The organism is Candidatus Allofontibacter sp., from assembly GCF_040404065.1.
Taxonomy (GTDB): Bacteria; Pseudomonadota; Alphaproteobacteria; order Pelagibacterales; family Pelagibacteraceae; genus Fontibacterium.
Genome location: NZ_JBBAJM010000001.1, coordinates 1 through 57,167 on the forward strand (window position 1 = coordinate 1; position 57,167 = coordinate 57,167).

The 57,167-nt window shown below is 33.1% G+C and carries 61 protein-coding genes; 18 read left to right on the forward strand and 43 right to left on the reverse strand.

Annotation, left to right across the window (positions count from 1 at the left end; genetic code table 11):
* Both AC8IG9_RS00005 and katG read right to left on the reverse strand, forming a co-directional pair.
* On the reverse strand, positions 1-8,818 hold an 8,818-nt coding region (locus AC8IG9_RS00005), incomplete at its 3' end, for an autotransporter-associated beta strand repeat-containing protein (RefSeq protein WP_507424773.1).
* A gap of 354 nt (positions 8,819-9,172) precedes the next feature.
* Positions 9,173-11,317 carry a catalase/peroxidase HPI gene (gene katG, locus AC8IG9_RS00010; protein WP_507424774.1) on the reverse strand — a complete coding sequence of 715 codons (2,145 nt, stop codon included), beginning with the start codon at positions 11,315-11,317 and terminating at the stop codon, positions 9,173-9,175.
* A gap of 127 nt (positions 11,318-11,444) precedes the next feature.
* Between katG and AC8IG9_RS00015 the strand changes: the two genes are divergently transcribed.
* Positions 11,445-11,642, forward strand: a complete 198-nt coding sequence (locus AC8IG9_RS00015; RefSeq protein WP_507424775.1) for a DUF2905 domain-containing protein — start codon at positions 11,445-11,447, stop codon at positions 11,640-11,642.
* Here AC8IG9_RS00015 and AC8IG9_RS00020 read toward each other — a convergent pair.
* The 3 genes from AC8IG9_RS00020 to AC8IG9_RS00030 are packed head-to-tail and all read right to left on the reverse strand — an operon-like array spanning position 11,635 to position 13,395.
* Positions 11,635-11,997, reverse strand: a complete 363-nt coding sequence (locus AC8IG9_RS00020) for a hypothetical protein (RefSeq protein WP_507424776.1) — start codon at positions 11,995-11,997, stop codon at positions 11,635-11,637. The two genes, AC8IG9_RS00015 and AC8IG9_RS00020, sit on opposite strands and share 8 nt — an antisense overlap.
* Before the next feature lie 34 nt (positions 11,998-12,031).
* Positions 12,032-12,790 carry a fimbrial biogenesis chaperone gene (locus AC8IG9_RS00025; protein ID WP_507424777.1) on the reverse strand — a complete coding sequence of 253 codons (759 nt, stop codon included), beginning with the start codon at positions 12,788-12,790 and terminating at the stop codon, positions 12,032-12,034.
* Positions 12,791-12,798: 8 nt separating this feature from the next.
* Complete coding sequence (locus AC8IG9_RS00030; RefSeq protein WP_507424778.1) at positions 12,799-13,395, reverse strand: spore coat protein U domain-containing protein; 597 nt, start codon at positions 13,393-13,395, stop codon at positions 12,799-12,801.
* Positions 13,396-13,732: 337 nt separating this feature from the next.
* Here AC8IG9_RS00030 and AC8IG9_RS00035 point away from each other — a divergent pair, with 337 nt between their 5' ends.
* The 5 genes from AC8IG9_RS00035 to AC8IG9_RS00055 are packed head-to-tail and all read left to right on the forward strand — an operon-like array spanning position 13,733 to position 16,257.
* Entirely contained in the window at positions 13,733-14,110 is a 378-nt protein-coding gene (locus AC8IG9_RS00035; RefSeq protein ID WP_507424779.1) for a COG4315 family predicted lipoprotein, read from the forward strand.
* 51 nt (positions 14,111-14,161) lie between these two features.
* Positions 14,162-14,356 (forward strand): hypothetical protein, encoded by a 195-nt coding sequence (locus AC8IG9_RS00040; protein ID WP_507424780.1) that lies wholly within the window; start codon positions 14,162-14,164, stop codon positions 14,354-14,356.
* 3 nt (positions 14,357-14,359) lie between these two features.
* Positions 14,360-14,851 (forward strand): arsenate reductase ArsC, encoded by a 492-nt coding sequence (locus tag AC8IG9_RS00045; RefSeq protein ID WP_507424781.1) that lies wholly within the window; start codon positions 14,360-14,362, stop codon positions 14,849-14,851.
* Positions 14,844-15,482 carry an aquaporin gene (locus AC8IG9_RS00050; protein ID WP_507424782.1) on the forward strand — a complete coding sequence of 213 codons (639 nt, stop codon included), beginning with the start codon at positions 14,844-14,846 and terminating at the stop codon, positions 15,480-15,482. Before AC8IG9_RS00045 ends, AC8IG9_RS00050 begins: the two co-directional genes overlap by 8 nt.
* 40 nt (positions 15,483-15,522) lie before the next feature.
* Positions 15,523-16,257 carry a serine hydrolase family protein gene (locus AC8IG9_RS00055; RefSeq protein ID WP_507424783.1) on the forward strand — a complete coding sequence of 245 codons (735 nt, stop codon included), beginning with the start codon at positions 15,523-15,525 and terminating at the stop codon, positions 16,255-16,257.
* 3 nt (positions 16,258-16,260) lie between these two features.
* On the opposite strand, the gene AC8IG9_RS00060 is transcribed toward AC8IG9_RS00055, so the two are convergent.
* Positions 16,261-16,611 (reverse strand): DUF3147 family protein, encoded by a 351-nt coding sequence (locus AC8IG9_RS00060; RefSeq protein ID WP_507425895.1) that lies wholly within the window; start codon positions 16,609-16,611, stop codon positions 16,261-16,263.
* Between the two features lie 57 nt (positions 16,612-16,668).
* Here AC8IG9_RS00060 and AC8IG9_RS00065 point away from each other — a divergent pair, with 57 nt between their 5' ends.
* A complete protein-coding gene (locus AC8IG9_RS00065; protein WP_507424784.1) occupies positions 16,669-17,676 on the forward strand; it encodes an NAD-dependent epimerase/dehydratase family protein in 1,008 nt (335 codons plus the stop codon).
* Positions 17,677-17,964: 288 nt separating this feature from the next.
* On the opposite strand, the gene AC8IG9_RS00070 is transcribed toward AC8IG9_RS00065, so the two are convergent.
* Positions 17,965-18,159 (reverse strand): hypothetical protein, encoded by a 195-nt coding sequence (locus AC8IG9_RS00070; protein WP_507424785.1) that lies wholly within the window; start codon positions 18,157-18,159, stop codon positions 17,965-17,967.
* Positions 18,160-18,294: 135 nt separating this feature from the next.
* Between AC8IG9_RS00070 and chrA the strand changes: the two genes are divergently transcribed.
* Positions 18,295-19,431, forward strand: coding sequence for a chromate efflux transporter (chrA, locus tag AC8IG9_RS00075; protein ID WP_507424786.1), 1,137 nt, complete (start codon positions 18,295-18,297; stop codon positions 19,429-19,431).
* Here chrA and AC8IG9_RS00080 read toward each other — a convergent pair.
* Genes AC8IG9_RS00080 through AC8IG9_RS00100 form a run of 5 tightly spaced genes read right to left on the reverse strand, consistent with a single transcriptional unit; the run spans position 19,428 to position 22,844 of the window.
* Positions 19,428-20,477 carry an NAD(P)-dependent alcohol dehydrogenase gene (locus AC8IG9_RS00080; RefSeq protein ID WP_507424787.1) on the reverse strand — a complete coding sequence of 350 codons (1,050 nt, stop codon included), beginning with the start codon at positions 20,475-20,477 and terminating at the stop codon, positions 19,428-19,430. The two genes, chrA and AC8IG9_RS00080, sit on opposite strands and share 4 nt — an antisense overlap.
* 9 nt (positions 20,478-20,486) lie before the next feature.
* Complete coding sequence (locus tag AC8IG9_RS00085; RefSeq protein WP_507424788.1) at positions 20,487-21,002, reverse strand: SOUL family heme-binding protein; 516 nt, start codon at positions 21,000-21,002, stop codon at positions 20,487-20,489.
* Between the two features lie 52 nt (positions 21,003-21,054).
* Positions 21,055-21,654, reverse strand: a complete 600-nt coding sequence (locus AC8IG9_RS00090; protein ID WP_507424789.1) for a YjbE family putative metal transport protein — start codon at positions 21,652-21,654, stop codon at positions 21,055-21,057.
* Positions 21,655-21,675: 21 nt separating this feature from the next.
* On the reverse strand, positions 21,676-22,122 hold the full coding sequence (locus tag AC8IG9_RS00095; protein WP_507424790.1) for an ion channel: 447 nt from the start codon (positions 22,120-22,122) through the stop codon (positions 21,676-21,678).
* Positions 22,122-22,844: an SDR family NAD(P)-dependent oxidoreductase gene (locus tag AC8IG9_RS00100; protein ID WP_507424791.1), complete on the reverse strand. Its 723-nt coding sequence runs from the start codon at positions 22,842-22,844 to the stop codon at positions 22,122-22,124. Before AC8IG9_RS00100 ends, AC8IG9_RS00095 begins: the two co-directional genes overlap by 1 nt.
* A 50-nt stretch (positions 22,845-22,894) precedes the next feature.
* Here AC8IG9_RS00100 and AC8IG9_RS00105 point away from each other — a divergent pair, with 50 nt between their 5' ends.
* The gene (locus AC8IG9_RS00105; RefSeq protein ID WP_507424792.1) at positions 22,895-23,242 is read left to right on the forward strand and encodes a hypothetical protein; all 348 of its coding nucleotides are present in this window, start codon (positions 22,895-22,897) and stop codon (positions 23,240-23,242) included.
* A gap of 3 nt (positions 23,243-23,245) precedes the next feature.
* Here the strand turns inward: AC8IG9_RS00105 and AC8IG9_RS00110 are convergent, their stop codons facing one another.
* From AC8IG9_RS00110 to AC8IG9_RS00120, 3 genes are read right to left on the reverse strand one after another with little or no spacing between them, the layout of a single operon-like run.
* The gene (locus AC8IG9_RS00110; RefSeq protein WP_507424793.1) at positions 23,246-24,745 is read right to left on the reverse strand and encodes a cryptochrome/photolyase family protein; all 1,500 of its coding nucleotides are present in this window, start codon (positions 24,743-24,745) and stop codon (positions 23,246-23,248) included.
* A gap of 12 nt (positions 24,746-24,757) precedes the next feature.
* The gene (locus tag AC8IG9_RS00115) at positions 24,758-26,035 is read right to left on the reverse strand and encodes a Y-family DNA polymerase (protein ID WP_507425896.1); all 1,278 of its coding nucleotides are present in this window, start codon (positions 26,033-26,035) and stop codon (positions 24,758-24,760) included.
* Positions 26,022-26,399, reverse strand: a complete 378-nt coding sequence (locus AC8IG9_RS00120; protein ID WP_507424794.1) for a LexA family protein — start codon at positions 26,397-26,399, stop codon at positions 26,022-26,024. Before AC8IG9_RS00120 ends, AC8IG9_RS00115 begins: the two co-directional genes overlap by 14 nt.
* Before the next feature lie 82 nt (positions 26,400-26,481).
* Here AC8IG9_RS00120 and AC8IG9_RS00125 point away from each other — a divergent pair, with 82 nt between their 5' ends.
* Positions 26,482-26,667, forward strand: coding sequence for a YgaP family membrane protein (locus AC8IG9_RS00125; RefSeq protein WP_507424795.1), 186 nt, complete (start codon positions 26,482-26,484; stop codon positions 26,665-26,667).
* 20 nt (positions 26,668-26,687) lie between these two features.
* Here AC8IG9_RS00125 and AC8IG9_RS00130 read toward each other — a convergent pair whose 3' ends face one another.
* The 6 genes from AC8IG9_RS00130 to AC8IG9_RS00155 form a co-directional block, all read right to left on the reverse strand.
* Positions 26,688-27,656, reverse strand: coding sequence for an FAD-dependent oxidoreductase (locus tag AC8IG9_RS00130; protein ID WP_507424796.1), 969 nt, complete (start codon positions 27,654-27,656; stop codon positions 26,688-26,690).
* A gap of 15 nt (positions 27,657-27,671) precedes the next feature.
* Positions 27,672-28,055 carry a phosphate-starvation-inducible PsiE family protein gene (locus AC8IG9_RS00135; protein WP_507424797.1) on the reverse strand — a complete coding sequence of 128 codons (384 nt, stop codon included), beginning with the start codon at positions 28,053-28,055 and terminating at the stop codon, positions 27,672-27,674.
* Positions 28,056-28,147: 92 nt separating this feature from the next.
* Positions 28,148-28,897, reverse strand: a complete 750-nt coding sequence (locus AC8IG9_RS00140; RefSeq protein ID WP_507424798.1) for an enoyl-CoA hydratase/isomerase family protein — start codon at positions 28,895-28,897, stop codon at positions 28,148-28,150.
* Between the two features lie 8 nt (positions 28,898-28,905).
* Positions 28,906-30,102 (reverse strand): acetyl-CoA C-acetyltransferase, encoded by a 1,197-nt coding sequence (locus tag AC8IG9_RS00145; protein ID WP_507424799.1) that lies wholly within the window; start codon positions 30,100-30,102, stop codon positions 28,906-28,908.
* Between the two features lie 25 nt (positions 30,103-30,127).
* On the reverse strand, positions 30,128-30,850 hold the full coding sequence (gene phbB, locus AC8IG9_RS00150) for an acetoacetyl-CoA reductase (RefSeq protein WP_507424800.1): 723 nt from the start codon (positions 30,848-30,850) through the stop codon (positions 30,128-30,130).
* 151 nt (positions 30,851-31,001) lie between these two features.
* The gene (locus tag AC8IG9_RS00155) at positions 31,002-31,457 is read right to left on the reverse strand and encodes a phasin family protein (RefSeq protein WP_507424801.1); all 456 of its coding nucleotides are present in this window, start codon (positions 31,455-31,457) and stop codon (positions 31,002-31,004) included.
* 199 nt (positions 31,458-31,656) lie between these two features.
* Here AC8IG9_RS00155 and AC8IG9_RS00160 point away from each other — a divergent pair, with 199 nt between their 5' ends.
* Together AC8IG9_RS00160 and AC8IG9_RS00165 are read left to right on the forward strand one after the other, a co-directional pair.
* On the forward strand, positions 31,657-33,516 hold the full coding sequence (locus AC8IG9_RS00160) for a PHA/PHB synthase family protein (RefSeq protein ID WP_507424802.1): 1,860 nt from the start codon (positions 31,657-31,659) through the stop codon (positions 33,514-33,516).
* Positions 33,517-33,990, forward strand: coding sequence for a polyhydroxyalkanoate synthesis regulator DNA-binding domain-containing protein (locus AC8IG9_RS00165; protein WP_507424803.1), 474 nt, complete (start codon positions 33,517-33,519; stop codon positions 33,988-33,990).
* A 2-nt stretch (positions 33,991-33,992) separates the two neighbouring features.
* Here AC8IG9_RS00165 and AC8IG9_RS00170 read toward each other — a convergent pair whose 3' ends face one another.
* Positions 33,993-35,429, reverse strand: coding sequence for a protein adenylyltransferase SelO (locus AC8IG9_RS00170; RefSeq protein ID WP_507424804.1), 1,437 nt, complete (start codon positions 35,427-35,429; stop codon positions 33,993-33,995).
* A 116-nt stretch (positions 35,430-35,545) separates the two neighbouring features.
* Positions 35,546-35,707: a hypothetical protein gene (locus AC8IG9_RS00175; RefSeq protein WP_507424805.1), complete on the reverse strand. Its 162-nt coding sequence runs from the start codon at positions 35,705-35,707 to the stop codon at positions 35,546-35,548.
* An 81-nt stretch (positions 35,708-35,788) separates the two neighbouring features.
* On the opposite strand from AC8IG9_RS00175, the gene AC8IG9_RS00180 reads away from it, so the two are divergent.
* Positions 35,789-36,919: a lipid A deacylase LpxR family protein gene (locus AC8IG9_RS00180; RefSeq protein ID WP_507424806.1), complete on the forward strand. Its 1,131-nt coding sequence runs from the start codon at positions 35,789-35,791 to the stop codon at positions 36,917-36,919.
* Here AC8IG9_RS00180 and clpB read toward each other — a convergent pair.
* Entirely contained in the window at positions 36,916-39,504 is a 2,589-nt protein-coding gene (gene clpB / locus AC8IG9_RS00185; RefSeq protein ID WP_507424807.1) for an ATP-dependent chaperone ClpB, read from the reverse strand. The two genes, AC8IG9_RS00180 and clpB, sit on opposite strands and share 4 nt — an antisense overlap.
* A 133-nt stretch (positions 39,505-39,637) precedes the next feature.
* Between clpB and AC8IG9_RS00190 the strand changes: the two genes are divergently transcribed.
* Positions 39,638-39,859, forward strand: coding sequence for a DUF6356 family protein (locus AC8IG9_RS00190; RefSeq protein WP_507424808.1), 222 nt, complete (start codon positions 39,638-39,640; stop codon positions 39,857-39,859).
* A 14-nt stretch (positions 39,860-39,873) separates the two neighbouring features.
* Positions 39,874-40,362 (forward strand): DUF1993 domain-containing protein, encoded by a 489-nt coding sequence (locus AC8IG9_RS00195; protein ID WP_507424809.1) that lies wholly within the window; start codon positions 39,874-39,876, stop codon positions 40,360-40,362.
* A 1-nt stretch (position 40,363) separates the two neighbouring features.
* Here the strand turns inward: AC8IG9_RS00195 and AC8IG9_RS00200 are convergent, their stop codons facing one another.
* Genes AC8IG9_RS00200 through AC8IG9_RS00210 form a run of 3 tightly spaced genes read right to left on the reverse strand, consistent with a single transcriptional unit; the run spans position 40,364 to position 41,937 of the window.
* On the reverse strand, positions 40,364-40,828 hold the full coding sequence (locus tag AC8IG9_RS00200) for a glycine zipper 2TM domain-containing protein (protein ID WP_507424810.1): 465 nt from the start codon (positions 40,826-40,828) through the stop codon (positions 40,364-40,366).
* Between the two features lie 15 nt (positions 40,829-40,843).
* On the reverse strand, positions 40,844-41,224 hold the full coding sequence (locus tag AC8IG9_RS00205; RefSeq protein WP_507424811.1) for an MAPEG family protein: 381 nt from the start codon (positions 41,222-41,224) through the stop codon (positions 40,844-40,846).
* Positions 41,225-41,229: 5 nt separating this feature from the next.
* Positions 41,230-41,937, reverse strand: a complete 708-nt coding sequence (locus AC8IG9_RS00210; protein WP_507424812.1) for a glycosyltransferase — start codon at positions 41,935-41,937, stop codon at positions 41,230-41,232.
* 26 nt (positions 41,938-41,963) lie between these two features.
* Between AC8IG9_RS00210 and AC8IG9_RS00215 the strand changes: the two genes are divergently transcribed.
* Positions 41,964-42,932, forward strand: coding sequence for a GDP-mannose 4,6-dehydratase (locus AC8IG9_RS00215; RefSeq protein ID WP_507424813.1), 969 nt, complete (start codon positions 41,964-41,966; stop codon positions 42,930-42,932).
* A 31-nt stretch (positions 42,933-42,963) separates the two neighbouring features.
* Here AC8IG9_RS00215 and AC8IG9_RS00220 read toward each other — a convergent pair whose 3' ends face one another.
* The 6 genes from AC8IG9_RS00220 to AC8IG9_RS00245 all read right to left on the reverse strand — a co-directional run bounded on the left by AC8IG9_RS00220 (position 42,964) and on the right by AC8IG9_RS00245 (position 46,076).
* Positions 42,964-43,290, reverse strand: coding sequence for a DUF4190 domain-containing protein (locus AC8IG9_RS00220; protein ID WP_507424814.1), 327 nt, complete (start codon positions 43,288-43,290; stop codon positions 42,964-42,966).
* 2 nt (positions 43,291-43,292) lie between these two features.
* Positions 43,293-43,709 carry a hypothetical protein gene (locus AC8IG9_RS00225; RefSeq protein ID WP_507424815.1) on the reverse strand — a complete coding sequence of 139 codons (417 nt, stop codon included), beginning with the start codon at positions 43,707-43,709 and terminating at the stop codon, positions 43,293-43,295.
* 76 nt (positions 43,710-43,785) lie between these two features.
* Positions 43,786-44,637, reverse strand: coding sequence for a D-amino acid aminotransferase (locus AC8IG9_RS00230; RefSeq protein WP_507424816.1), 852 nt, complete (start codon positions 44,635-44,637; stop codon positions 43,786-43,788).
* A 97-nt stretch (positions 44,638-44,734) separates the two neighbouring features.
* Complete coding sequence (locus AC8IG9_RS00235) at positions 44,735-44,929, reverse strand: hypothetical protein (protein WP_507424817.1); 195 nt, start codon at positions 44,927-44,929, stop codon at positions 44,735-44,737.
* A 44-nt stretch (positions 44,930-44,973) separates the two neighbouring features.
* Positions 44,974-45,480: a YceI family protein gene (locus AC8IG9_RS00240; protein ID WP_507424818.1), complete on the reverse strand. Its 507-nt coding sequence runs from the start codon at positions 45,478-45,480 to the stop codon at positions 44,974-44,976.
* A 47-nt stretch (positions 45,481-45,527) separates the two neighbouring features.
* The gene (locus AC8IG9_RS00245; protein WP_507424819.1) at positions 45,528-46,076 is read right to left on the reverse strand and encodes a cytochrome b; all 549 of its coding nucleotides are present in this window, start codon (positions 46,074-46,076) and stop codon (positions 45,528-45,530) included.
* Positions 46,077-46,354: 278 nt separating this feature from the next.
* Here AC8IG9_RS00245 and AC8IG9_RS00250 point away from each other — a divergent pair, with 278 nt between their 5' ends.
* On the forward strand, positions 46,355-46,756 hold the full coding sequence (locus AC8IG9_RS00250; protein WP_507424820.1) for a hypothetical protein: 402 nt from the start codon (positions 46,355-46,357) through the stop codon (positions 46,754-46,756).
* Here the strand turns inward: AC8IG9_RS00250 and AC8IG9_RS00255 are convergent.
* The 5 genes from AC8IG9_RS00255 to AC8IG9_RS00275 all read right to left on the reverse strand — a co-directional run bounded on the left by AC8IG9_RS00255 (position 46,753) and on the right by AC8IG9_RS00275 (position 51,306).
* Positions 46,753-47,553 (reverse strand): fumarylacetoacetate hydrolase family protein, encoded by an 801-nt coding sequence (locus AC8IG9_RS00255; RefSeq protein ID WP_507424821.1) that lies wholly within the window; start codon positions 47,551-47,553, stop codon positions 46,753-46,755. The genes AC8IG9_RS00250 and AC8IG9_RS00255 overlap by 4 nt on opposite strands.
* A gap of 73 nt (positions 47,554-47,626) precedes the next feature.
* Complete coding sequence (locus tag AC8IG9_RS00260; RefSeq protein ID WP_507424822.1) at positions 47,627-48,358, reverse strand: LrgB family protein; 732 nt, start codon at positions 48,356-48,358, stop codon at positions 47,627-47,629.
* Entirely contained in the window at positions 48,355-48,726 is a 372-nt protein-coding gene (locus AC8IG9_RS00265) for a CidA/LrgA family protein (RefSeq protein ID WP_507424823.1), read from the reverse strand. The genes AC8IG9_RS00260 and AC8IG9_RS00265 overlap by 4 nt, the downstream gene beginning before the upstream one ends.
* Positions 48,727-48,777: 51 nt before the next feature.
* The gene (locus tag AC8IG9_RS00270; protein WP_507424824.1) at positions 48,778-49,941 is read right to left on the reverse strand and encodes an MFS transporter; all 1,164 of its coding nucleotides are present in this window, start codon (positions 49,939-49,941) and stop codon (positions 48,778-48,780) included.
* Between the two features lie 18 nt (positions 49,942-49,959).
* The gene (locus AC8IG9_RS00275; protein WP_507424825.1) at positions 49,960-51,306 is read right to left on the reverse strand and encodes an Nramp family divalent metal transporter; all 1,347 of its coding nucleotides are present in this window, start codon (positions 51,304-51,306) and stop codon (positions 49,960-49,962) included.
* 95 nt (positions 51,307-51,401) lie between these two features.
* Here AC8IG9_RS00275 and AC8IG9_RS00280 point away from each other — a divergent pair, with 95 nt between their 5' ends.
* On the forward strand, positions 51,402-53,267 hold the full coding sequence (locus AC8IG9_RS00280) for a potassium transporter Kup (protein WP_507424826.1): 1,866 nt from the start codon (positions 51,402-51,404) through the stop codon (positions 53,265-53,267).
* Positions 53,268-53,340: 73 nt separating this feature from the next.
* Here the strand turns inward: AC8IG9_RS00280 and AC8IG9_RS00285 are convergent, their stop codons facing one another.
* The 5 genes from AC8IG9_RS00285 to AC8IG9_RS00305 form a co-directional block, all read right to left on the reverse strand.
* Positions 53,341-54,621 (reverse strand): ammonium transporter, encoded by a 1,281-nt coding sequence (locus AC8IG9_RS00285; protein WP_507424827.1) that lies wholly within the window; start codon positions 54,619-54,621, stop codon positions 53,341-53,343.
* Complete coding sequence (locus AC8IG9_RS00290) at positions 54,618-54,956, reverse strand: P-II family nitrogen regulator (RefSeq protein WP_507424828.1); 339 nt, start codon at positions 54,954-54,956, stop codon at positions 54,618-54,620. Before AC8IG9_RS00290 ends, AC8IG9_RS00285 begins: the two co-directional genes overlap by 4 nt.
* 170 nt (positions 54,957-55,126) lie before the next feature.
* Entirely contained in the window at positions 55,127-55,378 is a 252-nt protein-coding gene (locus AC8IG9_RS00295) for a LysR family transcriptional regulator (protein WP_507424829.1), read from the reverse strand.
* Between the two features lie 60 nt (positions 55,379-55,438).
* Positions 55,439-55,990 carry a histidine phosphatase family protein gene (locus tag AC8IG9_RS00300; protein ID WP_507424830.1) on the reverse strand — a complete coding sequence of 184 codons (552 nt, stop codon included), beginning with the start codon at positions 55,988-55,990 and terminating at the stop codon, positions 55,439-55,441.
* Between the two features lie 196 nt (positions 55,991-56,186).
* On the reverse strand, positions 56,187-57,068 hold the full coding sequence (locus tag AC8IG9_RS00305; RefSeq protein WP_507424831.1) for a dienelactone hydrolase family protein: 882 nt from the start codon (positions 57,066-57,068) through the stop codon (positions 56,187-56,189).
* Positions 57,069-57,167 lie beyond the last annotated feature (99 nt).

Sequence of the window (57,167 nt, forward strand, 5' to 3'; positions counted from 1 at the left end):
TTCCTGCAGATTTAGAAATTGTTATTGTTCCAAGTGCAGTTCCAGATCCAACAGCTCCCGTTACGCTAATTGTTCCAGATGTAAGACCGGTATCTAAAGTTAAATTTCTTGCAGACGCGTTTGTAATTGTTCCACCAAAACTAATATTTCCATTAGATGTTGTAACTAAAGTAGTGTTTGCTCCTAAACTAACGTTATCATTATAAGTTTGTGCACCTGTTGTTGTAACAGCTCCGCCGTTAATTGCTGTTGTTCCACCTGTGTTTGTCGTTAAACTTGTTAAAGCAGTTGTGCCACCAATAATTCCTGAAAGAGTTGTTGTGCCAGTTGTGTTTATATTTAAAGTGTAAGCACCATTAATTGTTCCGCTTAAAGTAATATTTCCTAATGTGTTACCTGAGATAACGCTGTTTCCTGTTAAAGTTATATTTGGCGTAATAACAAGAGCTGTGTTTGTTGTCTGAACAGTTCCATAAATACTAACAGAACTTGGCGATGTTGCCGTTAAACCTGCAGCAAATATTGATGTACCATTATTTGCAAAAGTTAATGTTCCTGTATTAAGGAAACTAGTAATACCTTGAATGGTATTTGTTCCTGAAGAATTAAATGCAACGTTATAACCTGATGCAGCTGTTCTTAAACCAATTGCAGAAGTAATTGTAGTGTCACCTGAGAATGTAACTGTTCCAGTAGTAGCTGTTAATACAACAGCTTGAGCCTCAAATGCTCCGCCAAATGTTGTGCCGGATGAATTAGTAACAACTAAAAGTCCTAATCCACTACCCGATGAACCAACTGTGCTTGTTACAGAGATTGTTCCTGTGCCTGGAGTTAAAGTTAAATTTTTTCCTACACCTGCGATACTATAAAGTAAAATATTATCGTTAGTAGTTGTTAAAGTTAAAGTACCAGAATTACTTAAGGTAACCGCGCCACTGTAAGTTTGCGTTCCGTCAGTTGAGATACTATTAGCTGAAATATTTGTTGTGCCCGATACGCTAAATATATTAACTCCTGAAATTGCTCCGGTAATAACTGAATTACCTATTTCAGCTAATGAGAAGCCGGCCCCAGTAATTGTCGATGAATTGGTAATAGTTGTTCCGGTTAAAGTTCTATCAGCTACCGCTAATGTAACTGCACCTGTATAAGTTTGTGTTCCAGATGTTGAAACATTCGCTTTAAGAGTTGTAGTTCCGCTAACAGATAAATTTTTTCCAGCTCCAGATAAAGTTACAGTGTCAGTTCCAGTACCATCACCAAATACAGCGTTACCCGTAATTGTTAATGAATATGCACCGCTTAGTGCTGAGTTAGTTGTAATTGTTGAGCCGACTAAAGTTCGATCGGCGTTGATTGTGATGTTGCCTGCAGCTGTGTAATTTTGTGCGCCAGAAGTTGTAACGTTTGCATTAAGAGCGAGTACTCCGGTTCCTGTTGTTGTAACTGATAAACTTGTTGGGGGAGCTATTGCACCAATAGTTCCTGTTAAAGTTAAATTGTCTGTTGCTGTAATTGTTAAACCATACAAACCATTAATTGCGCCTGAAATAGTTTGTGCTCCACTTGAACTTACGATGCTTGAATCTGCGGCCAAAGTAATAGCTCCTGAGTAAGTATTGCTTCCTGATGTAAATACAATTGCTCCACCAGAAGAAACTCCAGTTCCACTAGTGCTAATTGGTTCTTGAACAGTTATGTTGTTTGAAATGCTTAAAGCTGCGCCCGATTGAACAGTTGTTCCTTGACCAGCTGCGTATCCTCCTAATGCTGCTGCATTACTAATTGCAATTGTTCCTGCTGAAATACTTGTTGCGCCTGTGTAAGTATTTGTCGCTGATAATGCTAAAATACCCAAGCCTGATTTTGTTAAAGTGCCAGTGCCAGTAATAATTCCGGCGTAAGTTAATGTATCTCCAGAGTTTGTTACTGAGATATTTCCACCGCCCGAACTTAAAGTAATTCCTCTATTAGGATCTAATGTAAAGCTGGCTGTTACTTCTAAAGTTCCGCCGTTAAAAGTAATTGAATTTGCTGTTACTGTTCCTGGGACTGCGCCTAAATTTCTATCTGTGCTAATTTGAAGAGTGCCTGCACTAATTGTAGTGATGCCTGTGTAAGTATTAACTCCTTGTAACAATCCTGTTCCAGCACCACTTTGAGTTAAGTTAACTGAACCAGCTAAAATCGCAGATACAGTTGCTGTGTTTGAAAGAGAAGGACTTAAAGTAAATCCGGATGTGCTTGTTAATACACCTGTTGTGCTAGTAATTGAACCATTGCCTACAGTCACTGCTCCTATAGTTTGACTATATGTTCCCATTCTAAATTCTGCAGCACTAAGACTTCCAGGGTAACAACTTGCTGAGCCGCAAGTACTTACAGATAAACTTCCTGAGCTTGCTAATTTACTGCTGCCACCTAAAATTAAGACACCACCTGAAACAGTAGTTGCTCCTGTATAAGTTTCTGTGTTGTTAAATGTCAAAGTTCCACTTCCAAGTTTTTCAAAACCAACACCTGATGTTCCAACGAATGGACTTGTAAATGCTATGTTGTAAGTAAATGGGACATCTATTTTATAAGAATTGCTAACTGGTGTTTTAAATCTTGCATAAAGTGCATCTGCCGCTGCATTTGTATCTACATATATACGAACTGCCCCACCAGAAAAAGTTATAGTTCCAGCTGTAGCAGTTAAGTTTGTAAATCCAGAACCAAGAGAACCAACTGAGCCTGGTGCAAAAACTCCACTACTTAAAACCACTCCGCCAGTAAAAGTATTAGTCGCATTAACAACTGAAAGTCCTGTTCCACTTATTGTTAACACTCGAGCGCCGCCTACAGCATCAATCATTACCGCACTAATCGTGGCTGTACCATTGTCTCCTGGTGATAAAGAAAAAGATGTTGCTGCGATAGTTCCTTTTGAAACTGCAGAGTCAATAATTGATCCAGATGAAACTGTTACACTTCCATAACTTGGTGTTTGGCCGTTAATATCAAAAATTCCGCCACTAACAGCGAGTGTACTTCCTGCTGGAATAGTTACGTTAGAACTTCCTAACTGTAACGATGCGCCAGAAACTGACGTTGAGCCTCCATAAGTATTTATAGAAGCAGTATCAAACACAACTTTTCCTGAACTAGTAGAACCTAATGTCCAGCTACCTGTTGTCCCTGTAATTCCAGAATTTGCAACAACAGCAAAGCTAGCACCTGATCCTGTAAAACCAGATGTAGTAAAATTCACTGTGTAATTGCCTGGGTCGATTGAATATGTTCCTGAAGTTGTTAGTAAATTAAACTTACCATACAAAGCTGTTTGATCTGAATTAGTTGAGCTATATGCTCTAATAGAACCGCCTTGAAAAGTAATTTTACCAGAACCAAGCGCTACTAGTGCAGAAGGAGCAAGGGCTCCAGCGCTTAAAAAACTTCCTCCGCTATAAGTATTTGTATTTTGTAAATAAGTTATGCCGGCTCCGTTTTGTGTTAATGAACCGCTACCAATTGATATTGCATCATCAATTACTAAAGTTCCAACTCCTATAAATGTAAGACTACGATTTGTTCCAGAAATTGTTTTGCTAGATCCGGTAATATTAAATAAGCCAGAGTATGTATTTATTGTAGTGTCTGAACCTAAGGTAATCGAACCTTGGTAAATATTGTTTCCAACACTAACTAAAGATCCACCAGCGCCCGTATATCCTACTCCAGTTAATGATAATGGATTTGCTCCAATAGTAATTCCACCTGACAATTGTAATGTTGCGCCACTTGAAACTGTAATTGCATTAGTAGTTGCACCAAGTGCACTGCTATTTGATACAATTAATGTTCCATTTGAAACAGTTGTACTTCCAGTGAAACTGTTAGTACCTGATAAAGTTAAAATTCCTGTGCCGTCTTTTGTTAAAGCTCCGCCACCAGTTCCTATATTTCCACTTATTGTAGTATTTCCAGCACCTCCAACAGTAAGTCCGAACGAACTATAAGTTATACCTCCGCTTAATGTTAAAGTTCCTGCGACACTATTAATTCTAACAGCGCTAGTTGTTAATGTAATTGCACCAGCATAAGAACTTGCTCCAGAAATATTTGAAAGAGCACCAGCACTTGAAGGTCCATTGCCACTTAAAGTTAAAGGTATAGCGCCAACTGAAATTCCACCTGATAATTGTAAACCAGCTCCATCAATTACTGTTATTCCTGAACTACTTCCTAAAGCGCTTGCATTAAGAGCAATAATTGTTCCACTGCTAATTAGTGTTGCGCCTGCAAAATTGCTTCCGCTACCTGATAAAGTTAAAGTTGAAGTATTAGTATCTTTAGTAATGGCTCCAGAAGCAGTCGTTGTTACAATGTTTCCTGATAAAGTTTGATCAACAGATGATGAATATTGTAACGTTCCATTGTTAGTAATGATTCCTGAATAAGTTCCAGAACCTAAGGATCCAGTACCTGAAATTTGCACTGTTCCTGCACTAATAGTTAAAGGCCCAGTAAAAGTATTTGTATTTGTTAAAGTTAATTTACCAACACCAGTTTTTGTAAGTCCTCCTGTGCCACTTAAAATTCCTCCGTAAGAAGTGTCGGTACTCCATCCGGCAGTTAACACGTAACTATTTAAATTAACATTTCCGCTGCCTGATAATGATAAAATTGTATCGTTTGATCCTAAATTATAAGTTCCAGTAACTACGACAGCTGAGCTATCTGATAAAGCTCCTGATACTGTTAAAGTTCCTGCAGAAATTGTTGTTGCTCCTGTGTATGTATTGCTACCAGATAATATCCATGTGCCTGCGCCAGTTTTCGTAAGCGCTCCAGTAGTTCCTAATCCAATAATACCTGCTACTGTGTTTCCTGAAGTTGTCGTTCCTCCTAAAGTTAAAGTATAGCCTGTACCATTAATTGTTCCTGTATTACTTAATGTAATTCCTCCATTGCTTGAAATTATTGTAGAGTTGCTGCCTAAAGCAATTAATCCGCTATAAGTTACCGCTGTTGCACTGGTATTTGTTAAAGCTCCAGCACTTCCATATCCCGCTCCATTAATAGTTAAAGCTTGAGAAGTTCCTAGTGTATTTCCATTAAGATCAAGTGTTCCCCCATTAGAAACAGAAACAGTTCCTGCGTATGAACCAAGTGGTGTAAATAAAGAGTTGCCAACGTCTCCAACTTGTAATGTTCCATTGCTAACTATTAATCCACCTGTAAAAGTATTTGTTCCTGATAAAGTTAAAGTTCCAGTTCCTGCTTTTGTGAAAGCAACAGTGCCTGATCCATCTTGAATAATTCCTGAGAAAGTTGTTGTATTGTTATTGCCGCCAGCTGTTATAGTAATTGATCCTGATGCCGTGCTTGTTACCGATCCAAGTCCTGTTAATGATCCAACCGTAGCTGAATAACCACCTAAATCCAGGAATGCTCCTGATGAAATATCATATGCGGTTAAATTAGTTTGTGCTGCCCCCAATTTAATTTGCCCGCTAGGCACAGTTGTTGCACCTGTATAGCTATTTGATCCTGATAAAGTGAAAACTCCAGTTCCACTCTTATATATAGCTACAACACCTGTTCCGTTTTGAATTGATCCTGAGAAAGTTGTTGATGTATTGTCTCCTCCAAGAGTTAATGTTGGCGTACCTCCTGTGCTAGTTACAGTTCCAGATCCCGCTAAAGATCCGATAGTTTCAGAGTAAGAAGTTAAGTCTAAAGTACCATTTGCTGTCACTGCCGATGAATCCGATATAACTCCTGCAGCTCCCAATTTTAAAGTGGTTCCAGAACCTATAGTTGTTGCGCCCGTATAAGTATTAGCTCCTGATAAAGTTATTGTTCCAGTTCCAGAACTTGTAAGCGCTATTCCTGAACCAGCTAAAACAGCTGAAATACTATGTGTTGTTCCTGATGACGGGTTTAATGTGTAGCTTGTTCCAGTTAAAGTATTGCCTGTTGTTCCAATAGTAATCGAGCCACTTGTTAGAGTAACCGCTCCTACAGTTTCAGTTGTGTCATTTAATTGAAGTGTTCCTCCATTAATTGTAACTGCTCCAGAATCCGCTAAAACTGTTCCAGTTGCGGTAGCTGATTGGTCTAATATTAATGTTCCAGCATTAGCATTTGTTCCGCCTGTGTAAGTATTGGTATTTGTTAAAGTTAAAGACGATGAAGATCCCGTATCTTTTGTAAAAGTTCCAGCGCCACTAATAACCCCTGATAATGTTTGAGTTGCGCTTGATGAATAAGCAAATGTTGAACCAGATCCAATTGCAATTGTTCCTGCATATGTTCCAGAACCTAATTGTCCTGCCCCTGTAATTGCTAAAGTTCCGCCTGAAGCATTAATTGTTGTAGTTCCTGAATAAGTATTAACGCCTGATAAATTAGCAGTACCTAGGTCAGATTTTGTAAGATTAACTGCTCCAGCTAAAATTGCAGAAACTGTAACTGTCTTTCCTGTTGCTGGATTTAATGTGTAACTTGTTCCAGTTAAAACTCCTGTTGTGCTTGTGATAGATCCTTCAGTTAAAGTAACTGCTCCAACTGTATCAGCAAAAGTTGCTAAGTTTAATATTGCTGTTGAGCCATTAACCGTAACATCGCCAGAGCTAATAGCATTAGCAATTCCGTACGTTAAACTTCCGGCAGAAACTGTTGTAAGACCTGTGTAAGTATTAGCTACAGATAAAGTTAATGTACCAGCTCCATCTTTAGTTAAAGTTCCGGCGCCTGTACCTATGGCTGTTGTTGTTACTGTAGTATTACCTGCTCCACCAAAAGTTAGTCCTATAGTGCCGTTAGTAATACCACCGCTTAATGTTAATGCACTTCCGGTATCGCTATTAATTCGAACTGCGTTGGTAGATAAAGTAATTGCACCAGCATAACTGTTAGTTCCTGAAATATTTCTTAAAGATCCACCTGAACTAATACCATCATTGTTTAATGTTAACGCTTCAGCACCAATTGCAATGTTGTTTGATAATTCTAGTGCAGCTCCACTTGCAACGGTTACGCCTCCAGCTATTGTTCCAAGGGCAGTCACGTTAGCAGCTCTTAATGCTCCTGCAGAAATTGTAGTTAAGCCTGCATATGAGTTACCACCAGATAAAGTTAATATACCAGCTCCGGCTTTTGTAAGAGTAGTCCCTGTTCCAGAAATTATACCAGAGTAAGTTCCGTCGGTTCCTTGAGTAATAGATAAAGCCCCGCCAAGAAGAGATAAATTTCCTGAGCCAGTAAATGATCCTGTAGTTGCAGTTATTGTTAACGGCAATGTATTAGTGCTTGATGTTATGCTGTTAGCTCCAAGAGCAACGTTAACATATGCGCTTAAAGTCAGAGACGAAGTGTTGTTTCCAGTCTTTGCAATTCCAGTAGTGAACGTAATACTACCGTCAGCAGTAGTGATAGATACGTTAGTGCCTGCATTAAGTGATCCTTCAATGCTAGATGCTAAAATTGTTGAAGTTTGACCTGCAACAAAAGTTGATGAATAAGCAGTTCCAGTGTTTCCTGTGCTAGCAATGGTAATATCAAATGGGTCTAATAACCAAGTTCCAGAATTCCCTGTAGATGAAGATGCATTAACAACAGCACCGTCTGTGTTTAGGAAGAAACCTGAGGTCTCAATTAAGCCCCCGTCTCCGCCATTAGCGCCACCTTTTGCAATAAAAGTTCCATTGGCATAAGTTTCTGAATCTCGTCTGTAAATATTTGACCAGACAACAATCGCTCCACCGTTTCCATTCTCAGTCGCTGAGGCATCAAGCAAAGCTCCTATCTCAACAATAACTCTAATCGCCTGTCTGATTGTGTTGATAAGATTTTGATAGCTGCCACCTACTAAAATTTCTCCACCGCCTGTTGCTCCTGCTGCTATTAACTTTGATGTTGATGTAATATTTATTACATCACCGGTAATTTGAATGTTACCGCCTTTGTTTGTTGATGAAGATACGTTGATCGTGCCAGTGTTTGTTACAACATCGCCATCAAGAAATACTTTTCCACCTTGTTTTGTAATTCCTTTCGCTTCGATAATCCCAGTATTATTAACAACTGATTTATTAATACTGTTAAGAGCTTTTGCTGAAAGAATTACAACGCCATCATCTGCTGAGATGATGTTTTTATTTTCAATTAACGAATTTAATGTGCCTACATCAACTGAGTAGTTGATTAATTTATTTCCACTCATCGACAATGTTACTCTATCTCCAGAAAGTAACGCTGTTGTACCCGATGGTGTTGTAATGCTGCCTGAGTTTGTAATTTTTGCTGCTATAAAAGCAACTGTTCCACCAACGAATGCATTGATGCTTCCGTTATTTTCAATTGCTCCCGCTTGTAAATTAGGATCTCTTTCGAAAATATAATTGTTGTTAAGAAAATCTGAGCTTTTTAAATTTAAAGTACTTGCAATGAAACTACCCGCATCAAATCTTGCACCTTGCCCAAATATAACTCCGCTTGGATTAATTAAAATAACTTGTCCATTCGCTTTTAATGAACCAAAAATATAACTTGGGTCATTGCTGTTCACTCGGTTTAGTGCACTTGAGGTAGAGGATGGTTGGTTGAACTGAACGGTTGCATCTTTACCAATGTTAAATGATGACCAGTTGGTAATTAGTTTGTCGGTTGCTTGGTTGATTGTTAACTGATTTGTGCTTTGAGTGATGGTAGCTTTTCCACTTTCGATGTTTGGATTTGTAGGCAAAGCATTATTGCTTACACTTTGTGCCTGTGCATAACTTGCCAAAAAGAGACAAAGAATCACAACCTGAAATTTTATTTTCATCACAAAATCATCTAGCTTAAGTTGAATTTTAATAAAAAATTAAGAGAAAATTCCCCTTATCCCCATTAAAAAGTAAAAAACCTCTGCTACTTTCAATTTTTAAAAAACCGAGTATCTCGCGAATCAGTTGAGTAATCAACTCTTTAGGGAATAAAACAACCTGAGCTTTAGTTAAATAAGCTAGGTTTTAAGAGGCTTATTTCATGTATTCTTTTATTTTGACTTTTTTTTCAAAAGAATGACCAATTTTTGGTTAAATCCTTAAGAAAATTATTAAATTAAAAGTTGAGAAAAAAAAATTTTTCAACTTGTGGTACGTAAATAAACTTTTGAGTTGTAATTTTTTACTAAAAATTAATGAGAATTTGAGAAATTTGCGTTCATAATTTTTGTCCAAACATCGACAAAGTCTTTTACAAATTTTTCCTTGTTATCGTCTTGCGCGTATATTTCTGCGTAAGCACGAAGCACTGAGTTTGAACCAAATACTAAATCAACTCGTGTTGCTTTAAATTTAACTTTATTATTTTTTCTCTCTAAAATTTCGTAACTATTTTTTCCCGTTGGCTTCCATGTGTATTTCATGTCAGTTAAATTTACGAAAAAATCATTAGTCAAAACGCCAATTTTATCAGTAAATACGCCATATTCTGAGCCATTAAAGTTAGTTCCCAAAACTCTCATACCGCCAACTAGACAAGTCATTTCTTTAGCTGACAAACCTTTTAGAGAAGCATTATCTAGCATCAACTCTTCTGGCATCACGGCATAATCTTTTTTTACATAATTTCTAAATGCATCATGAAGTGGTTCTAACACTTTAAATGATTCAACATCCGTATGCTCCTGTGTTGCATCACCTCGTCCTGCTGTGAATGGAACTTTAACTTTTGAACCAGCTTTTTTAATTGCTTTCTCTAAACCAACAACTCCACCTAATACGATTGTGTCTGCAATACTAGCGCCTGATTTTTTAGCGATACTTTCTAAAACTTTTAAAACTTTTTTAAGTCTTGTAGGTTCATTTGCTTCCCAATTTTTTTGTGGCGCAAGTCTAATACGTGCTCCATTAGATCCGCCTCTCTTATCTGTGCGTCTGTAAGTTCTGGCGCTGTCCCAAGCTGTTGAGATAAGGTCCGATGTACTAAGTCCACTTGCTGAAATTAATTTTTTAACTTTATCAACGCTATATTTTTTCTTGTGCGTTGGAATTGGGTCTTGCCAAATGAGTGTTTCTTTTGGCGTCCAAGGTCCGATGTAATTATCTCTAGATCCTAAATCTCTGTGCGTTAACTTAAACCAAGCTTTACCGAAGGCTTCATCTAAATATTTTGGATTTTTATAAAATTTTTCAGTTATTTTTCTATAAGCTGGATCCATTTTCATTGCCATATCGGCATCCGTCATCATTGGGTTGTGTCTGATCTTTGGATTTTCTAAATCTCTTGGCTTTTTATGCTCTTCTAATCCAATCGGCTCCCACTGATGCGCACCCGCAGGACTTTTTTTAAGTTCCCATTCGTAATTTAATAATAAATCTAGATATTCATAGTTCCACTTGTCAGGATTTGACGTCCAAGCGCCTTCTAACCCTGATGTTACTTGATGTTTTCCAAGTCCATTCTTTTGATTCCAACCCAATCCTTGTTCATAAATTTCAGCAGCCGCTGGTTCTGGTCCTAATTTTGCAGCATCGCCATTACCATGAGCTCGTCCAATACTGTGACCTCCAACAGTAAGTGCGCAAGTTTCTTCATCGTTCATTGCCATTCTTCTAAATGTTTCTCTAACATCGTGCGCTGATTTTAATGGATCTGGTTTTCCATCTACACCTTGTGGATTTACATAAATTAATCCCATCACCACAGCAGCAAGTGGGTTTTCTAAAGAAGTTCGGTCTTTTTTATTTGGATAACGTTTATCTTCTAACCAATTTTTTTCAGAGCCCCAGAAAATATCTTTTTCTGGATGCCAGATATCAACTCGTCCAAATGAAAAACCATAAGTTTTAAGTCCGGCATGTTCGTAAGCCATGTTACCAGCTAAGATCATAAGATCTGCCCAACTTAATTTGTTTCCATATTTTTTCTTAATCGGCCAAAGAAGTCTTCTCGCTTTATCAAGGTTAGTATTATCAGGCCAAGAATCTAATGGGGAGAATCTGTGATTGCCTGTTCCAGATCCACCACGACCATCTGCAATTCTGTATGTTCCAGCAGAGTGCCAAGCCATTCGTACAAAAAGTCCTGAATATGTTCCAAGATCTGCAGGCCACCAGTCTTTGCTGTCGGTCATTAATTTTAATAAATCTTTTTTTAGAGCTGAAAAATTTAATTTCTTAACTTCTTTTTTATAATCAAATCCTGGAAGCGGATTAGTTTTAGTATCGTGCTGATGTAAAATATCTAGATTAAGTGAGTTAGGCCACCAAAACGTCGGACTCTCGCTGGCTTTAGTAAGAGCACCATGCATCACCGGACACTTTTTAATATCAGACATATTTTTAATTTCTTAAAGAATAAGAATTTATATCCAATATTTTAGTTATTGAAAGTATTAAAAATATTTCATTTTAATATTTTTTAAAAAAGTTCGCCTTTAAATTGTAATATGGTAAAGTTTTGCTGTGCAAAAATTTTTAATTGTTCTTGGCATTGTTATTTTACTAGTTGGATTATTTTGGCCAGTGGTTAGAGAGCTTCCGCTTGGGAGGTTGCCAGGTGATATTAGTATGAAGGGTGAAAAATATTCTTTTTATTTTCCAATTGTAACCTGCATTGTTATTTCAATTATTGTCTCGTTATTCTTTAAGTTCTTCAAATAAAAAAAATAACCAACTTTTGTGTATAAATTATAAATGTAAAAAAAATTGCTATTCCACCTCCCAAAATCTTATGCGCAACAACAGGTTCTGCATAAATTTGTGAATTTAAGATAAAATCAACGATTACAATTTCTGTATTGCTCTCACTACATTTTTTATTGGAATTTAACCTAAGCTCTTGCTTTTCTATTTCAGTTTTCTCATCTGGAGGTACTATAATTTTAATGTCAGGGGATATAGTGACAATTGCTTTTTGATCTGGAGCATTTAACTGCATAGCTCCTTTATTTTTTGTAATTTTTGCCGAAAAATAAATTAGGGTTACAGTAAAAATTGAAATAAGAATTTTTATCATAAATTGATTTCATACGAACAAAATCCAGTGCTTGTTATTTCTGAGTGTACTGAACCGGTATAGTTATTGACGTTGGTCCAAAACTAGTTTTTGCCTCAATCGTAACTGGCTGAGAAACTCTTGGTATTGAAACGTTAATGTCTTTATAACTTTTAGGTAATACTGTTAAAAACGTCGGGACAATAGTTGTTCGTTGATTTTGTACTTTAATAAGTATGTCTTCTACTTTTACATGCATCGGTTCCTCATTTTGAATTCGAAGACAGGCTTGTCTTTCAGTTCCAACTTTTTCATCACAAAGACTCATCGTTGGAATTTTGTAGGAATTTTTTTTTGCAGAGGTTGGATAAAAATAAACTGGCAAATTATGATCAAATCTAAATCTCATATTAGCAACTTGGTTTTCAGTTAAAGCGTCACCCACTTCTTCGCTTACATCTTCTAAAACTAAACGGTAAGCTTTGAATTGAGATTCATTTTTATCTCGCTTTGTAACTCTAAATACTTGCTTTTGCCCTGCCGGAATTTTAACAAATGATGGTACAATTAATAAATCAGAAGTCTCGGTGTATTTGTCTTTGCCGTTTTCTTGCGTCCATAACTTTTGATTTGCCTGAACTAAAACTTCAAATTTTGAGTCATTGGTGTAAGTAATTGAATTAACTTTAACCGTATCGTTTATTTCAATTGCAATCGGTGTAATGTTGCTAGCATTAGCATTAAAATTAACTGCTAATATAAAAGATAAAAAGCAGAAAAATCTTGCTAGGAAAGAAATTTTATTAATTTTCATCAATTATTTTAGTAAGAGAGTGTGAAAGTTGTAGTTCCGCTATAAGCTCCGATATTTGCAGTTTGTGAACCTGGTAATCTTCCATAAACAGTTGTGTTTTGGTTGTTTCCATTTCCATGTCCGTTTGACTCTATTACTGTTGCTGCAACTATCTCCGTAGTACGGCCAACTTCTTTATAAAGTTTATAATTTAATGGATCGATAACTGGTGAAGTATTCATCACGTAGTTTCCTCCAGTTTGTGCTGTGGTCATAGCTATTGTATAAGAAGTACCGGGTGTGCAATTTGCAGTTATTATTCCTGTTTGGTCTATTACAGTTCCTGAGTAGGTACCAAATGCCATTGTATTTCCAGATACCGTGCAGTTTGCATTAATCTGTGCAGTTGCAGTTAATACTCCAGTTGTTGTTGTGGCTTTGCCATCATGTAAATCTAAAAGTGTTCCAAAAGAAAAAAATTCAGCAACAAGAGCTATTGCTAGAAAAATATTTGTTTTAAATACAGCTCCAGTTATTACTGCAGTAAGAAATGCCCTTCCCCATGTTACTTTCTTAGCATGCGGATGCTTAAGAAGTTTTTTAGTGTGATGTATAATTCTTTTCATAATGTTGTCCGTTTTTTTTATTTGTTAATACCCTTCACTAGATTAAATAATGTCTTGCCTAATTAAATTCAATAAATGTCCTAGTTACTAAACTCTAAATAAAATATTTAGACCGCGTTCATATACACGTTAATTTCATAGGTATAGGGTGATGGTTAAGTTTTAACCTAACGGAGATAAAAATGTTCCCAATGATGAATGCAATGTTCTCAATTGAAGGCGGTTTTGTAATCGGTCTGATGATTGTCACACATTTGCTAGTGATTGCAGCACTAATCAAATATTTATTTTTCAGTAAATAAGTATAAAATTTAATCAATTAACAACTAAAGAAAACATGAAAACAATAATTAAGAACTTAGTTATTTCTCTTTTCATCCTTTCTCTAAGCTTAACGTCTAATCTTTTTGCAAAACCAAAATTCGATGATGGAATTTTAGTAGGTGCTAAAGAAATGACGCTTTATACTTTTGATAAAGATGTAAAAGGAAGTGGTAAATCAGTTTGTAATGGTGAGTGTGCTGATAAATGGCCTCCATACTTTGCAACGGATAAAGATAAAGCTGCTGAAAAATTTACAATTATCACTCGTGATGATGGTAAAAAACAATGGGCTTTTGATGGCAAGCCACTTTACTACTGGGTGAAAGACACTAAAAAAGGTGAAAAGACTGGTGACAACGTAAACAACGTTTGGCACATCATCAAAAAATAATTTATATTATATTTAAAGCAGGCAATTTGGTTTGCCTGCTTTAATTTAAATATGTTTAAGAAATTCTTTTCAAAATACCAGGTTGAAGATCTAATAGGTTTTGCAATTGGAATGGTTGCAACCATTGTCTACAAATTTGTAGTTCATGCAGTTTGGAATTTGGAAGATATGTTTGATGTCTTCTTTATGGGTGGTGCTACAGGTGCTATCTTAATTGGATTTTTATACCGACACTTTTATAAATAAACTTTGAGACCCGTTAATATTTTATTTCTCTGCACTCATAATTCTGCACGATCAGTTCTTGGTGAAGCTCTTGCAACCACTTTAGGTAAAGGAAAAGTTGTAGGCTATAGCGCGGGCTCAACTCCAAAAACTTCCGTAAATCCCATTGCAAAACAAATTGCAGAGGAATTGGGATATGACACAAAAAAACTTTATTCAAAAAGTTGGGATGAATATGCAAAACCAAATTCGCCAAAGATGGATATTGTCATTACGGTCTGTGATAGCGCCGCTAAAGAGATGTGCCCTATTTGGCCAGGTCATCCAGTGCAAGTGCATTGGGGATTTAGAGACCCATCAGCAGTGACTGGAACACCGGATCAAATGCGCGCCTCCTTTGATGAGGTAAAAGAAAAGCTTCAAAATAAAATTGAAAAAATGATAAAGCTTCCTTTAGATACCTTGGATGCAAAAACATTAAAGATTAAATTAAAAGAGATCTATGAAAATGAATAAAAAATTAGTTAGTGAATTTATTGGTACTGCCTTGTTACTTGCGGTCATTACTGGCTCTGGAATTATGGGAGAAACTCTCTCAAGAAACAATAATGCCATTGCTTTACTTGGCAACAGTATTGCAACGGGCGCGGGCTTGTTTGTTTTGATTTCGGTATTAATGCCTATTTCAGGAGCACACTTTAATCCTCTAGTTAGCTTTTTAGATTGGTCTAATAAAAAATTAAAAACTAGCGAGTTAATCAAATATTTTATCTGTCAATTACTTGGGGCTATTTCTGGGGTATTCATTATTCATTTTATTTTTGCGCTACCCATTATTGAATCCTCAATTCATGAAAGATCTGGAATTAATTATTACGTCAGTGAATTTATCTCTACTTTAGTTTTATTAAGTGTGATTTATTTTGGAGGCAAAGCCGACAAAAAACAAATCCCAATGCTAGTTGCACTCACAGTAACCTGTGGTTACTGGTTTACTTCTTCTACTTTCTTTGCAAATCCAGTGGTAACCATTGCAAGAAGTTTCACTGATACGTTTGTTGGAATTGAAAGCGCAGATGTTATGCCTTTTATTATTGCGCAATTCCTAGCAGCTCTTGTTTTTATTTTAATGATAAGAAAGAAATAACCGCTTCTTATTAAAACAAATCAATATAATTGAGCATCAAATGAAAAAAGTATTTTTTCTTGTTTTAACATTTAGCTTTATTTTTTGTGGGGAAAGTTTTGCGGTCAAAAAAGCAAAGCAAATTACTGCAACATCTTGGTTGGTTGCAGATGGTAATGGAAAAATTATAAAATCAGTTAATCACGACGAGATACACAGTATTGCAAGTATTACAAAACTAATGACAGCAATGGTTGTGCTTGATGCTAATCAAAACTTAGATGAAAAAATTGGCAAATTCACCAGACGCCAACATTTGCAACTTGCTTTAATTAAATCCAATAACCGCTCTGCTGAAATTTTGTGTGAAAATTATCCAGGCGGAACCGAAGCTTGTGTCGCAGCGATGAATTTAAAGGCAAAAAAATTGAGGATGATGGACACTCAATTTGTTGATGCGAGCGGTTTAAATGAAGAAAATGTTAGCACTGCAAAAAATCTAATTAAGATGGTGCTTGCTGCAAAAAATTATCCACTCATTGTAAAAGCTTCACAAACATCCATGGTTAAAATTAAATTAAAAAATAGTTGGTTCTCATTTAGAAATACCAATCCTTTAATTGATCAACAGCATAAGTTTATTGTTAGTAAAACAGGTTACATTGGGGCTGCGGGTGGTTGTATTGCTTTAATGTTAGATACGAATATTGGACAAAAAGTTGTCATTGTACTTGGAAGCCGAAGCACGCATACCAGAATCCCTGAAGCTGTATTTATCGCAAGAGCTTACAAATAATTTTTATAAAAGCTCTATGCCAAAGGGTTTAATGGCTTTTGCAAAAATATAAAACACCACCAAAGTAATAATCATGCTTAAAGAAAGTGTAACCCAAAAACCAAATCGTTTTAGTAAATAAGGAAATACTAAAAACATGGGTAGCGTCGGTAACACATACCAAAATGTGTAATAAGCATGGTTTGCAATTTTTTCGCTCGATTGATTTTCAATATAAAGCCAAGTTAAAGTAAGAACGGTTACCAAAGGTAGAGCTGCGATAAGTCCTCCCAAACGATCACTTCTTTTTGCAATCTCAGAAATTAAAACCACCATACCCGCAGTAATTAAATACTTAAAAACGATCCAATTCATCATAAAAACAGATTACAAAATTTATATAACTAATATATAAAATTTTTTTAAATACAGATGTCAAAAAATACTTATTTAATCGTTGGTGGCGGTGGATTTATTGCAGGCCATCTTATTAAAAGATTATTAAATGAAGGCAATACTGTTATCGCAACAGATATTAAGCCTAAACAATTTTGGTTCCAAACTTTTGATGATGTGAAGTCCTATGCAGATATGGACATGAAAGATTATGATAATTGTCTAAAAGTGACTAAGGGCGTTGATTATATATTTAATATGGCGTGCAACATGGGTGGCATGGGCTTTATCGAAAATAATAAAGCTGAATGTATGTTGTCAGTTTTAATTAATACTAATCTTTTAAGAGCTAGTTTAGAAAATAAAGTTAAAAAATATTTCTTCTCTTCAAGCGCTTGTGTGTACAACGCTTCAAAACAAAAAAATGCTTTTATTGAAGGTTTAAAAGAAGAAGATGCTTATCCTGCAATGCCAGAGGATGGTTATGGCTGGGAGAAATTATTTAGCGAGAGAATGTGCAGACACTTCATGGAAGACTTTGGTCTTCAGGTAAGAGTGGCAAGGTACCATAATGTTTACGGACCTATGGGAACTTACGATGGCGGAAGAGAAAAAGCGCCGGCTGCTATTTGTAGAAAAATTGCAAATGCAGTGATTAATAAAAAAGAAGAAATAGAAATTTGGGGTGATGGCGAACAAACGAGAACATTTTTATTTGTAGATGATTGTGTTGAGGGAACTTTAAGATTATTTAATTCAAATCATTCTGAACCAACTAATATCGGTAGTGACGAACAAGTGTCTATCAATCAAATGGCAGATATTATTGAAAAAATTTCAGGAGTTGCAAATTTAAAAAGAAAATATTTATTAGACAAACCAAAAGGCGTTCGAGGCAGATCTAGTGACAATGCAAATGCGATTAAAGCTTTGAATTGGAAATATACCGTATCTTTGAATGAGGGATTAACGAAGACTTATAGTTGGATTTTATCTGAATTAAAAAATGATAGATCTAATACTAATAAATTCTGTCGTTCTTAATTATTTCTCAATTCCCCACTTAATATTCTGCCAGATTCTGTCGTAAGTGTAATAACCGATGGAATAAATAAAGTTTAAAGCAAGGGTTGGGCCAACGGCATTGTACCAAGAGTTTCCAACGAACACAAAAAAAAGATACGAGCTGCATAATATCCATACTCGATAAATTGCAGTTTTAACGATGGTTCTTTTTTTTGTAACTCGCATAATAAGCTTATTACAATAATTTGCGGCTATGCAGCAAATGCATTTATCGCAAATCTGCTTAAATGATTTTGATAAAGAAAATTAAATTTCGGACTTAGGTCTTGAAAGATGGCCTACGACTTTACCGGCGTTCTTACCGTTTTTAATCATGTAACCTGTTGTACCGTTTCCGTAAGTATCAACCGACTTCATATTTCGATTTAAATTCTCGATATTTCTCTCTCTATTCTTACCTTCAAAATTCTTAGCGATTAAACCCTTTAATCCATCTATCATTTTAGCTCCTATTTACTGTGTTAATTAATACCTATGCAAAAATTGCAAAGCAGTTATGCATACAATAGAGATATATGCGTTTAAGTCAATGTCTAATTATTTGCCATAAGTAACAACCCTAATTAAGAAGAACCAATGAAAAAGTATTACAAGATATTCATCACCTTCTTAAAATTTGGTTTTCTTGCTTTCGGTGGACCTGTGTCTCAAATCAATATGATCAGAGAAAAATTAGTAAGAGTTGAAAAATGGGTGGATCAAAAAAGATTTAATCGTGCATTATCTTTATATCAAGTACTGCCTGGCCCTGAAGCACATGAGATGTGTGTTTATCTTGGCATGGTCAAGGCTGGAAGACTTGGAGGATTTTTAGCGGGATTTGGTTTTATGTTGCCGGGTTTTACTTTCATCATGATCCTTGCTTATCTTTATAGTTTACTTGGCCCTGTGGTGTTGCTGCCGTTATTTGTTGGAGCAAAGCCTGCTGTTGCCGCTTTAATTGTTAGGGCATCACATAAAATATCTGAACATATTTTAATAAATAAAAAATTAATTTTAATTGGTGTACTGTCTTCTGCTTTAACTTGGCTTGGTTTAAATTTTTTACTTAATATTTTAATTTGTGGCGCTTGTTATTATTTATGCGTTAAACACAATAATATTCTTGCAATTGCACTTGGTATTATAAGTTTGCCAATTGCTCTTACGGGTTATTTAAATATTGAATTGTTCCAATATTTTTCAACTCCTGAATCTGATAGCGGTTTATTTCTACAAGGATTAAAAGCGGGTCTTCTTTCTTTTGGTGGCGCTTACACTGCATTGCCATTTTTAAAATCTGGAATCATTGGACATTATTTGGGAGTGACTGAAAATGTTTTCTCTGACGGTATCGCTCTAACTGGAGTCGTTCCTACTCCACTTTTAATGTTTGGAACTTTTTTAGGTTACATGGCAACAGGCGTCAGTGGTGCATTGCTTATAACAATTTCAATTTTTTTACCTGCCTTTTTATTCACACTTTTGGGGCATAAATATTTTGAACAAATATTAAAACACAAACCTCTGCATGCATTCTTGGATGGAGTGTCTGCTGGAGTTGCGGGAATATTAGTAATCACTGCAATTGAATTTCTAATTCCAATTCTTAATTCAGATCTTTTAGTAATACTTTTATTTGTATTTAGTCTTGCAGTTCTTTACGTGCTTAAAACACGATTTGTTGTACCAACGGTAATTTTAGTATCTGCGATAATTGGATATTTGTTTTAAGATAAAGACTTCATATCGATTACAAATCGATACTTCACGTCACTTTTTAACATGCGCTCGTAAGCAGTATTAATATAATCCATTTTAATTGTTTCGATGTCAGAAACGAGTTTATGTTGCGCACAAAAATCTAACATCTCTTGCGTCTCTTTAACGCCACCAATTAATGAACCTGCAAGATGTCTTCTTTTGAAAATTAAACTAAATACTTCAATGGATGGATGTGGTTCTGCAGGAGCACCCACTAATGTCATTGTTGAATCTTTTTTTAATAAATTAAGGTACACATCTAATTTGTGCGGAGCTGCAACAGTATTCACAATAAAATCTAATTGATTTGCATACTTTGCCATTTGTGTTTCATCAGTTGAAATACAAACTTCTTTTGCACCTAATTTTAAACCGTCCTGAACTTTATTTTTTGAAGTTGTAAAAAGGACCACATGCGCTCCCATAGCATTTGCGATCTTAACTCCCATGTGACCAAGACCCCCAAGTCCAACAATTCCAACTTTTTGACCTTTACCTACTTTCCATTTTTTAAGTGGTGAATAAAGCGTAATTCCAGCGCACAGTAATGGTGCAACACTAGGAAGTTCTTTTTCAGAATGAGAAATTTTTAAAACAAAAGATTCTTTAACAACGATTGATTTAGAATAACCGCCAAATGTATTCTCACCTCCAAAAGCAGGTCCATTATAAGTTCCTGTCCAGCCATTTTCGCAATATTGTTCTTCATGGTCTTTGCAAGATCCACAATGACCACAGCTATCCACTAAACAGCCAACACCTGCAAAATCACCTACTTTAAATTTTGTAACTTTATTTCCAACTGCTGTAACTCTGCCTACAATTTCGTGGCCTGGAACAGATGGATACTGAGTATTTTTCCATTCATTTCTTGCGGTATGAAGATCGGAATGACAAACACCACAATAAAGAATCTCTATTTGCACATCTTCTGCATTCGGTGCGCGTCTATCGATTTCTAATGCCGATATAGGGGAACTTGCGCTCTTTGCTCCAAATGCTTTTACTTTAACCATAATAAAATTTTAATTTGTTAATTTAAATAATACTTCACTTCTTTTTAAAAACCAAAGTGTCCAAGGTGCATTGTAGCCAGCATAAATTGCTGGCTCTTCAATTTTAAGATTGTTTTCTCTGATGTAATTTCTAATTTTAATCTCATTCTCTTTAATATTATCGTTACTAAATAAACCTGAAAAGGTTATCACCACAACTTTAAAATCTGGGTTATTTTTAATTTTAACATTTTGGTTATCTGGTTGCGGAACATTTTTAGAATCAAATTTCTTTGGTACTACAAAAGAAATATTCCATTTTTTATTTCCTGTACTTTTTTGCATAACCGGAATTGTCATTGAGATACTTTCTTTATTTTTATTTTCACCACTTATGTATTTAAATAGAATTCTAAAACCTTTGCTGATCGCTTCATCACGCTCACCTTCTGTTTCAACATTTGCGGTTAAAAAATTTTGATATTGTCTTATCTCAAATTCACCGTCCGTTTTTAAAACAGTATAATCAGGTTGTTCATTTGCCATAACGTTAAAGCTAAATATAAAGAGTACAAATAGTACTGCTTTTATAAAAAAATTACATAAGTAACTGTACATCATGCCAGATTAAATCACCCGCAACCCAAAGAACAGATAATAATCCAAGCCAGCCAATCCATTTATGATTTTTTAAATAAACAGAAATGGCATTTGCAAGTGTCACCATCAAAATAATAGCAAGGGCAAGGCCAAACATAAGTAAAGTGTAATTAGTTTTTGCAGCACCAGCAACCGCAATCACATTATCTAAGCTTAAAGTGATATCTGCGACCATCACAGTGATTAAAGTTTTTTTAAAATTACCTCGTTCTGCTTGTTGAACTTGGTATTTATTTGAATCTTTTGTTTCATCTTTATTTTTTAGAATGTCGACATACAGTTTATATGCGACCCAAAATAATAAAATTCCGCCAACTGTTCTAATGCCCTGAAACTGCATTAAATATGCGGTCATTACTGAAAATATTATTCTAAAAATTACCGCAAAACCTGTACCAATAATTAAAACTTTACGTCTGATATCAGGATCAAATTGGGATGCAGCCATGCCAATTATCACGGCATTGTCCGCTGATAACACTAGATCAATTAAGATAATCTGAATAGTAATTCGTATTTCTTCTGAAAAGAATTCCATAAAATATAATTATCAGTTTTATTATTTTTTGGAAACTCGCCAATATTTGCCCATTTTTATAAATAAGAATGATGCTGACCAAGTAATTAAGATGAGTCCTGTGAGCGCTTCAACACCAGTTAAATAACGAAGGTAACCTCCTGCAACTAAATCTCCATAACCAACCGTGGTGTAAGTTACGAAAGATAAATAAACATAATCTAAAATCATTCCATGGCTTGAAATTTTTCCCATAATATTTCCAACCCCTTCAAGTTTAGATGAAAAATAATAACCAAAAGCAAATAACCAAATCTCAACAACATGAGCTAAAAAAATTGTAAAAACACAAATTAAAACTTTGTAACTAGGTGCAATTTTTTTAATTAAAGGAAGTTTCTTTGAAAGTTGATAAAGCGCTTCGTAGTGAAGGATGATTGTTGCAAATATTAAAAATGTATTAATAATAAATACTAATAATAAAGTCATTATGTCTCTAAATTAATTTTACCACCATCCACATGTATCACTTGCCCTGTAATCCAACTACTATTTGGTAAAAGTAAAAATTTTGCAGTCTCAGCTAGGTCCTCAGGTTTGCCAACTCTTTTCATTGCATGTTTAAGTGGTATTTGTTCTGCAATTCGTACATTATCTAAAATAGGTTTTGCCATTTTGGATTGGGTGATGCTTGGTGCAATACAATTCACTCGAATCTTAGGCGCAAATTCTGCTGCTAGAGATGTAGTTAGACCTTGGATTGCTCCTTTTGCAGTTGAGATAACAGAGTGCATATTAAAACCACGATCCACTGCAACCGTTGAAAATAAAACAATTGCACCGTTATTTTCTGCAAGCTGCTTTTGTAATTTTTTTATAAAATGAATAGCTCCAGTTACATTTAAATTAAAAGTATTAATGAAATCTTCCTGTTTTGTAGTTTGAAATGATTTAAGAACAATTGAACCTACACAATAAGCAAATCCAGAAATTTTATCATTTTGAATTTCTTTTAGACTTTCCTCAACACTTTGTGCATTTGTCACATCGAAGCATACTGAATAATCCTGTTTAGTTTCTGATGCTAACTTTTTTAACTCCTCCTCATTTCTAGCAATTAGATGACATTGAATATTATCTTTAGCAAAAGATCTTGCTAAAGCAGAACCTGTATAACCTGTAGCTCCTACAATTATTGTTTTTCCACTCATAAAACTAGTGTATAGATAAACACATCATGTTTAAAGATTTTACTAACTGGATGCATAATACTTCTACGGTTTTATTTGATGACACTAAAAATGATTTAAGATCATTACCTAAAACAGTTCGTCTACAAATCTTAATTGTTTTAAGTGCGCTTTGGTCTACTGCTTTTAGTGTTTGGGTCTTTACGGTTCCCATGTTTATTTATGGTTGGCTTGGAATGTTTGCAGGTCATTTACTTGTGATATTTGTTGCTTATTACACATTTAAGCAATTTCAGGATATTAGAAAATTTAGAACTGACCCTAATTATCACACGCAAACTCGTTCAAGACAAAATCTTTGGATTAATGGTAAGCAAACAAAATTGCCTGCAGATGATCCGGGTGGCGAACACGAATAATTTTTAATTCGTATTTCTTTTAATAAAATCGTCTGCTGCAGAATAAATTCTTATCTTTTTATTTTTTTCCATTTTTTCTAAAATTTTAACCATCATAGAAAGTCTGTAGTTTTTAGAAAAGAAAATCTTATTTTTATCTATAAACTTCCAATACAATCCATCAACAATATCGCACCATTCGCCACGTTTAAAATCACTCATTTTAAGTAAATAACTTGAGGCGCAAATATAAGGTTTGGTTGCAAAAATTCCACCATCACTAAATAAGCCCATTGCATAAACATTCGGTGCCATCACCCAATCTGATGAATCCACATACATTTCCATAAACCATCGATAAACAGATTTTGGCTCAATACCTGAAAGATTCATAATATTTGCAACCACCATCAAACGTTCGATGTGATGTGACCAGCCATATTTTATACAATTTTTTATCGTATGATCTAATGGATCAATTCCTGTTGTGCCCTCATACCAGCTCTTAGTTAATTTTTTATTATGTTTAAAAAAATTTGTATTCTCTAATTTGCTTTCATAATTTTGATAAATTCCACGCATAAACTCACGCCAGCCAATAATTTGTCTCAAGTAGCCTTCAAGACAATTCAGTTTAACTTTATTTGTTTTTGCAAAAGCTAAAGTTTCGTTAACAATTTGTTCTGGCGTTAATAGTCCTAAATTAATTAAAGGACTTAACATGCTATGAAATAAAATATGTGATTTTTGCGAAATAGCATCTTCAAAATCTCCAAAAAATTCTAATTTATTTTTTAAAAAATCAAAATAATAATTAAGCGTATCTTTTCTTGTGGTTGGAAAATTAAAGCTTTCAATCTCACCCGGATGATCTAAAAAATTTTTCTCTAAAAACTTCTTTATATTTTCAGTATGCGGTGTCTGTTTAAAGGTCGTATGTTTTGGAATTGAAACCTTAGGATCTAATTTATTTCTATTATCTTCATCAAAACTCCACTTTCCACCAAGTGGCTCATTCTTATTTTTCATTAAAATATTAAATTTAATTCTCTGAATTTTATAAAAATTAGCCATGAACGGCTTTTTATTCATTTGCAAATATTCTTTAAAATCACCTCTACTTGATAAAAACATGGGTGACTTTATAAAATTAAATTCAATTTTATTTTTATTAAAAAAATTAATTAATTGATTCTCAAAAAATTTATCTTCGATTTCAAATAAGCTAACATTTTTAGTTTTAATCTTATTTAAAAAAAATAAGATTTTATCCTCATAACTCTTTTTAAATAACTCATGCTTGTAATCAAAATATGTGAGAGAAAAATCTGCTTTTTTTAATTCATCTGCGTAAGAACGCATTGCAGACAAGAATAATAATATCTTTTGACGATGATGTTTGACGTAAGTGCATAACTGATAATCTTCAGCCATCATAAAATGATGATCTTTAAAATTCTTTAAATGCGTAAGTGGAAAAAGTTGATTACCAAGAATGATAAAGGCTTTTGCTTTATTGGTCATGCCAATCAATAATTAATGCGCTCTAACTGTTGGGGCAAGTTTTATAAAAGAAGTGTCAATTTTAGAGGAATAACGGCGTTTCATTTTAGAGTTATTATTTAATCTAGCAGCCGCAACAGTCACGGCACCTCTACCAAATTTACTATTCGTTTGATCAATCACTTTCATTAAATGATCTAAATTTAAATTTTGGTCTGAAAATAAATTTTTCTCATAATGATCTTTAGGTTTAAGGTCCGAGAATATAACACCCGCTTTGCTATAAAAATAACCTTTAATATAAATATTTTCTAAAGCCTTTGCGCATAAGTTTACAAGTTCTAAAGTGTTATTCGTTGCAATGGGTATGTCTATTTTTTGAACGCGTGATACGTAATCTTTTTTAAATCTGCTTGTTTTAATAAATACATAAACAGATTTTACAATTAACCCTTCAGATCTAATTCGCTCTGCCGCAGTCATACAATGTTGTACTACTGCTTCTTTTAAATCATTAAGGTCAGTTATAGTTTTGCCGAAAGATCTCGATACGCAACAATTTTTTCTCGCTACATATTGAAAATTTAATGGAAAACAACAAGCACCGTTTAGTTCATGGATAGTCTTTAAAACAACTACACTACTATTTTTTCTAACCCAATAATTATCAACATATTTTAACTGATGCGCATTATAAAAATTATTATTATTAAAGAATTTTGAAAGTTGTCTGCCGATACCCCAAACTTCTTGGACTGGAAATGTTTTTAAAACATCATCTATGTAATTTTTATCTTTGGAGATAAATTCCTCAACGCCTAATTTATTCTTCTTTGCAACATGATTTGCAATTTTTGCAAGTGTTTTAGTATTTGCAGCACCAATAGATACGGGAATACCAGTCCATTTTAAAATAATTTTTCTAATATTTAAAATATACTCTTCCACACTATCCATCTTAATATTAGTTAAATCTAAAAAAGCTTCATCAATTGAATAAAATTCAATATCAGGTGAAAAGTTTTTTAAAATTTTCATCACTCGTCGCGACATATCTCCGTACAATTCATAATTAGATGAAAACACCGATACTTTGTATTTGTCGATTAAAGGTTTTGCTTTAAAATAAGGTTCCCCCATTTTAACGCCAACTTGCTTAGCTTCTGTTGATCTTGAGATAATGCAGCCATCGTTGTTAGATAAAACCACAACCGGTTTTCGTTTTAAATCTGGTCTGAATAATCTCTCACAGGAAACGTAGAAAGAGTTACAATCCACTAAAGCAATAATTCGATTATTAATGGGTTGCATGAATAATATAAGTGACGATCCCCCAAACATTAATATCTGAGTTTTCATTGATTAAAGTCTTGTCTTCTTTGTTTTTGATATAAAAATTATTATTTTCTTTAATGATGTTTTTTACGACTAATTCGTTATTAAAATTAATAATTGCGATACAATCATTTTTTAAATTTAAACTTCGATCCACCACTAACAAATCTCCGTTTATAATTTTATGCTCAGTCATGGAATTTCCTTGCACGCGAATGAGAAAAGTTGCTGGAGGATTTTTGATAAGTTCGCTATTTAAATCAATTTCATCTTGAACATAATCTGTTGCTGGGGATGGAAATCCTGCTGAAACTTTCTGCAATATTACTGGTATTTTCATAGTAAATATGTTCTTGTTTCGTTCTAACGAATAGATATAGTGAAGTCAACGCGGGATTAAAATTAATTTATAAAAAAAAAATATGAGAATTAATGTTGGTGGCATCGATCGAGTTGGAAGAATTATTATTGGAGTAATAATTGTAAGTCTCACAGCATTTAATATTATAGGTCCTTGGGGATGGCTTGCGATTGGTTTTATTGTAAGCGGAGTATTTCAATTCTGTCCTGCCTATTCCCTATTACGCATTCATACTTGTAAAAAATAAATAGTTAAAAAAAATTTTAGCTACAATTTACTAGCTAAAAGTTTTGCGTTTAAAAAAGCATTTTGCGCTTTAGATCCTGAAAACCAATCTCCACAAATGCCAAGTCTTAAATCATTATCCCAATAACAATTAGGAACGTCCGAATTTAAATTATAAGCGTAAAGCCAACCGTGAATATCAGTATAATATATATTATCTTTTTTTATTTCTAATTTTAATTTCGTTAAAAAATTTTTTAACATTTCATCAATTAAATTTTTTTTGTTAATTCTATATTCCTGAATATTTTTAAGAGCATATTTAAGTGAGGATTGAATAGTCCAAAGTTCTAAATTTTTATTGATCAAATCACTCTTTTTTGTATTCTCATTGGCTGCAAATCCTAAAACATCATCGTCCTCAAAGCTAATAGCGCTTAGGTTAAGATTCAAACTTTTATTAAATGCAACCATCAGTGTTAAATTAGGTTGCGTTGAATAATTAAATTTAGAAAAATAATGCTCCGTATATTCTTTTGTTAAATTATATGTCTGTTGAAAAGGGGCTGTAATAATCACAGTTTTATAATCTTTTTCAGTGCCATCATTAAAGGTTAGATGAAAATAATCTGATTTTTTTTCAATACTTTTTAATTCTTTATTTAAAAAAATATTTTTATTTTTAAACAGGTTTTTTACTAAAAGATTATTACCACCCACATTAATAATTCTCTCTTTTTTATCTAGTTCATTTTGAACTTTATTATTTTGAAAAATTTTGAAATCTCCCTGCCATATCGAATGATTGTCTAAGATATTTTTAAATTCATGATCTGGATTTTGGATATATTGAAGGCCGTGGTCAAACAAACCTACATCGTCAACTTTTCTTGTTGAGCATCGACCACCAACACCTCTAGATTTTTCGTAAAAATCTACTTCTTCTTTTAGAAAATAATTGAGAATGCCAGCTGAAAAGCCTGCGCCGATAATTGCTATATTTTTTATCAATTGGTAGCTAATTAATTAAATATCGTCTTTATCCAAATCAACTTTAATTAATTTACTTCTGCGCATGCGCAAAACGAAGATAGCGAGAGCTACTAACAACATAGCTCCTCCCTCGTATAATAAAGATGAGGTCTCAATATCCTTTTTTTGTAAAATCATTAATCGAGCGATTGCAGTGATTGCAATAAATAATGGGTAAGTAAGGCGAATACGATGACTTCCATAAAAACTTAGCACCATCCCTATAACTTCTAAATAAATAAATAATAATAAAAGATCTGCAAGCTGAACATCTAAATTAACGATCATTTTTTTAATTTCGATTCCAAATGCAAAAATTGTTGCAGCAAATATTAATAAAGCTCCAACAGTTTGTATATTTTTGATCAATTTATCCATGTGAAAAATCTATAACTTGATTCAATTATCTATGCAACAATAGCATTGAAACGCACATTCACGCTTTCAATAAAAAAATTTGAAACAAAGTATTATTTCCACTCTGGTTTTTTCTTATTTAAGAAACTATCGATACCTATTTTCTTATTGTCACTATCAAGAAGTTTGTAAAATGTTTGTCTTTCATCCTTTAGTGATGCTTCTTTGTTAATTAAGCGTTTAATCTCAATTAAACTTGAAAGTGGTTTTTCAGAAAGTGATTTTAATATTTTAATAGCACCTTCCTTAAATTCATCAGCTTTTAGTACGACACTTACAATTCCCATATTTTGTGCTTGTTGTGCCGTGATCATTTCAGCCGTCATACATAAAAAGTTAGCATTATATTTTCCTGCGTAACGCTTAAGTCTTTGTGTGCCACCAATTCCTGGAATAACGCCAAGATTAATTTCAGGTTGAGCAAACTTTGCATTTTCTGATGCAATAATAAAATCGCAAATGAGTGCAAGTTCCATCCCGCCTCCCAAAGCGTAACCTTCAACTAATGCTATCACTGGTTTTTGAATATTATGAATTTCATCAAAAGCATCAAAGAGTTTTTTCTCCATTGCTGATTTTTTATTTAAAGTACTTAATTCTTTAATATCAGCACCGGGTGAGAAAAGTTTTGTATTTCCTTCAATTGCAATGCAAACGATTGCTTTGTCTTGATCAAAGCTTTGTAATGCTGTTAAAATTTCCTTTGAAGTTTCGATATCAAGAGAGTTTTTTTCATTCGCTCTATCAATTTGAATAAAGCCAATAGCTTTTTCTGTTCTTGCCTTGATATTTTTAAATTCCATTAAGGAAATTATTTATGATCGATAAAATTACGTTCGATACACATTGCAATTCCCATTCCGCCACCAATACAAAGAGTGGCAAGTCCTCTTTTAGAATGAGTCTTGATCATTTCATGAATTAACGTTGTTAAAATTCGAGCACCTGATGCGCCGATTGGATGGCCTATTGCAATGGCACCACCATTCACATTTACTTTATCAACGGTCCAACCCATTTCTTTATTCACTGCAATTGCTTGTGCAGCGAATGCTTCGTTTGCTTCTATTAAATCTAATTCATCTTCACCCCAACCTGCTTTTTTTAGTGCAAGTTTTGATGCTGGTATTGGGCCTGTTCCCATAATAGTTGGGTCTACCCCGCACTGTGCCCATGATACAATTTTTGCAAGGGGTTCAATGCCTCTAGCTTTTGCAGTTTTGCCTGACATTAAACAAAGTGCAGCGGCACCATCATTAATTCCTGATGCATTTCCTGCTGTTACTGTGCCATCTTTTTTAAAAGCTGGTTTTAGATTAGCAAGTTTTTCAACGGTCGTGCCATCTTTTGGATATTCATCTTTATCAAAAATAACATCTTCTTTTTTAATTTTTACAGTGATCGGCACGATTTCATCTTTGAACTTTTTTGCTTTAATTGCATCAATTGCTTTTCTTTGTGACGCAGATGCAAAAGTGTCCTGGGCTTCTCTAGTAATCTGATACTTTTGTGCAACGTTTTCTGCAGTAACTCCCATATGATATTGATTATAAATGTCCCACAGACCATCAATGATCATTGTATCTTGTAATTTTCCATCACCCATTTTGATGCCGTTTCTAATATTAATAAAGTGAGGAGAGTTGCTCATGCTTTCTTGCCCGCCAGCGATCACAATATTTGCATCACCACATTTAATTGAATTATAAGCAAGGGCAACGGATGCAAGTCCAGAACCACACACTTGATTAATTGTTGTTGCAGTTTTATCTGCTGGAATCCCAGCGTGCATTGCTGCTTGTCGTGCTGGATTTTGTCCAGCGCCTGCTGTTAAAACTTGTCCCATGTAGACCATATCAACGTCTTGGGGTTTGATTTCAGAATTTTCTATAGATTTCTTAATTACGTGAGCACCTAATTGCGGAGCTGTTAATGATGACAGAGATCCTCCAAAAGAACCAACTGCTGTTCGGACTGCACTAGTTATGACTATGTCGTTATCATTCATTATATTAATTTTTCCTTCTTTATTGTTACTGCATGTACTGGCCACCATTAATTGAAAAGGTAGCGCCTGTAATGAAGCCTGCTTTATCACTTACAAGATAACTTGCCAAGGCGGCAATTTCTGTAGGCTCTGCTAGTCTACCCACAGGTATTTGAGAAACAATCCCCTTTAAAATTGTAGGATCTATTTTTTTTACCATGTCAGTTCCCACATAACCTGGTGCAATAACATTTACTGTAATTCCTTTATTTGCATTCTCTAATGCAAGAGCTTTTGAAAAACCAATGATGCCCGCTTTTGCAGCTGAATAATTTGTTTGTCCAACTTGACCTTTCAAACCATTAATTGAACTGATGGACACAATTCTTCCAAAATTTTTAGCACGCATTTTTTCAATTACGTTTCTACAAACATTAAAAAGAGAATTTAAATTTGTATCAATAACTGCATTCCATTCCTCCGGGGTCATTTTATGTAAAAAACGATCCTTAGTAATTCCTGCATTATTAATTACAACTTCAATATCACCGTATTTTTTTTCAATTTCAGCAATTCCATTTTTGCAGCTTTCAAAATAAGCCACATCAAATTTATAAACTTCAATTCCATTTTCTTTTGAAAATTGTTGTGCTGGTTCATCAAGGCCTACGTAAGTAGCAATAACTTTATAACCATCTTCTTTTAATTTTTTTCCGATAGCAGCGCCAATTCCTCTTGCACCGCCTGTGACTAAAGCAACTTTTGACATGTTAAGGTCTCCCCAACCAATTAATATGGGGAAAATTATACTAAAGTGATTTTTAAAATACTAGGGAGATTCTGCTAGATTTTAGAGTGGTTTGGCTGAAATAAGGGGATATTTGAAACCAAACCCTCTAAATTTTCGTTAAAAACTAGTATTAGTTTTTAACAGAAGCTTTTTTACCTTCTTCTTCAACTACTTTTTTAAGTTCAGTTAAACCGTCTAAAAGTCTTTTGTTTAAGATTTCAAAAGATTCTTTAGCAGTTTTTTCTGTAATTTTAGAAAAGTCGTTAGCAATATTTTGAGCTTCAACGATTGATTCTTGTATCAATTCGATTGATTTGCTAGCTGATTGCTGAGGATTTCCCTTAGCTAATTCAGAAGTAGCATCTTTAACGCTAGAAATAGCTTTGTTAAGTACTTCTATTTGCTTTTTAGCAAGCGTGTTGTAGCCTTCAAATAATACTTTAGATGCATTAGCAAATGTTTCTAAAGTTTTTTTCTGAGCATTGATTAAATTCTCAGAATTACCATCTACTGTTGGTACTTTTAAAGCTGCCAACATCTTTTGAAAATCAAAGAATTCAAAAGGATTGTTTATATTTGCCATCATTATTTACTCCTTATTTATTTTATTTAATGAGGTATATTTATGTTGCAACGCAACATAATACAAGTGCTAAAATGAATTATTAGACTAAATTGTTGATTTATATGCATTATTTCTTACGCACTTGCAATATATTAATATTGCATAAGCACATATAGGTCATTGCTCTAATCATAATTATTGGGCTATTATCGGTAAAAAAATGACAGAACAAAACAACGATAAGAAATCGGAAAAGATTAACTTTGAAGACCTATCTTCAGTATTTGAAAATAATCTAAAAATTTACAATCAATACGTAGAGTCATTTAAAAATTTAGGTCAGGGACAAAATAATTTTCCTACATTTAATTTTAATAATCAGAGCAGTAATTTTACTGCAAATGATTTGTCTAATCTAATTGCACCAACGGTTACTAAAATTTTAAATTCATTTCAGCATTTCCAAGCTGAGATCCAACAAAACCCCAATATCTATTTCGACAACCTTAATAAGTGGGTTTCACAGATTGCAAATTTAAATTTTTATTTCATGACTAAGGCGTCGGGTGGGATTGCAAATCCTCCTGTGAAAGAAGAAAGTTCAGACAAACGATTTGCTGGTGAGGAATGGAAAGACAATTTATTTTTTGATTTTATAAAACAATTTTATTTAATCAGCACCAGCTTTTTAAATAATTTAATTGAGAACGTTGAGTTTAAAGATCCCAAAGATAAAAAATTAATGCAGTTCTATCTAAAACAAATAAATAGCGCGATGTCACCTTCTAACTTTGCTTTTACTAATCCACAAGTTTTGAAAAAAACTATGGAACAAAAAGGAGAGAATTTAAAAAAAGGTTATGACAATTATAAAAAAGATTTTGATAAACATCCTAACAAACTTTTCATTCAACAATCAAAAGAAGGTGAATTTGAGGTTGGCAGAAACTTAGCAACGACCAAAGGTAAAGTTATATTCAAAAATCATTTGTTTGAACTAATTCATTATGATGCAACAACGGATCAACAATATTCAAAACCTATGTTAGTGATCCCGCCTTTTATTAATAAATTTTACATTATGGATCTGAATGACAAAAAATCTATGATGAAATACTTAGTTGATAAAAAATTTAATACTTTTCTAATTTCTTGGAAAAATCCTGATGCAAGTTCAAGAAACTTATCTTTTAAAGAATATATTGAAGATGGAGTGTTAGAAGCATTAAGAGTGGTATGTGAAAAAACAGGATCCACGGGCACAAACATCGCCTCATACTGTGTGGGTGGAACCTTAGCATCACTTACCCTTGCTTACTTAAAAGATGTGCCCAACAAATACAAAATTTTTACCGCTACTTATTTTGCAAGTTTAATTGATTTTGAAGATCCTGGTGAACTTTCAATATTTATCACCGAAGAACAAATCAAAAGTATTGAAAATCAAATGAAAAAAACTGGTTACTTCGATGGTAAGGATATGGCGGCTGCTTTTAATTTCTTACGCCCTTCTGATTTGTACTGGAATTATGTGGTGAATAACTATCTTTTAGGTAATGAACCGACAGCATTTGATATGCTGCACTGGAACTCTGATTCCACAAGATTGCCTGAAAAAATGCATTCAGAATATTTACGCTGCATGTACTTAAACAATTTGGTTGTTAAAAAAATGTACAAAATCGGCGATGTGCAAATTGATTTAGCAAAAATTGACACTCCTATGTTCTCTGTTGCAACAACAGAAGATCATATTGCGCCTTGGAGATCAGTACATCAGGGCTTAGGGGCTTACAATTCTCATATTAATTTTGTACTAGCAAACTCAGGTCATATCGCAGGAATTATTCAAGGTAGTGAAGTAAAGCCTGGAAAACTTTATTATTACACAGCGAAATTTGAAAAAGGTAAAAATGCAGACGAATGGTACAACGTCGCAAAAAAAGTAGATGGTTCTTGGTGGCAAACATGGATAACTTGGCTTTCAGTTAACTCTGGTGAATTTAAAAAACCTTCTGAACTTAATGCAAAAAATTTTGAAGTACTGTATGAAGCTCCTGGTCAATACGTAAAACAATAAATGATAGAAATTAAAAAATATTCAAATCGAAGATTATATAACACTGAAACTAGTGCTTATATTACCCTTGATGACATTGTTGCGTTAATCAAAAAAGAAGTAGATTTTAAAGTAGTTGACGTAGATACACAAAGCGACATCACCCCTAGTATTCTAACACAAATTATTTTAGAAAAAGAAAACGCAGGTGTTAATTTAATTCCAGCTCATATCTTAAAACAAATTATTTTATTCAACGAAAATAAAAAAAATAACATGATGTTTGATTTTTTAACAAACACTATGAATTCAGCTAACACTAATAATATTTTTACTAAAGGCTTTCCAAATTTTATGGATTTTAATTTCTTTAATCCTGCGCAAGGTACCTCAACGAAAGCACCTCAACCTAAAGAAGACAAAAATATCGATGATTTAATGACGCAAATCGATAAACTTAAAAAAGAAGTTCAAGAAATTAAAAATCAAAAATAATTTTAAGTTCCGCAAAACGTTTTGTATTTAAGGTCATTAGATCCAGTTTGATAAATTTTAATATCCTCTCTATGTGCATAAGGGTTTTCTAAAGCTGATAATAATTTTTCAATTACAGTTAAATCTCCATCATTTGCGGCACTTAGAGCCTCTTCGACCTTATGATTTCTTGGAATAATCACCGGATTATTTTGCTTCATGATCTCACGAGATGAATTTAAAGGTTTGTTTGCAGTGATCAAACGAGCGCTCCAACGTTTATGCCATTCTTTAAATTGTTCATTATTAAATATTTCTGGATTATTTTCATGCATCAAACTTATAAAAGTATTGGTGTAATCAAATTTATTCTCAAACATAAGATTTAATAAATCTTGAATTAACTGTTCATCCTCTTTTCTGCTCTCAAACATTCCAAGTTTATTTCTCATCATCTGCATGTAACTTGTTTTGAACTTACGATTAAAACTTTCGATAATTGTCTCGCCTATTTCAACAGCTTTATTCTGATCTTGATGTAAAAGAGGAACTAATGATTCTGCAAGTCTTGCAAGGTTCCATTGTGCAATACCTGGCTGATTTTGAAAAGAGTATCTGCCATGCTCATCAATTGAACTAAAAACAGTTTCTGGATTGTAGGTATCCATAAAAGCGCAAGGGCCGTAATCAATAGTCTCGCCTGAAATTGCCATGTTGTCCGTATTCATCACGCCATGAATAAATCCAACTCGCATCCAATCAGTTATTAATTGGATTTGCCTATCTAATACTGCGGTCAAAAAAGCAGATGCTTTATTTTCTGCAATCTTTAATTCTGGGTAATGACGATTAATGCAATAATTGAGTAAATTTTTTAAAGACTCTAAATCCTTTTTAATTGCAATATATTCAAAGGTTCCAACTCGAATATGACTTCTTGCAACTCTAGTAAGGACAGCTCCTTTTAAAATTTTTTCTCTAATTACATTTTCACCTGTTGTTGCAACAGCAAGGCTTCGTGTTGTTTTAATATTCAAGTAATACATGGCCTCGCTAATAATATATTCGCGCAACATCGGACCTAATGCTGCTCTACCATCACCACCTCTTGAATAAGCAGTTCTTCCTGATCCTTTAAACTGAATATCAAAGCGTTCATCGGTTGGAGTAATATGTTCACCTAAAACTATGGCTCTACCATCACCTAAAATACTTAAATGTCCAAACTGATGTCCGGCATAAGCTTGTGCTAGTGGTTCTGAACCTTCGGGTAATTGGTTTCCTGTGAAAAGATCTGCGAGTTCTTTTTCCGTAAGATTTGAAAAATCTAAACCTAACTCTTTTGCAAGTCCATAATTTAAAACAACTAATTTTGGATTTTTAACAGAGACCGGATAAGTCTTTGTCACCATCAACTCGTTAAGGTGAGCATAGCTATTATCGAATTTCCAACCAATCATGACATTGAATAATATCATAAAAGAGCAATAAATGCTTTAGGGAGACTTTAAATTTTTAAGATTTATTACTTATTTATTTAAAAATTCTAACTCTGAATCTGAGTACGGTATCATAATTATAGTATTCCTTTTGTCACAACGTTTAGTAACACTGGCGCACCTAAAATAAATGCTAGTGCCACAACTAAACCAACAAGCTTTGCAGCACCTATTAAAGTAATTGCAAGCTCATCCGTGTTAGGACCTACTACTCTTAATGTTTCAACTTTTGTGTTCATGCGAGCTATATAGATTGCAAATGTAATAAATTCATGAACAATTTGTGTCTTAATTGTGAAAGTTGTATTAATTTTTTTAAAATGCGCAGTTTAGTAATTCTTATTGTTATTTTTTTGTTTCAAAGCACATTTGCGTTTGCAGATTGCTTGGTTGACGATCAACTAAAGTTTAAAAGTTATAATTTTAGAATAGAAAACGACTACTTTAACAACCAAGACGCCAATTATACCAGTGGCGTCATTTTCTCTGGTGTGACCCACGATTTTAAGTCAACGACTGGAAATGAGTGTTTACCTACTATTATGCAGCTGCATGGAAAAATTTTATCATTCCTTGATGGTAACATTCTTAAAAAAGAAGAGGGAATTTCAAAAAATATTTACTTTAACGCTTATCAAAGAATGTACACACCAACTGATGACAAAACATCAACTCTTGTTAGGGATGATAGACCTTATTCTGGGATTGTCGCTTTAGACGTTGGGGTGAATGAAAGACACCGAGATCATTCTAATGACACACAGGTATTAGATTCTAAACAATTTACACTTGGGGTAATAGGTCCTCTTTCCTTTGTAAGACAATCTCAAAATATTGTTCATGATGCTTTTGATGTTTATAGAGCTTCGGGCTGGGATAATCAGTTAGGAACTGAACCAGCACTTATGTATATGTTTGAAAGAAAAATTAAAACGGATTTGCAGCAAAATACTTATACGCCTGGCATTTCAAAAGATTTAATAAGATTTTATGGTTTTAAAGTTGGAAATATTTCAACCTCAGTAAACGTTGGTCTTGAAGGTAGATACGGACTAAATATTCCAAATGATTTTGGTAGCGCTGCCGATTATTCGGGCTGTGATAATACCGCGCCTGCATCAGGAACAATTCCATCTGGAAAGACTGATTCTTGCGTTGATAAAGGAGATCTGCTTTTACCTATTCCATTAGGGGCCCACTTGTTTGCACTAACTGAATTAACAGGTGTTGCTTATGATTTTTCTTTAGATGGTAATCTTTTAGAAAACAATCATCACGTAAATAAAAAGCCCGTAGTTGGAAAATTATCTTATGGAATAAGCTCTCTTATCCCAATTCACAATGATAAAAATTTAAAACTCGTTGCAATGCAAGTAATTCAATCAAAAGAGTTTGAAGAACAAAAAAGAATTCACCGATACGTGTCAATTACAGTCGGCTTAGATTTTTAATTGATTGCGAATATTTTATTATTCAAAACTAACTGATCACCATCCACATCAATCTTAATCTGATCTAATTTTTTATCTTTCATATCCAAGATTAAATTTGCAATTGGATTTTGAATGTATTTTTGGATCGCTCTTTTTAAAGGTCTAGCACCATATTCTTGGTCAAATCCTTTATTTGCTAACCATTCTACAGCGTTGTCTGTGATTGAAAAAGTTAAGTTTTTATCTTTTAAGATATTTTTCAAATTGTTCACTTGGATCTTAACAATCTCTTTAATCTCTTCTTTTTGAAGTCTATCGAAAACAATGATGTCATCTAATCTATTTACAAACTCAGGTCTGAAAGATTTTTTAACAACCTCCATTACTTTTTCTTTTGTTCTTTCATCTAACTTATCGCTCTTATTCGCTTGAATGAATTCTGAGCCAAGATTGGATGTTAAAATGATAATTGTGTTTTTAAAATCAACTACTCTGCCTTGACCATCTGTTAATCTTCCATCATCTAATATCTGTAGGAAAATATTAAATACATCTGGATGAGCTTTTTCAACTTCATCAAATAAAATTACCTGGTAAGGTCTTCGTCTAACAGACTCTGTTAAGGAACCACCTTGATCGTAACCCACATATCCTGGAGGGGCGCCAATTAATCTGCTCACAGAGTGTTTTTCCATATACTCCGACATGTCAATTCTGATCATTGCGTTTTGATCATCAAATAAAAATGATGCAAGCGCTTTACTTAATTCAGTTTTACCAACTCCCGTTGGTCCTAAAAAAAGGAATGAACCAAGGGGCCTATTTGGATCTTGGATTCCAGCTTTTGATCTTCGAACTGCATTACTTACAGAAGTAATAGCTTCTTTTTGACCAATGACTTTAGTTGAGATTACTTTCTCCATAGAAAGTACTTTCTGTCTTTCTCCTTCTAATAATTTATCAATTTGAATTCCTGTCCATTTAGAAACCACAGCTGCAATCTCATTCTCACCTACTTCTTTGTTTAAAGTTTTATACTGTCCAACAGATCCTTTATCCTGTTCTTTTAATTTTTTTTCTAATTCAGGAAGTTTGCCATACATAATCTCGCTCGCTTTTGTAAGGTCGCCTTTTTTCTGATAATTGTTTAATAAGACTCTATTACGTTCAATTTCTTCCTTAATTTTTTGAACCGACTGAATCTGATTTTTTTCTTTCGCCCATACCTCTGTAAGCGATGCTGATTTTTTGTCTAATTCAGCAATTTTCTCATCTAATTCTTTTAATCTAATTTTTGAAAGTGAATCATCTTCTTTTTTTAAAGCTTCTCTTTCAATTTTAAACTGAATAGCTTTTCGATCGATCTCATCAATATTTTCTGGTTTTGAATCTATTTCCATTCGAAGTTTGCTAGATGCTTCGTCCATTAAATCGATTGCTTTATCCGGTAAAAATCTATCCGTAATGTAGCGATTTGAAAGTACTGCGGCTGAAACAAGTGCGTTATCAGAAATGTGCACTCCATGGTGCATTTCATATTTTTCTTTAAGTCCTCTTAAAATTGAAATGGTATCTTCAACAGAAGGCTGCGTTACAAATACAGGTTGGAATCTTCTAGTTAACGCCGCATCTTTTTCTACATACTTTCTATATTCTGCAAGCGTAGTCGCTCCAATACAATGCAGTTCTCCTCGTGCAAGAGCTGGCTTTAACATGTTTGATGCATCCATAGATCCATCGCCTGCGCCTGCTCCAACTAAAGTGTGCATCTCATCGATGAACACTATCACTTCACCTTGTTGGGCAGTAATTTCTTTAAGAACTGCCTTTAATCTTTCTTCAAATTCACCTCTAAATTTAGCGCCCGCAATTAACAAACCTAAATCTAAAGCTAATAATTTTTTGCCTCTTAAACTTTCTGGAACGTCATCGTTTACAATTCTAAGAGCAAGTCCTTCAACGATTGCTGTTTTACCAACTCCTGGCTCTCCAATTAAAACTGGGTTATTTTTAGTTCTTCGTGAAAGAACTTGAATAGCACGTCTAATTTCTTCATCACGGCCAATTACTGGATCTAATTTTCCGTTTCTTGCTTTCTCTGTAATATCAATTGTGTATTTCTTTAACGACTCATAATTTGCATCGTCATTTGCATTAGTCACTTTTTGACCTTTACGCATTGTCTCAAGTACTGATTTAAATTTACTTAAATTAAATCCATTATTTTGTAGTAATTTTAATAAGTTTTTATCGGTTGCAAGTATGGCCTCGAATATATTTTCAACTGGAACATATTCATCGCCTTTTTGTTTTGAAATTTTCTTAGCTTCTTCAAGGGTAACTACGAATTCTTTTGATGCGCTAATTCCACCTGAATTTCCAGTAACCGCAGGTATTTTTTTTAATTCTTTTTCTATGGCTGATTTTGCAACCTTCAGATCAAGTCCTGCTGGGGTAAGTAATAATAACGCAGTATCATCATCGTCAATGATTCCGCTTAATAAATGCACTGGTTGTAATAGCTGATGATTTTGCATCATCGCTAAAACCTGAGCTGAATTCAGTATTTCTTTTGATCGTTCTGTAAACTTATTCAAATCCATAATAACTATATGGTTATGATTTTATGCACTTTCAATAATGACTATAAAATAAAAAAGAACGCTAACCCCTTGAAATTCTATAAAATTGATACTTATTAAGTAGATAGGAATATAATATGGGTAATAATTAATAATGTTCAATAAAATTAAAAGACATCTTGAGCTTGCAAACAAAGGTTACTTTGAACACATGATTTTTGCGATGAAAATTGGCCTAAAGTGTCTTTGGTCCTTCGTTACTGCCTTTGTTCACGCTATCAATCCAGCGTGGTTCGAATACACTACCAGCAGAAGAATTAAGAGAATGAATGACAAATTTGAAAAAAATAGAATTAACCAACAAATGAAAGAATAAATAAAATCATGTCTATGTATCAAAACTCAATAGCCCAGTTTAAAAAAATGCTTACTAACACATCTGCTATTTTAAAAAAAGCAGAAGATCATGCAAAAGCCAAAGAAATCGAACCTAAAGCTTTATTGGAAGCTAGATTATTTCCAAATATGTTTAATCTAATAAAACAAATTCAAATTGCCACAGATCAAGTCAGGCATGGCTTTGGCAGAATTGCTGGTATTGAATTATTAAATCTTAATGATTCAGAAAATTCTTTTTCGGATTTGCAAAATCGTATTAAACAAACCATAGAATACTTAAATAAAATTAAACCTGAACAATTAAAAGGAACTGAGCAAAAAGAGATTAAATTTTCAATCAGAGAGCATAACTTTGAATTTAAAGCTGAGGATTATATTGCAACTTGGATTATTCCAAATTTCTATTTTCACATTATGACTGCCTATAATCTACTTAGACACAATGGTGTTGAAATTGGGAAAAAAGATTATTTAGGCTAAATTATTTTAGATTGGTTGGCAAAACTCGAACGGCGTCTTTACCAAATACGATCGTTACTTTTTGACCTACTTTAAATCCTGTATCATCTTTACCAGCTGAACCTTGGATCACTGTTAATGGCTTTGTCTCTTTCTCAAGATTTAAAGTGTACTGAAATCCATTGTGTTCACCTAATTTAACTGGAGCATAATAGCCAATCACCGCTCCAAAAATTGCACCTGCAACAGTAACTAATTCTCTATATTTGCCTTCAGTCGTTCTTCCCGCAACTCCTCCAAGAACAGCTCCAGCACCTGCTGCAACTTCTGAGTTTTTTCCCTGGATAGTTACTGGCACAACATCAACAACCGTTGCTATTTGTGTAGTTAATAATTTCTGAGCATCATCACCTGAAACAACAGTTGGGTTTGTTCCGCAGGCATTTAATAAAAGAATAATTAATAAAGAAGAAAATATTTTTTTCATATTTTTTTGTTTTGTTTAACGAAAATATAAATAAAGTAGATAAAAACTATTCAGTGTGTAAATAAGTAGAGTAGCTATCATACCTATTGCTCTAAATTTTATTTTTTCTTTAAACATACTGTAAGCGTGTGAAACGCGTCCAAGTACAAATAAAATATTTACAACTAAAAGATAAATAGCATCCGCGTCTAATGCCTCTAATAAAAAAGAAGAGATAATAAAAAAAACAGTAAATTCAAAAAAATTACCATGAGCTCGAATAGCTCTAATTAATTTTTTATTATTTCCATCGCCGTAGGCAATCCTTGTTGATTTTCTTATTTTGATAGTAAAAATTGTAAGAACTAAGTAAAAAATTATAAAAATAATTGTAAATAAAACTGAAATACTGAACATATTTACTATTTATAAAGCAATTTAAGTCTTAAAACATTAAAAAAAGTTCTAAAGATTTCTATTTTTGAAATTTTTGAACTACCGCTGTATCTAGAGCTAAAATGAATAGGTATCTGATATATTGGAACATTTAATTTATGAATCTTAAAGATTGTTTCCATAAAAAAACTATAACCTTTAGATTTAATTTCATTTATATTCAATTTTGATAATTTTTTAAGATCAAAACCTCTATAAGACGTCGTAAATTCGTTAGAATTAATATTTAAAAAAAATTTAATAAAGAAATTACCAAAATAGCTAATATAAAATCTAAATCCTTCTAAATCGCATTTGCCTCCATGTATATAGCGCGAGCCAATAACAAAAGGCTTAAACTGCAATAATTTAATAAATTTCCTAATAACAGCTGGATCGTGCGATAAATCTGCATCCATTGTAATTAAGTTTCTATATTTATTTTTTTTAGCATAATCAAAGGCTAATTTATGAGCAGAATCCAGTCCTAACTTTTTAGTTCTTATAATTAATTTAAAATTTTTTTTTTTCTTTTTTAAATATTTTTTTAAAAACTCTAGAGTTCCGTCTTTGGAATTATCATCTACAACTAATATATCTAAAGATATATTTAATTTATCTATTTTATTAAGCAAAAGTTTAATATTTGGAAATTCATTGTAGGTAGCTGTAAATATTAAACTTTTTTTTAACATATCTTTAAGTTAATTTAAAATTGATTATGAATAAAGTTTTTATTATTGGTGGAACAGGTCAATTTGGATTTTATTTATCAAAATTATTACTAAATAATACAACTAAAATATATATAACTTCTAGAAACATTCATAGTACTAAAATTAAATTTTTCAAAAATATTTTTAAAAATAGAATCACTTTTATAAAGCTGGATATTTATAATAAAAAAAAAATCTATTTTTACTTAAAAAATATAAAACCAAATTATATCTTTTATTTAGCCGCACAGAGTTCTGTTTTTAAATCATTTAAAAAGAGCAAAGAAACATTAAAATCAAATTTTGATGGTTGTAAAAATGTATTAGATATTCTGGTTCAACTAAATATTGATGCAAAATTCTTTAATGCATCTTCATCTGAAATGTTTGGTAATATTAAAGATAAAATTACAATTCATACTCAAAAAAGACCCGTTAGTCCTTATGGAAAAGCAAAATTAAAAGCTTATAATTTAGTAAGAAAATACAGAAAAAAATTTAATTTAGAGCTTTATAATGGAGTTATCTTTAATTGCGAGTCTTATATAAGACCCAATAGTTTTGTTATTCCTAAAATTTGTTTATCGGCAATCCAAGCTAAAGTAGCGACCAGTCAAAATAAGAAAATATTTTTTAAATTTGGAAATCTTAATATAAAAAGAGATTTTGGTTGGTGCGAAGAATATGTAAAATATATATGGAAATATATGCATAGTAAAAATTATGACTTTATTATTGCAACTGGAAAGACCTATTCGCTAAAAAAATTATTAAATGAAGCTTTTAAATTTTTTAAATTAGATTGGAGAAAATATATTATAGAAGATAAAAATTTTTATAGAAAAAAAGAAATTACATCAGTTGAAGCAAATATTCAGTATTTAAAATTAAAATATAAAAATATTCCTAAAATAAATGGTACTCAAATAGTAAAAAAGCTTGTTAGATATTATTTAATAAATAATATTAAATAAAAATTTTATTTAATAATGTTTCTTTTAAAAATTATTTAGATAAAAGACCTAGTAACTTTAAAAAACCTAAAGCAAAAGTGCTAAACACCAAAACATAAAGGCCTATAATAGCATAACTAATAATCAAACTTGCTGTAATGAAGCCTTTTCCAGAATAACGACCTGGCTGATTATTAAAATCTTTAAGAGCCATGTGCCCTAAAATTAATGCAATAATCTGGAGTAAAAACGGAATAACATAAGACAAGAACAAACCTAAAATTGAAATCGCAAAAGAAATCATTCCCATTACATGTAATGGCGGCAACTCAGTTGTAACTCGATGTTCAACAATTTTATGTGGATCTTTTTTAGCCATTATTATTTGCTTTCTTGATAATTTAAATAAGAACCATACGTTAATGCTAAAGAAGCAAGCAAAAATATATAACTTCCTGTTCCTGCTAAATTAACACTGTGACCAAAAATAAAAGTAGTACGAGTTAAAATAAAAATAAGTGTTAAAAATGCAGCCAAGGCTCCAGATCCGACTTCCACAATAAAATTATGACTTGGATCTAAAAAAAATCTTCTTCTTTTAAATATTTGATACACTGGCAAAATATAAAGAAGCATAATTAAAAAAGTTTGAATTTGAAAAGCATTAACCCAAATAAATCCAGCATTAACCCAAGGGAAGAATAAGGAAATAAATGCAACTCCTGTTGAGACAAGAACAATTAATTGCCCCTTATCAAATTTTAAATCTTTAGTGTCAATTTTAATATCAATTTTCATAAATCTTACGAACCCTTGATATTAAATTTTTACAAAAATATCTATTAATTATTATATTTAGATTACAACTTAAGATTTAAATTGAATTCTTAATTGCTTCTTTGATGTATTCAACACGAAGTGCTGTAACAAATTTTCCAGGCTTACCTTCTCCAATTTGAGAAGTATTTATTTTAATAACAGGCGTCACAAATGCAGTTGCTGAAGTAATAAATGCTTCATCTGCTGATTGCGCTTCTTGTAAAGAAAAATTTTTGTACACAACTTCATAACCTAATTCTTTTGCACAATTCATAACAGCATCTCTTGTGATCCCGCTTAAAATAAGCTGATCTGAATGTCTGGTCTTAATAATTTTTCCTTTAACAATCCATGCGTTATTAGAAGATCCTTCCATAATATAGCCCTGTCTAATAAACCAAGCATCATCAAAGCCTTTTTCTGTTGCTTCAGTTTTTGCAAGACTTGGGTAAAGCAGTTGAGTTGTTTTAATATCGCAACGTTTCCATCTTAAATCATCTAACGTCATAACTTTAATTCCATTTTTGGCATTTGGAGAATCCATAAGCTTCTTTTCTTGAGTAAATGCAAAAACAGTTGGTTGGATTTGTTCTTTTGGCATATCAAAACTTCGATCCGCAACTCCTCTCGTCACTTGTAAATAAACTAGTCCTTCTTTAATATTATTTAATTCAAGAAGCTTTCGGTGGAATGTTAAAATTTCTTCATGGTTTAATAATTTTTTAAATTTTAACTCCGTCATAGAACGATCTAGTCGCTTCATATGATTTTTAAAATCTATTAATTTTCCTTCGAGAACTGAGGTTACCTCGTATACAGAATCTGCAAAAAGTAATGATCGATCAAAGATTGAGACCTTTGCTTCATCTTCTCTCTTAAATTCTCCATTAATATAAACTTGTCTCATATAAATATTTTTATAAAAAAACTCTTAAATCAAATGATTAAATTTAAATACACAATAATTGTTGATAATTCAAAAAAATTTGAAAAGTAAATAATTTTTAAGTGATTGAACAAGTCATATCACTGCCACAGCACAGTGGACTTTTAATTTTTCCATGACCGTTTGGACATTCGCAAATTTGTACTTTTTGTCCATTATCTAATTTAAGTGAAGCATCTTTAAGGGGCGCATCACATTTTCCACAAGTTACATTCGCGGACATTTTGCATTTTGGACATTCGTATGTTGCCATAGAATCTTATGATATCACAAATTGACATTGACTAGTAAGTTAAATTACTTAACTTTATCAAGGCTTAAACTAACATTCACCGTCACTTCATCTTTTAAAATCAAGGTAGGTGACCAGGCACCAATTCCAATTTCAAAATCAGTCCTGTTAAAATTAAAGGTTCCTTTGGCAGTTGCTTTATTATTTCCTTCTAAATTGTAACTCAGGGGTATTTTAAAATCTTTTTCTTTTCCCTTTATGCTTAAAGTTGCAAAAGCGAATGCGGTATTATCTTTATTAATTACAAAATCTTTAGTTTTTATGAAAGCTTTTGGAAATTTCGCAACATCAAAGAATGTATCTCCTTTTATAAGATCGGCATAATCTAAATCATAATTTGTTGTCATGCTTTCAATATCAACTTCAATATTTACAACGCCTTTTAAATTCTTACGATCTGCATTCACAAGTCCTTTAAACCTTTTAAAGCTTCCCTTAATGTCCTCTGTAAACAAAACTGGAATTGAAAAATTAATTGAACTTTTTGAATCATTAATAATCCACTTTTCCAAGGCAAAAGTTTGATTGCAGAGAAAAAAAAATAAAAAAAAATATTTAATCACTCAGATTTTCCGTACCACATACGACTTAGTGTCTTGTCTTTTAAAAGATAATGATGAACAAGACTTATTAAAACATGCAAAGATAAAACAGTAATAAAAACATAAACAGAAATGAAATGAATATTAATTGCAATTTTTGCGATTTCATTATTTTTTTCAACTAAAGTAGGAACAGAAAAAAGACCGAAAACATTAACAGGATATCCTTTGGCACTCGAATAAATCCATCCGCTTAAAGTAATAGTGAGTAAAATAAAATAAAAAGAGTAATGCCCTAACTTTGCTAAAATATTTAAAAATTTAATTTTTCCTAAAGGCACAGGAACAACATTAACGATTCTCCAGAAAAATCTTAAAATTAATAACATCAGCACCACAATTCCTGTAGACTTATGTATGCTAAATAATAAGAATTTAACTGGTCCGCTTTCTAAATCATCTAAAAAAATTCCAAGGGCAAAATTGCCAACAATCAATACTGTCATGATCCAATGAAAGTTTTTGCTAACAAACCCGTAAATAATTGAAGTATTTTTGTAGCTCATAATTTTAATATCTGGCTAAAATACAATTACTCTCAAATAAAAAAAAATTCTAGTACATCAGGTATATTTCTTTATTACCAAGTCTTGTAAAAGACTATTTATACCCCACATAGATCTTGATACTTTTGGAGTCGGTGCTAAACTATAGAAAAGCACATCTATACACTAATAATTAAAAGAGCCTAAATCGCTGGCGACTAATCAGTAATATAAAAACTGTACACAAAAAATGTACGGAATTACTGTGTTTTCAATACATACGAATAAAGACAAAAACTATGCTGAACGAAAATTATATGGGCAAACTTGTAACGCCAAAAAAATTTGCGGCTTATACCTCCCGCTTACTTAAGGGCTATAATTCTATTATGGTAAATGATGACAATATCATGTCATTTAGATTTTCAGCTTACGGCACGTTGGTTTTGTTTAATATTATGAATAGTTATTATGATAACAAACAGATTACTTCCGAAGAAATCGCAAATTGTATTGATTATAAATTTGGTAGCAGAAATTCTATTTTAAACCTTATTAAAACAGCCGAAAAAAATAAATTAATTACTAAAATGATATCTAAAAAAGATCATAGACAAAAATATATTATTCCAACTAAAGCTTTAATTGATAGTCATGAAAAAATGATAGGCTTCATTTTAAATCTAGAAAATAAAAATTAAACTATTTTAATCGACAGATCTGGCAGACGATCTAATTTACAAACGATCACATCGCCTTTAACCACCGGCCCTACATTTTCTGGTGTTCCTGAAAATATAATATCGCCTGGGAATAACTCATTAGCTTCAGATAATTTTGAGATTTGTTCAGCAACAGACCAGATCATCTGATTTAGGTTAGCTTTTTGTTTAATTTGATCGTTAACTGCTAAAGAAATATTTCCTTCTTTGTAATGACCTACTTTAGAAACTAAATGAATAGGACCAATAGGAGCTGAATGATCAAAAGATTTTCCAATTTCCCATGGTTTCTTTTCATCAGCCAAAGCACGTTGTAAATCACGTCTTGTCATATCTAATCCTAATGCATAACCAAACACATGATCTAAAGCCTTCTCAACTGGAATATTCTTTCCACCTGATTTTAAAGCAGCGACCAACTCAACTTCATAATGATAATTTTTAGTTAAACTTGGATAAGTATGCTCCGCAACTGTTCCAGGTTTTACATTCTGAATAGCATCTGTTGGTTTTTGAAAAAAGAAAGGAGGCTCTCTAGATGGATCCGATCCCATTTCCTTCGCATGTGCTGCATAGTTTCTGCCAATACAATAAATTCTTCTTACCGGAAATGAATCTTTGCCATCAATGATTGGTATAAAAGTTGGTTTAACCGCAAATGGTATTTTAGTTTCTGCTAAGGCGGCGGATGAAACTGATGCTACCCCCGCTACTGTTATTGCTGCAACTCCCATTTTTAAAGCATCTCTTCTTGATTTTTTTTTTTCATTAATCATCAGATCTCCCTTCCGTAATTGAAAACATACTACTTATAACAATGCTATCAACACACTTTTAAAGGGAGTGATGTTAGAAAAGATTTAATAATTTAAGAAGTAAAGGAACTAAGATTGCAGTTGCAATTCCATTAAGGCCAAGTGCAAGAGCTGCAAAAACTCCTGCTGTTTCGTTTCTACTCATGGCTCTTGCGGTACCAATTCCATGTGAGGCAAGTCCCATTCCAAAGCCTCTTGCTGCCATATCTTTTAATTTTAAAAAATCTAAAGCAAAAGTACCAAAAGATGCGCCTACAATTCCGGTTAAAAGAGTAATGATAGCTGTAACAGAAGGAATTCCTCCGATCAGTTCTGAAACCCCCATTGCAATCGGTGCTGTTGCACTTCTTGGCAACATACTAAATAAAAGCTGATCGCTGATTCCAAAAATTTTACATAAAGCAAAAGTGGATATGATTGCAAATAAACTTCCAACAACCAATGAAACAAAAATACTTAAGGCCTCTTTTTGAATAAATTTAAATTTTCTGTAAATTGGAATTGCAAGAGCAACGGTTGCAGGCCCCAACATAAAATGAATAAATTTTGCTCCATCAAAGTATCTTTCATAAGAGACATTTAAATTAATTAAAACTAAAGAAACAATTGTAATTGAAATAACAACTGGATTTACCAGCGGAAATAATTTCGATCTTCTATAAAGATAATCTCCAATTAAATAAGAGCCAATCGTTAGCGTTAACCAAAATAGTGGCTCCGCCTGAAGGTACACCCAAATGCTATATAGCTTATCTTTTTCGATCATTTTTTATTAATTCTCTTGTTAATTTTTTCCATTAAAAATGCAGAGATACAAATTGTTAAGATAGTTGAAACAAAAACAATGACTAAAACTTTGGATAAATTATTTTCTAAATAAGAAAAATGCATCACCACCCCAACTCCAATGGGTACAAATAAAAATGATAAATATCTTAAAATATAAGTTGAAGTATCCGCTACTTCTTTTTTTAAATTGTTAACAGATTTAGTTCTAACTCTTTTTAACAAAATTAATGTTACTAGAAGCAGAATAAGACCAATCACGGGTCCTGGTATTCTAATTTCAAATATTTTTTTTAAAGCTTCACCCATTAACTGGTAAAAGAAAATAATAAATATAGAACGAAGCATCAGTTAAATCTTTAAGCTATCTTAAAATACTAATCAATATTTTGAACTATTTTAAGAATTCTTTCTTTTGCAAGTCATCAAAACTAGAATTGCGATAAATGATGAAATTGCTGAAAATAAAAACGCAAGTTCAGCATTGTAACCCTCATAAATAAAACCAAAGATAAATGAAGCTGGAAATAACATAAAACCAGTGACTAAATTAAACCAACCGAATGCAGTTCCACGTTGATTTGTTTTTGTTAAATCTGCAACAAATGCTCTTTCAGCGCCTTCCGTTGCTGCTTTAAACAATCCGTAAAATCCAAATAAGAACCAAATAGTTATTCCAAGAACATTAAGTCTCGACATAAAAATATAAAACAAAACATAAGCTAACCAGCCAAATCCTATAAAAAGAATTCTGCCGTGCTTATCTGATAACGCTGAAAAATAAGTGCTAAACAATACGGTCACTACCGCAACTACTGACCATAAAATTGGAATGAGATAAGAGGGCATACCCAGTTCTCTGGCACGAAGTAATAAAAACATATCTGAAGAGCAAGCGAGTGTAAAAAAAGCAACTGCCCATAAATATCTTTTAAAAATTTTTGGCATTTTTTTTAAAGACCAATTAAATTTTTCAGTCTTAATTGACTTAAATTTTTTCTCTTTGATCATGCAGGATAATAAAACAGCTATAACCGCTGGTATAATCGCGAGTAAAAAAATATTTTTAAGAGACAATCCAATTGCGATGAACATTGCAGCTAGCAATGGGCCGATAATGGCACCTGCATTATCCATGGCGCGGTGGAAACCAAAAACTAAACCATAATTTTTTTTATTCGTGCTATTTGCAAGTAATGCATCTCGTGGTGATGATCTAAGTCCTTTACCTACCCGATCAGCAAATCTGATAAAAAGTAAAGCGGGCCAAGAACTAATGATTGAAATTAAAGGTCTACTAATACCCGCGATCCCATAACCAAATATTAGCCAAGGTTTTGCTTTTCGTGTTTTATCAAACACGACGCCCGATACTAATCTTAACAAACTTGAGGTGGCTTCCGCTATTCCTTCAATCAAACCCATAGCCTTAGGTCCTGCTAGTAACACGCTTGATAAATAAAGTGGAAGTAACGGATAGACCATCTCACTTGCGCTATCATTAATAAGACTAATAAAGCCAATTAACCAAACGGTTTTGGGTAATGAAAAAATTGCTTTCATAACTCTAAAATTTAAAAATTAACTTAACTGAATAGTGTCTCTAATTAAAACAATATTAAGAGAAATGATAATTGCCGCAATAACTATAGCAATTACTGTTAACCAAAATGGAGCTACCATCTTCTGCATTTTTTGTTTTGATGAAGTAAACATAATGAGTGGGATGATTGCAAAAGGTAACTGAAAACTTAAAATCACTTGAGATAATATAAGTAAAAAAGCCGTTTTATCTGCGCCATAAATTAAAATAACAATAACTGCAGGAACAATTGCAATCAGTCTTGTAATTAATCTTCTAAGCCAAGCAGGTAGTTTTATATGAAGAAAACCTTCCATTACAATTTGTCCTGACATTGTAGCGGTCACGGTAGAATTTAAACCACAACACAAAAGCGCAATTCCAAATAAAGTAGGAGCAATTGCAATGCCAAGCAATGGCTGAAGTAGTTCATGAGTTTTTCCAAGTTCAGTTATATTTGTCTGTCCAGTTTTATGGAAGGTGGCAGCTGCTAAAATTAAAATAGAAGCATTAATTATAAATGCAAACATCAATGCAATGGTTGAATCAATTGTTATAAATTTTAAGGCTTCCTTTTTAGCTGGTAAAGTTTTTCCAAATGCGCGTGTTTGTACAATACCGGAATGTAAATATAAATTATGCGGCATTACTGTTGCACCAATAATTCCAAGTGCAATAAATAATTTATTTGGATTTGTAATAATATCTGTTGTTGGAATAAATCCATTTATAACTTCTGCCCATTCGGGTTTTGCATAAAATATTTGAATTGCAAAACAAGCAGTGATGACAACGAGTAATGAAATGACAAAAGCTTCTATCCAACGGAAGCCTTTATTTTGTAACCAAAGAATTAAAAAAACATCTAATGCAGTAATTAAAACTCCAAACTCAAGTGGAATTTTAAATAATAAATTTAATCCAATTGCAGTTCCAATAACTTCTGCAAGGTCAGTTGCGCAAATTGCAAGTTCTGCAAAAATCCAAAGTGGAAAGGAAATAAATTTAGGAAAAGCATCTCTACAAGCTTGAGCTAGATCTCTACCTGTTGCAATTGCAAGACGCGCGCATAGTGATTGCAAAATAATTGCCATGATGTTTGAAAGCACAGCAATAAATAAAAGTGTGTAACCAAATTGCGCTCCCCCTGAAAGACTGGTCGCCCAATTTCCAGGATCCATGTACCCAACCGCGACTAAGTAACCGGGTCCAAAAAATGCAAAAAACTTTTTCCAAAATCCAGATGTTGGCACAACAACTGTTCTAAAAACCTCAACTAATGAAGCTTCCCGTTTTAAGTGTAGCCAGCTAGGCTGCTTTATAACTCTTGTCTTTGATGATCTCATTCAATAAAAGCTTTTTCTTATATATTACATGTTAATGTATAATCATATCTTAAGCCTTCAGGGCAAACTTTATTAAAAAAAACTCGTAATATTTCATGGCAACTAAAAACGGTAAAAATTTACCTCTCTTAGTACTATCTTCTCTTGGTGTTGTGTTTGGAGATATCGGAACCTCTCCTCTTTACGCTCTTAAACTTTCTGTTGAAGCAGCTCGCAGTACTGGTGCAAGTATGTCTTCAGCTGTTTATGGGGTTTTGTCTTTAATTACTTGGGCAATAATTATCGTTGTCTCAATCAAGTACGTATTAATTATTATGCGAGCAGATAACCATGGTGAAGGTGGAGTTTTCGCTTTAACAGCTTTGCTACATAGAAAAATGAAAAGTAGCTCTAGAATGCATTGGGTTGTTACTATTCTTGGAACATTAGGAGCTGCGTTATTTTTTGGTGATAGTTTAATTACTCCTGCAATTTCAGTATTAAGCGCCGTTGAAGGTTTAAAAGTAGTATCTCCGCAACTTGGAAAATATGTAATTTATATTTCCATAATCATTATCTCTATTTTATTTGCAGTAGAAAAATACGGTACCAGTAAGATTGGGGTGGTTTTTGGACCCATTATGTTGGTTTGGTTTATTACCATCGCTTATTTCGGACTAATTGAAATTATTGATAAACCAGAAATATTAAGAGCATTAAATCCAATGTATGGATTAAATTTTTTATTAACTCATAAAGGAATATCCATTGCGATTTTAGGAGCAATCGTACTTGCGATTACGGGTGGCGAAGCTTTGTATTCTGACATGGGTCACTTTGGTAGAGCTTCTATAAAATACTCTTGGTTCTGCGTTGCTTTTCCAGCTCTACTTTTAAATTATTTTGGTCAAGGCGCTTTATTAATTGCTGAACCCACTTCAATTGATAACCCGTTTTACAGATTAGCTCCTGACATAGCTTTAATCCCATTAATTATATTAGCAGGTCTTGCTACAATTATAGCTTCTCAAGCTGTGATCTCTGGAGTTTTTTCAATTACAAGTCAGGCAGTACAACTTGGCTATATTCCAAGATTTAGAATTAAACACACGTCCGCAAATGAGTTTGGTGAAGTATATTTGTCTAAAATAAATCTCGCGTTATTTACAGGGGTTATTCTTTTAATTATAGGTTTTAAAAACTCTGAAAATCTTGCCCACGCTTACGGTATTTCTGTAACGGGGGCTATGTTAATTGATACTATTCTTGCTTCATTCTTATTAATCACAATTCGCAAATGGAATAAGCTTATATTTATTCCAATATTTGCATGTTTATTTATTATTGATTCTGTTTTTTTGTCAGCAAATTTACTTAAATTTTTTGAAGGGGGTTGGTTGCCAATTTTTATTGCAGCGGGACTATTATTAATGATGCTAAGTTGGATTAACGGACGTAATCGTTTATTAAAAGCAAGATGGCAAGGCTCAATGAAGCTTTCAAGTTTTTTATCTAGTATTGCAAAAAGAAAGGTACGCCGAGTAGATGGAACTGCGATATTTTTCGTTCCTAATCTTAAAGTAGTGCCAATGGCAATGCTTCATAATTTAGAACATAATAAAATTTTACATAAAAGAATTATTTGTTTGCACTTAAGTTTTGAAAACTTTCCAAAACTAGGCAATGATGAACGTCTTATTGTGAAACGTTTAAGTAATAATTTTTATACTGTTGTTGCAAGATACGGATTCCAAGAAGAACCTAATATTCCAAGAGTATTAGCACTATTAAGAGCTTCAGGTTTTCCATTTGATATGTCCAAGACTTCATTCTTTGTAGGAAAGATAAAAGTTATTGCAAAAAATTCTTCTATAGTTTCTAGTTTATTCATCTATATGCACCGAATGATGATGGGTGCCACTGAATATTACAAGATTCCAAAAGAAAGAACTGTAGAGCTCGGCGGAGTTATAGAAATTTAATTTATTCTTTAAGGGGGGGGAGGCCCAGATAAAATCTGGGCCTCAGTTATTAACTTATAGGGAAACTATAAATTTAGTTAATTTGCTCTCCGTGCTGAGAAAGATCCAAACCGTCTCTTTCGTTAGCATCAGAAGCTCTTAAAGGTGTGATCAAATCAACTACTTTTAAAATGATGTAAGTTACGATTGCTGTGTAAAGCAAAGTAACACCAACACCGATTAATTGTAATTTAACTTGAGCAGCATTTCCTTCTAACAATCCTGCAGTTCCGCCGATTGCTTTTGAAGCAAATACTCCTGTTAAGATTGCACCAAGAGCTCCGCCTAACGCATGGATACCAAATACATCTAAAGAATCGTCATAGCCAAAAGCGCTCTTTAATTTAGTACAAGTTAAGTAACAGATTACACCTGCTGCAAGTCCGATAAAGAAAGCTGCGCTTGGAGCAACAAATCCTGAAGCTGGAGTAATCGCAACTAATCCCGCTACAGCACCTGAGCACATTCCAAGTAAGCTTGGTTTTTTCTCGCCAGCAAACCATTCAATTAGCATCCAAGCAATACCTGCTGTTGCAGCTGCTATCTGAGTTACAAGCATCGCCATTCCAGCGCTACCGTTTGCGGCAACAGCTGAACCAGCATTAAATCCAAACCAACCTACCCATAACATTGAAGCACCAATCATAGTCAATGCAATATTATGTGGACGAGCTTTTGATTTTCTTTTTCCAATCACTAGAGCGGCAACTAAACCTGCAACTCCTGAATTGATGTGAACTACAGTTCCGCCAGCATAATCAAGAACGCCTAGTTTAGATAAATATCCACCACCCCAAACCATGTGTCCAATAGGCGCGTAAACAAAAATTACCCATAGCACTACAAAAATAAATAATGCAGAGAAATTAATACGCTCAACGATCGATCCACAAATTAAAGCAGCTGTAATAATTGCAAATGTTAATTGATAGCAAATAAAAACAGTTTCTGGGATTGTTGTATTTAATGCAGCAACGTCAACTCCTTTTAAAAATAATTTAGAAAGGTCTCCTATTACTAGTCCGCCTTCTCCAAAAGTAAGTGTGTATCCGCAAACAAACCAAATTAATGTTACTACACAAGTAATCATGAATGATTGACTGATTGTAGAAACAATATTTTTTTTACCTACTAACCCGCCGTAAAATAATGCAAGACCTGGGATAGTCATTAAAAGTACAAGCGCTGTACTTGTTAACATCCACGCAGTGTCTCCTGGGTTTAATACAGGTTTTGGTGCTTCCGCAGCAAAAACTGCTGTTGTTACTAATAAAGTACCAACAAATACTAAAGCTCTAGATATTATTTTTATCATATTGCTTTATCTCCTTTTTCTCCTGTTCGGATTCGAATAACCGCAGCTAAATTAGTTACGAAAATTTTTCCGTCGCCAATTTTTCCAGTTCTTGCAGTTTTTTGAATCGTTTCTAAAACTTTAGAGTATTTCTTGCTAGAAACCGCTATCTCAAGTTTAGTTTTTGGCAGAAAAGCTACTTCATACTCAGAACCACGATAAAATTCTGTATGACCTTTCTGACGCCCATATCCTTTGACATCTGTCATCGTTAACCCATCAACACCAATTTTGTTAAGAGCTTTCTTAACATTCTCAGCTTGTTCTGGTTTAACTATTGCTGTTATCAGCTTCATAGTGCTCCCATTGTTAAACCATTAAATCCGAATCTATTATTTTTAATAAATGCAGCCTGCTCTGGTTTAGTTATAGCAGTAATAAGTTTCATGATTTTTTTTAACAAATAAAAATTCTAATGGATAATGAGCATTCAATGAGTCAGATATGATCAGAATGCATAACCTGACTATTTAATATTGTCTCTAAAACGACTTAATTTATTAGAAAATTCTTCGACTAAATTTAAAAGTGTATTTCCATGTAAAGTTGGCATTACCCCTTTGCTAGTTCTATCAAATAATTTTTTATTTATATCCTTTTCAAGATCCATCACTGCTCTTGAAAATGTTGATTGAGATTTATTGTCTTTCTTTGAAGCGTTTAAAAAACTACCGGCTTTAGCGACTTTTCTGAATACTTTTAGCTTTTCCCAATTCATTAGAAAAATCTATATCCAAAACGCATAACTATCTAATGCAATATTGGAAAATGAGATATGCTAATTAACTTTAAAGATGCTTACGATTTTATAGGATCTATCAACAATCACCATTTCTCCAGAATTTGCAAAATAATCTGTCAGTCCTAGGATGGTTGTGTGATGAGTAACCAGAATATAATTTTTCTTTTTATCCAATTTATCGATTAATTCTTTAGTTTTTTTTACATAAGCGGGCGTCTTACTTGAGTCTGCAAAAGTAGAATTTAGACCAGAAAAAGTCTCAAAATTTACAAATGCACTTCTTGCTGTGTCTTTGCATCTACAATATTCAGATGAGTAAACTTTTTCAAAAGTAATGTTATTTTTTTTAAAAAATTCTCCTATTCTTTTTGCTTGTTCAAATCCTTCTTTTGATAAATTACGCTGTGTTTTACAATCGTTCAGATTAAAATTTTTTGGATCTCCTGTTCCTGGTGCCAAAGAGTGACGTATTAAAATTATTTTGCCGCCTTCTTTTAAATCTTTAATGGTTTTCTGCTCATCTCCAAAAGCAGCAAATGAATTCAGTATCAGCAATAAAGACAATAAAAATAGAGACTTTGTGCGCATTTTATTAAACTGGTAGTTAGTACCGAATAACCATAATTAACATTTTATGACTAAATATTTAACTATAATAATATTATTTTTTATCTCTTCGATAATATTTCTTTATGTTCGGGGTAAAAAACAAGGTCATGTTAGAGAATTAATGAAGGATCCTAGAACAGGCACTTTTGTAGATAAAAAATAGTATTTTTCAATTTCAAATAGATAAGTTTTTTTTAAAAAACTCAATCGTTCTACTCCAAGAAAGTTCAGCAGCTTGTTTGTCGTACCTGGGCGTAGTGTCATTATGAAACCCATGATTAACTCCTGCATACATATGAAGTATATAATTTTTTTTATTATCTTTTAGAGCTTGCTCAAATTTAAAAATACCTTCGTTAATTCTTGAATCAAGTTCTGCATAATGCAAAAGAAGCGTCGCTTTAATTTTTGCTACATCTTTCTCATCTGCCTGAGGTCCATAATATGGAACTGCGGCAGATAAATTTGGAAAATTTACTGCCAATTGATTTACAATGCCACCACCATAACAAAATCCAACGGCACCCACTTTTCCTTTTGTAACAGTTGTTAAATATTGAAAACCTGCAAAAAAATCTTGTTTGAGTTTTTCTTGATCTAATGAGGCCTGCGCTTCTCTGCCTTGATCATCATTTCCAGGATAACCTCCTTTTGGAGTCAAACCATCAGGTGCAAAGGCTATAAATTTTGCCTTTGCCAATCTTCTTGTAACATCTGCAATGTAAGGATTAAGTCCTCGATTTTCATGTATAACCAAAACAGCTGAGTTTAATTTGTCTAATATTTTCGGTTTAACTAAATACCCTTTGATACTGCCGTGTCCTTTTGAAGAATCGTAATTTACGTAACTTATTTCAATATCTGGATCTTCTGCTTTTACTTGTTCGGCATAAGAATATTTTGGACTTAACAAGTCTAGAAGTGCTACGGCGCTAACACCTACTGCAAATTTTTTTGCTTTTTCTAAAAACTCACGTTTAGTAATTTTACCATGAGCATAGCTATCATAGAGGTTAATAAGGTCTTGATGGAAATCTTTAGAATTTAATTTTTTCATATTTTAATAATTTATAACTTAAGAATACCTATGCAATTTATAAATAGATTAATTCCTACTAAAATACTTGGGATTAGAGGTTGAATCGTTCCTAATTAA

Coding starts and splice junctions, on each gene's coding strand:
- AC8IG9_RS00285 (WP_507424827.1), bottom strand. CDS start 54,621: ATGATAAAAATAATATCTAGAGCTTTAGTATTTGTTGGTACTTTATTA.
- AC8IG9_RS00070 (WP_507424785.1), bottom strand. CDS start 18,159: ATGATAGATGGATTAAAGGGTTTAATCGCTAAGAATTTTGAAGGTAAG.
- AC8IG9_RS00190 (WP_507424808.1), top strand. CDS start 39,638: ATGTTCAATAAAATTAAAAGACATCTTGAGCTTGCAAACAAAGGTTAC.
- katG (WP_507424774.1), bottom strand. CDS start 11,317: ATGTCTGATATTAAAAAGTGTCCGGTGATGCATGGTGCTCTTACTAAA.
- AC8IG9_RS00160 (WP_507424802.1), top strand. CDS start 31,657: ATGACAGAACAAAACAACGATAAGAAATCGGAAAAGATTAACTTTGAA.
- AC8IG9_RS00195 (WP_507424809.1), top strand. CDS start 39,874: ATGTATCAAAACTCAATAGCCCAGTTTAAAAAAATGCTTACTAACACA.
- AC8IG9_RS00155 (WP_507424801.1), bottom strand. CDS start 31,457: ATGATGGCAAATATAAACAATCCTTTTGAATTCTTTGATTTTCAAAAG.
- AC8IG9_RS00290 (WP_507424828.1), bottom strand. CDS start 54,956: ATGAAGCTGATAACAGCAATAGTTAAACCAGAACAAGCTGAGAATGTT.
- AC8IG9_RS00040 (WP_507424780.1), top strand. CDS start 14,162: ATGTTTAAGAAATTCTTTTCAAAATACCAGGTTGAAGATCTAATAGGT.
- AC8IG9_RS00180 (WP_507424806.1), top strand. CDS start 35,789: ATGCGCAGTTTAGTAATTCTTATTGTTATTTTTTTGTTTCAAAGCACA.
- AC8IG9_RS00080 (WP_507424787.1), bottom strand. CDS start 20,477: ATGGTTAAAGTAAAAGCATTTGGAGCAAAGAGCGCAAGTTCCCCTATA.
- AC8IG9_RS00255 (WP_507424821.1), bottom strand. CDS start 47,553: ATGATTAATGAAAAAAAAAAATCAAGAAGAGATGCTTTAAAAATGGGA.
- AC8IG9_RS00280 (WP_507424826.1), top strand. CDS start 51,402: ATGGCAACTAAAAACGGTAAAAATTTACCTCTCTTAGTACTATCTTCT.
- AC8IG9_RS00025 (WP_507424777.1), bottom strand. CDS start 12,790: ATGAAAATTAATAAAATTTCTTTCCTAGCAAGATTTTTCTGCTTTTTA.
- AC8IG9_RS00250 (WP_507424820.1), top strand. CDS start 46,355: ATGCTGAACGAAAATTATATGGGCAAACTTGTAACGCCAAAAAAATTT.
- AC8IG9_RS00295 (WP_507424829.1), bottom strand. CDS start 55,378: ATGAATTGGGAAAAGCTAAAAGTATTCAGAAAAGTCGCTAAAGCCGGT.
- AC8IG9_RS00050 (WP_507424782.1), top strand. CDS start 14,844: ATGAATAAAAAATTAGTTAGTGAATTTATTGGTACTGCCTTGTTACTT.
- AC8IG9_RS00120 (WP_507424794.1), bottom strand. CDS start 26,399: ATGAAAATACCAGTAATATTGCAGAAAGTTTCAGCAGGATTTCCATCC.
- AC8IG9_RS00245 (WP_507424819.1), bottom strand. CDS start 46,076: ATGAGCTACAAAAATACTTCAATTATTTACGGGTTTGTTAGCAAAAAC.
- phbB (WP_507424800.1), bottom strand. CDS start 30,850: ATGTCAAAAGTTGCTTTAGTCACAGGCGGTGCAAGAGGAATTGGCGCT.
- AC8IG9_RS00225 (WP_507424815.1), bottom strand. CDS start 43,709: ATGAAAATTGATATTAAAATTGACACTAAAGATTTAAAATTTGATAAG.
- AC8IG9_RS00165 (WP_507424803.1), top strand. CDS start 33,517: ATGATAGAAATTAAAAAATATTCAAATCGAAGATTATATAACACTGAA.
- AC8IG9_RS00105 (WP_507424792.1), top strand. CDS start 22,895: ATGCATAATACTTCTACGGTTTTATTTGATGACACTAAAAATGATTTA.
- AC8IG9_RS00020 (WP_507424776.1), bottom strand. CDS start 11,997: ATGATAAAAATTCTTATTTCAATTTTTACTGTAACCCTAATTTATTTT.
- AC8IG9_RS00110 (WP_507424793.1), bottom strand. CDS start 24,745: ATGACCAATAAAGCAAAAGCCTTTATCATTCTTGGTAATCAACTTTTT.
- AC8IG9_RS00135 (WP_507424797.1), bottom strand. CDS start 28,055: ATGGATAAATTGATCAAAAATATACAAACTGTTGGAGCTTTATTAATA.
- AC8IG9_RS00270 (WP_507424824.1), bottom strand. CDS start 49,941: ATGAAAGCAATTTTTTCATTACCCAAAACCGTTTGGTTAATTGGCTTT.
- AC8IG9_RS00305 (WP_507424831.1), bottom strand. CDS start 57,068: ATGAAAAAATTAAATTCTAAAGATTTCCATCAAGACCTTATTAACCTC.
- AC8IG9_RS00090 (WP_507424789.1), bottom strand. CDS start 21,654: ATGGAATTCTTTTCAGAAGAAATACGAATTACTATTCAGATTATCTTA.
- AC8IG9_RS00215 (WP_507424813.1), top strand. CDS start 41,964: ATGAATAAAGTTTTTATTATTGGTGGAACAGGTCAATTTGGATTTTAT.
- AC8IG9_RS00125 (WP_507424795.1), top strand. CDS start 26,482: ATGAGAATTAATGTTGGTGGCATCGATCGAGTTGGAAGAATTATTATT.
- AC8IG9_RS00065 (WP_507424784.1), top strand. CDS start 16,669: ATGTCAAAAAATACTTATTTAATCGTTGGTGGCGGTGGATTTATTGCA.
- AC8IG9_RS00030 (WP_507424778.1), bottom strand. CDS start 13,395: ATGAAAAGAATTATACATCACACTAAAAAACTTCTTAAGCATCCGCAT.
- AC8IG9_RS00140 (WP_507424798.1), bottom strand. CDS start 28,897: ATGGAATTTAAAAATATCAAGGCAAGAACAGAAAAAGCTATTGGCTTT.
- AC8IG9_RS00060 (WP_507425895.1), bottom strand. CDS start 16,611: ATGAATTGGATCGTTTTTAAGTATTTAATTACTGCGGGTATGGTGGTT.
- AC8IG9_RS00205 (WP_507424811.1), bottom strand. CDS start 41,224: ATGTTCAGTATTTCAGTTTTATTTACAATTATTTTTATAATTTTTTAC.
- AC8IG9_RS00275 (WP_507424825.1), bottom strand. CDS start 51,306: ATGAGATCATCAAAGACAAGAGTTATAAAGCAGCCTAGCTGGCTACAC.
- AC8IG9_RS00200 (WP_507424810.1), bottom strand. CDS start 40,828: ATGAAAAAAATATTTTCTTCTTTATTAATTATTCTTTTATTAAATGCC.
- AC8IG9_RS00035 (WP_507424779.1), top strand. CDS start 13,733: ATGAAAACAATAATTAAGAACTTAGTTATTTCTCTTTTCATCCTTTCT.
- AC8IG9_RS00085 (WP_507424788.1), bottom strand. CDS start 21,002: ATGGCAAATGAACAACCTGATTATACTGTTTTAAAAACGGACGGTGAA.
- AC8IG9_RS00260 (WP_507424822.1), bottom strand. CDS start 48,358: ATGATCGAAAAAGATAAGCTATATAGCATTTGGGTGTACCTTCAGGCG.
- AC8IG9_RS00235 (WP_507424817.1), bottom strand. CDS start 44,929: ATGGCAACATACGAATGTCCAAAATGCAAAATGTCCGCGAATGTAACT.
- AC8IG9_RS00210 (WP_507424812.1), bottom strand. CDS start 41,937: ATGTTAAAAAAAAGTTTAATATTTACAGCTACCTACAATGAATTTCCA.
- AC8IG9_RS00115 (WP_507425896.1), bottom strand. CDS start 26,035: ATGCAACCCATTAATAATCGAATTATTGCTTTAGTGGATTGTAACTCT.
- AC8IG9_RS00100 (WP_507424791.1), bottom strand. CDS start 22,844: ATGAGTGGAAAAACAATAATTGTAGGAGCTACAGGTTATACAGGTTCT.
- AC8IG9_RS00055 (WP_507424783.1), top strand. CDS start 15,523: ATGAAAAAAGTATTTTTTCTTGTTTTAACATTTAGCTTTATTTTTTGT.
- clpB (WP_507424807.1), bottom strand. CDS start 39,504: ATGGATTTGAATAAGTTTACAGAACGATCAAAAGAAATACTGAATTCA.
- AC8IG9_RS00265 (WP_507424823.1), bottom strand. CDS start 48,726: ATGCTTCGTTCTATATTTATTATTTTCTTTTACCAGTTAATGGGTGAA.
- chrA (WP_507424786.1), top strand. CDS start 18,295: ATGAAAAAGTATTACAAGATATTCATCACCTTCTTAAAATTTGGTTTT.
- AC8IG9_RS00145 (WP_507424799.1), bottom strand. CDS start 30,102: ATGAATGATAACGACATAGTCATAACTAGTGCAGTCCGAACAGCAGTT.
- AC8IG9_RS00095 (WP_507424790.1), bottom strand. CDS start 22,122: ATGACTTTATTATTAGTATTTATTATTAATACATTTTTAATATTTGCA.
- AC8IG9_RS00170 (WP_507424804.1), bottom strand. CDS start 35,429: ATGATTGGTTGGAAATTCGATAATAGCTATGCTCACCTTAACGAGTTG.
- AC8IG9_RS00220 (WP_507424814.1), bottom strand. CDS start 43,290: ATGGCTAAAAAAGATCCACATAAAATTGTTGAACATCGAGTTACAACT.
- AC8IG9_RS00300 (WP_507424830.1), bottom strand. CDS start 55,990: ATGCGCACAAAGTCTCTATTTTTATTGTCTTTATTGCTGATACTGAAT.
- AC8IG9_RS00175 (WP_507424805.1), bottom strand. CDS start 35,707: ATGAACACAAAAGTTGAAACATTAAGAGTAGTAGGTCCTAACACGGAT.
- AC8IG9_RS00230 (WP_507424816.1), bottom strand. CDS start 44,637: ATGAGACAAGTTTATATTAATGGAGAATTTAAGAGAGAAGATGAAGCA.